The sequence below is a fragment of the Leucobacter musarum subsp. musarum genome, assembly GCF_001273845.1.
In the GTDB taxonomy this organism is placed as follows: Bacteria; Actinomycetota; Actinomycetes; order Actinomycetales; family Microbacteriaceae; genus Leucobacter; species Leucobacter musarum.
The window spans coordinates 1-56504 of the sequence record NZ_JHBW01000062.1 but is presented as its reverse complement, the minus strand read 5'-3'; the positions used below and the strand labels follow the sequence as shown (position 1 = coordinate 56504).

The 56504-nt window shown below is 67.7% G+C and carries 54 protein-coding genes (1 of these 54 running past the window's edge); 21 read left to right on the top strand and 33 right to left on the bottom strand.

What is annotated here, in order from left to right; genetic code table 11:
• A protein-coding gene (locus CH42_RS00470; protein WP_162231047.1) for an isopeptide-forming domain-containing fimbrial protein crosses the window boundary here: on the bottom strand, positions 1-5617 show its 5' end (the start). The gene continues 6233 nt to the left of window position 1, outside the view; only the first 5617 of its 11850 coding nucleotides appear in the window; the start codon lies at positions 5615-5617; the stop codon falls past the left edge of the window.
• Between the two features lie 237 nt (positions 5618-5854).
• On the opposite strand from CH42_RS00470, the gene CH42_RS00465 reads away from it, so the two are divergent.
• A complete protein-coding gene (locus CH42_RS00465) occupies positions 5855-6769 on the top strand; it encodes a hypothetical protein (RefSeq protein ID WP_053351256.1) in 915 nt (304 codons plus the stop codon).
• Between the two features lie 39 nt (positions 6770-6808).
• Here CH42_RS00465 and CH42_RS00460 read toward each other — a convergent pair whose 3' ends face one another.
• The 6 genes from CH42_RS00460 to CH42_RS00430 all read right to left on the bottom strand — a co-directional run bounded on the left by CH42_RS00460 (position 6809) and on the right by CH42_RS00430 (position 11400).
• Positions 6809-7861 carry an Rv2578c family radical SAM protein gene (locus tag CH42_RS00460; RefSeq protein ID WP_053351255.1) on the bottom strand — a complete coding sequence of 351 codons (1053 nt, stop codon included), beginning with the start codon at positions 7859-7861 and terminating at the stop codon, positions 6809-6811.
• Between the two features lie 51 nt (positions 7862-7912).
• Positions 7913-8218 (bottom strand): chorismate mutase, encoded by a 306-nt coding sequence (locus CH42_RS00455; RefSeq protein ID WP_053351254.1) that lies wholly within the window; start codon positions 8216-8218, stop codon positions 7913-7915.
• 11 nt (positions 8219-8229) lie between these two features.
• A complete protein-coding gene (locus CH42_RS00450; protein ID WP_053351253.1) occupies positions 8230-9516 on the bottom strand; it encodes an adenylosuccinate synthase in 1287 nt (428 codons plus the stop codon).
• Positions 9517-9649: 133 nt separating this feature from the next.
• Entirely contained in the window at positions 9650-10066 is a 417-nt protein-coding gene (locus tag CH42_RS00445; protein ID WP_053351252.1) for a DUF3151 domain-containing protein, read from the bottom strand.
• A 40-nt stretch (positions 10067-10106) separates the two neighbouring features.
• Positions 10107-10871: a hypothetical protein gene (locus tag CH42_RS00440; RefSeq protein WP_156322417.1), complete on the bottom strand. Its 765-nt coding sequence runs from the start codon at positions 10869-10871 to the stop codon at positions 10107-10109.
• 40 nt (positions 10872-10911) lie between these two features.
• Positions 10912-11400 carry a YajQ family cyclic di-GMP-binding protein gene (locus tag CH42_RS00430; RefSeq protein WP_053351249.1) on the bottom strand — a complete coding sequence of 163 codons (489 nt, stop codon included), beginning with the start codon at positions 11398-11400 and terminating at the stop codon, positions 10912-10914.
• A 283-nt stretch (positions 11401-11683) separates the two neighbouring features.
• On the opposite strand from CH42_RS00430, the gene CH42_RS00425 reads away from it, so the two are divergent.
• From CH42_RS00425 to CH42_RS00395, 7 genes are all read left to right on the top strand, one after another.
• Positions 11684-13063, top strand: a complete 1380-nt coding sequence (locus CH42_RS00425; protein WP_053351363.1) for a dicarboxylate/amino acid:cation symporter — start codon at positions 11684-11686, stop codon at positions 13061-13063.
• A gap of 163 nt (positions 13064-13226) precedes the next feature.
• A complete protein-coding gene (locus CH42_RS00420) occupies positions 13227-13586 on the top strand; it encodes a hypothetical protein (RefSeq protein ID WP_053351248.1) in 360 nt (119 codons plus the stop codon).
• Positions 13579-13848, top strand: coding sequence for an HPr family phosphocarrier protein (locus CH42_RS00415; protein WP_053351247.1), 270 nt, complete (start codon positions 13579-13581; stop codon positions 13846-13848). Before CH42_RS00420 ends, CH42_RS00415 begins: the two co-directional genes overlap by 8 nt.
• A gap of 61 nt (positions 13849-13909) precedes the next feature.
• Entirely contained in the window at positions 13910-15586 is a 1677-nt protein-coding gene (gene ptsP, locus CH42_RS00410; RefSeq protein WP_075205164.1) for a phosphoenolpyruvate--protein phosphotransferase, read from the top strand.
• Positions 15583-17142, top strand: coding sequence for a PTS mannitol transporter subunit IICB (locus tag CH42_RS00405; protein ID WP_053351246.1), 1560 nt, complete (start codon positions 15583-15585; stop codon positions 17140-17142). Before ptsP ends, CH42_RS00405 begins: the two co-directional genes overlap by 4 nt.
• A 32-nt stretch (positions 17143-17174) precedes the next feature.
• Positions 17175-17612 (top strand): PTS sugar transporter subunit IIA, encoded by a 438-nt coding sequence (locus CH42_RS00400; RefSeq protein WP_053351245.1) that lies wholly within the window; start codon positions 17175-17177, stop codon positions 17610-17612.
• Positions 17609-18757: a mannitol-1-phosphate 5-dehydrogenase gene (locus CH42_RS00395; RefSeq protein ID WP_053351244.1), complete on the top strand. Its 1149-nt coding sequence runs from the start codon at positions 17609-17611 to the stop codon at positions 18755-18757. Before CH42_RS00400 ends, CH42_RS00395 begins: the two co-directional genes overlap by 4 nt.
• A 27-nt stretch (positions 18758-18784) precedes the next feature.
• On the opposite strand, the gene CH42_RS00390 is transcribed toward CH42_RS00395, so the two are convergent.
• The gene (locus CH42_RS00390) at positions 18785-20710 is read right to left on the bottom strand and encodes a BglG family transcription antiterminator (protein ID WP_053351243.1); all 1926 of its coding nucleotides are present in this window, start codon (positions 20708-20710) and stop codon (positions 18785-18787) included.
• Positions 20711-20841: 131 nt separating this feature from the next.
• On the opposite strand from CH42_RS00390, the gene CH42_RS00385 reads away from it, so the two are divergent.
• Complete coding sequence (locus CH42_RS00385) at positions 20842-21264, top strand: YciI family protein (RefSeq protein WP_053351242.1); 423 nt, start codon at positions 20842-20844, stop codon at positions 21262-21264.
• Positions 21265-21302: 38 nt separating this feature from the next.
• Here the strand turns inward: CH42_RS00385 and CH42_RS00380 are convergent, their stop codons facing one another.
• From CH42_RS00380 to CH42_RS00370, 3 genes are read right to left on the bottom strand one after another with little or no spacing between them, the layout of a single operon-like run.
• Positions 21303-22013 carry a hypothetical protein gene (locus CH42_RS00380; RefSeq protein ID WP_053351241.1) on the bottom strand — a complete coding sequence of 237 codons (711 nt, stop codon included), beginning with the start codon at positions 22011-22013 and terminating at the stop codon, positions 21303-21305.
• Positions 22010-22924, bottom strand: a complete 915-nt coding sequence (locus CH42_RS00375; protein ID WP_053351240.1) for an ABC transporter ATP-binding protein — start codon at positions 22922-22924, stop codon at positions 22010-22012. The genes CH42_RS00380 and CH42_RS00375 overlap by 4 nt, the downstream gene beginning before the upstream one ends.
• Entirely contained in the window at positions 22921-23280 is a 360-nt protein-coding gene (locus CH42_RS00370; RefSeq protein ID WP_053351239.1) for a GntR family transcriptional regulator, read from the bottom strand. The genes CH42_RS00375 and CH42_RS00370 overlap by 4 nt, the downstream gene beginning before the upstream one ends.
• Before the next feature lie 211 nt (positions 23281-23491).
• Here CH42_RS00370 and CH42_RS00365 point away from each other — a divergent pair, with 211 nt between their 5' ends.
• Together CH42_RS00365 and CH42_RS00360 are read left to right on the top strand one after the other, a co-directional pair.
• On the top strand, positions 23492-24310 hold the full coding sequence (locus CH42_RS00365; protein ID WP_053351238.1) for a siderophore-interacting protein: 819 nt from the start codon (positions 23492-23494) through the stop codon (positions 24308-24310).
• A 118-nt stretch (positions 24311-24428) separates the two neighbouring features.
• Positions 24429-25754 (top strand): glutamate decarboxylase, encoded by a 1326-nt coding sequence (locus tag CH42_RS00360; protein WP_053351237.1) that lies wholly within the window; start codon positions 24429-24431, stop codon positions 25752-25754.
• Positions 25755-25984: 230 nt separating this feature from the next.
• Here CH42_RS00360 and CH42_RS00355 read toward each other — a convergent pair whose 3' ends face one another.
• From CH42_RS00355 to CH42_RS00340, 4 genes are read right to left on the bottom strand one after another with little or no spacing between them, the layout of a single operon-like run.
• Complete coding sequence (locus CH42_RS00355) at positions 25985-26623, bottom strand: response regulator (RefSeq protein WP_053351236.1); 639 nt, start codon at positions 26621-26623, stop codon at positions 25985-25987.
• A complete protein-coding gene (locus tag CH42_RS00350) occupies positions 26623-27900 on the bottom strand; it encodes a sensor histidine kinase (RefSeq protein ID WP_053351235.1) in 1278 nt (425 codons plus the stop codon). The genes CH42_RS00355 and CH42_RS00350 overlap by 1 nt, the downstream gene beginning before the upstream one ends.
• 38 nt (positions 27901-27938) lie before the next feature.
• Complete coding sequence (locus CH42_RS00345; protein WP_082309192.1) at positions 27939-28841, bottom strand: ABC transporter permease; 903 nt, start codon at positions 28839-28841, stop codon at positions 27939-27941.
• A complete protein-coding gene (locus tag CH42_RS00340; RefSeq protein WP_053351234.1) occupies positions 28838-29719 on the bottom strand; it encodes an ABC transporter ATP-binding protein in 882 nt (293 codons plus the stop codon). The genes CH42_RS00345 and CH42_RS00340 overlap by 4 nt, the downstream gene beginning before the upstream one ends.
• A gap of 261 nt (positions 29720-29980) precedes the next feature.
• On the opposite strand from CH42_RS00340, the gene CH42_RS00335 reads away from it, so the two are divergent.
• Positions 29981-31054 carry a threonine aldolase family protein gene (locus tag CH42_RS00335; protein WP_053351233.1) on the top strand — a complete coding sequence of 358 codons (1074 nt, stop codon included), beginning with the start codon at positions 29981-29983 and terminating at the stop codon, positions 31052-31054.
• A gap of 17 nt (positions 31055-31071) precedes the next feature.
• Here CH42_RS00335 and codB read toward each other — a convergent pair whose 3' ends face one another.
• From codB to CH42_RS00320, 3 genes are read right to left on the bottom strand one after another with little or no spacing between them, the layout of a single operon-like run.
• Complete coding sequence (gene codB, locus CH42_RS00330) at positions 31072-32394, bottom strand: cytosine permease (RefSeq protein WP_053351232.1); 1323 nt, start codon at positions 32392-32394, stop codon at positions 31072-31074.
• The gene (locus CH42_RS00325) at positions 32391-32927 is read right to left on the bottom strand and encodes a nucleoside deaminase (protein WP_053351231.1); all 537 of its coding nucleotides are present in this window, start codon (positions 32925-32927) and stop codon (positions 32391-32393) included. Before CH42_RS00325 ends, codB begins: the two co-directional genes overlap by 4 nt.
• 58 nt (positions 32928-32985) lie before the next feature.
• Positions 32986-33726 (bottom strand): alpha/beta fold hydrolase, encoded by a 741-nt coding sequence (locus CH42_RS00320; RefSeq protein WP_053351230.1) that lies wholly within the window; start codon positions 33724-33726, stop codon positions 32986-32988.
• An 85-nt stretch (positions 33727-33811) separates the two neighbouring features.
• On the opposite strand from CH42_RS00320, the gene CH42_RS00315 reads away from it, so the two are divergent.
• The gene (locus CH42_RS00315; RefSeq protein ID WP_053351229.1) at positions 33812-34504 is read left to right on the top strand and encodes a helix-turn-helix transcriptional regulator; all 693 of its coding nucleotides are present in this window, start codon (positions 33812-33814) and stop codon (positions 34502-34504) included.
• A 125-nt stretch (positions 34505-34629) separates the two neighbouring features.
• Here the strand turns inward: CH42_RS00315 and CH42_RS00310 are convergent, their stop codons facing one another.
• The 3 genes from CH42_RS00310 to CH42_RS00300 are packed head-to-tail and all read right to left on the bottom strand — an operon-like array spanning position 34630 to position 37843.
• Positions 34630-36171, bottom strand: a complete 1542-nt coding sequence (locus CH42_RS00310; RefSeq protein WP_053351228.1) for a tripartite tricarboxylate transporter permease — start codon at positions 36169-36171, stop codon at positions 34630-34632.
• Between the two features lie 2 nt (positions 36172-36173).
• Complete coding sequence (locus tag CH42_RS00305; protein ID WP_053351227.1) at positions 36174-36845, bottom strand: tripartite tricarboxylate transporter TctB family protein; 672 nt, start codon at positions 36843-36845, stop codon at positions 36174-36176.
• Positions 36842-37843, bottom strand: coding sequence for a tripartite tricarboxylate transporter substrate binding protein (locus CH42_RS00300; protein ID WP_053351226.1), 1002 nt, complete (start codon positions 37841-37843; stop codon positions 36842-36844). The genes CH42_RS00305 and CH42_RS00300 overlap by 4 nt, the downstream gene beginning before the upstream one ends.
• Before the next feature lie 140 nt (positions 37844-37983).
• Between CH42_RS00300 and CH42_RS00295 the strand changes: the two genes are divergently transcribed.
• Genes CH42_RS00295 through CH42_RS00285 form a run of 3 tightly spaced genes read left to right on the top strand, consistent with a single transcriptional unit; the run spans position 37984 to position 40672 of the window.
• Entirely contained in the window at positions 37984-38637 is a 654-nt protein-coding gene (locus CH42_RS00295; RefSeq protein ID WP_053351225.1) for an MBL fold metallo-hydrolase, read from the top strand.
• A 38-nt stretch (positions 38638-38675) separates the two neighbouring features.
• A complete protein-coding gene (locus tag CH42_RS00290; protein ID WP_239683889.1) occupies positions 38676-39929 on the top strand; it encodes a sensor histidine kinase in 1254 nt (417 codons plus the stop codon).
• Entirely contained in the window at positions 39926-40672 is a 747-nt protein-coding gene (locus tag CH42_RS00285) for a response regulator (protein ID WP_075205163.1), read from the top strand. Before CH42_RS00290 ends, CH42_RS00285 begins: the two co-directional genes overlap by 4 nt.
• A gap of 43 nt (positions 40673-40715) precedes the next feature.
• On the opposite strand, the gene lysE is transcribed toward CH42_RS00285, so the two are convergent.
• Positions 40716-41330, bottom strand: coding sequence for an L-lysine exporter (gene lysE, locus CH42_RS00280; protein ID WP_053351224.1), 615 nt, complete (start codon positions 41328-41330; stop codon positions 40716-40718).
• A gap of 90 nt (positions 41331-41420) precedes the next feature.
• Between lysE and CH42_RS00275 the strand changes: the two genes are divergently transcribed.
• The 3 genes from CH42_RS00275 to CH42_RS00265 all read left to right on the top strand — a co-directional run bounded on the left by CH42_RS00275 (position 41421) and on the right by CH42_RS00265 (position 44023).
• A complete protein-coding gene (locus CH42_RS00275) occupies positions 41421-42344 on the top strand; it encodes a LysR family transcriptional regulator ArgP (RefSeq protein ID WP_053351223.1) in 924 nt (307 codons plus the stop codon).
• Between the two features lie 20 nt (positions 42345-42364).
• Entirely contained in the window at positions 42365-43360 is a 996-nt protein-coding gene (locus tag CH42_RS00270) for an AEC family transporter (protein ID WP_053351222.1), read from the top strand.
• Between the two features lie 87 nt (positions 43361-43447).
• Entirely contained in the window at positions 43448-44023 is a 576-nt protein-coding gene (locus CH42_RS00265) for a nitroreductase family protein (RefSeq protein WP_082309190.1), read from the top strand.
• A gap of 20 nt (positions 44024-44043) precedes the next feature.
• On the opposite strand, the gene CH42_RS00260 is transcribed toward CH42_RS00265, so the two are convergent.
• The 9 genes from CH42_RS00260 to CH42_RS00220 form a co-directional block, all read right to left on the bottom strand.
• Positions 44044-44463 (bottom strand): hypothetical protein, encoded by a 420-nt coding sequence (locus tag CH42_RS00260; RefSeq protein ID WP_053351221.1) that lies wholly within the window; start codon positions 44461-44463, stop codon positions 44044-44046.
• 4 nt (positions 44464-44467) lie between these two features.
• Positions 44468-45259 (bottom strand): uroporphyrinogen-III synthase, encoded by a 792-nt coding sequence (locus tag CH42_RS00255; RefSeq protein WP_053351220.1) that lies wholly within the window; start codon positions 45257-45259, stop codon positions 44468-44470.
• Between the two features lie 196 nt (positions 45260-45455).
• A complete protein-coding gene (locus tag CH42_RS00250) occupies positions 45456-45716 on the bottom strand; it encodes a DUF3618 domain-containing protein (protein WP_053351219.1) in 261 nt (86 codons plus the stop codon).
• Complete coding sequence (locus CH42_RS00245) at positions 45713-46186, bottom strand: phage holin family protein (protein WP_053351218.1); 474 nt, start codon at positions 46184-46186, stop codon at positions 45713-45715. Before CH42_RS00245 ends, CH42_RS00250 begins: the two co-directional genes overlap by 4 nt.
• Positions 46183-46593, bottom strand: coding sequence for a hypothetical protein (locus CH42_RS00240; RefSeq protein ID WP_053351217.1), 411 nt, complete (start codon positions 46591-46593; stop codon positions 46183-46185). The genes CH42_RS00245 and CH42_RS00240 overlap by 4 nt, the downstream gene beginning before the upstream one ends.
• Positions 46594-46692: 99 nt before the next feature.
• Entirely contained in the window at positions 46693-48129 is a 1437-nt protein-coding gene (locus CH42_RS00235) for a hypothetical protein (RefSeq protein ID WP_053351216.1), read from the bottom strand.
• Positions 48122-49279 carry a CPBP family intramembrane glutamic endopeptidase gene (locus CH42_RS00230; RefSeq protein WP_082309189.1) on the bottom strand — a complete coding sequence of 386 codons (1158 nt, stop codon included), beginning with the start codon at positions 49277-49279 and terminating at the stop codon, positions 48122-48124. Before CH42_RS00230 ends, CH42_RS00235 begins: the two co-directional genes overlap by 8 nt.
• A 237-nt stretch (positions 49280-49516) precedes the next feature.
• A complete protein-coding gene (locus tag CH42_RS00225) occupies positions 49517-50902 on the bottom strand; it encodes a glycine--tRNA ligase (RefSeq protein ID WP_053351215.1) in 1386 nt (461 codons plus the stop codon).
• A 152-nt stretch (positions 50903-51054) separates the two neighbouring features.
• Positions 51055-51609 carry a hypothetical protein gene (locus tag CH42_RS00220; protein ID WP_053351214.1) on the bottom strand — a complete coding sequence of 185 codons (555 nt, stop codon included), beginning with the start codon at positions 51607-51609 and terminating at the stop codon, positions 51055-51057.
• 155 nt (positions 51610-51764) lie between these two features.
• Between CH42_RS00220 and CH42_RS00215 the strand changes: the two genes are divergently transcribed.
• On the top strand, positions 51765-52694 hold the full coding sequence (locus CH42_RS00215) for a LysR family transcriptional regulator (protein ID WP_053351213.1): 930 nt from the start codon (positions 51765-51767) through the stop codon (positions 52692-52694).
• Positions 52695-52711: 17 nt separating this feature from the next.
• Here CH42_RS00215 and CH42_RS00210 read toward each other — a convergent pair whose 3' ends face one another.
• Together CH42_RS00210 and CH42_RS00205 are read right to left on the bottom strand one after the other, a co-directional pair.
• Complete coding sequence (locus tag CH42_RS00210) at positions 52712-53653, bottom strand: 2-hydroxyacid dehydrogenase (RefSeq protein ID WP_053351212.1); 942 nt, start codon at positions 53651-53653, stop codon at positions 52712-52714.
• Positions 53654-53746: 93 nt separating this feature from the next.
• A complete protein-coding gene (locus CH42_RS00205; protein WP_053351211.1) occupies positions 53747-55255 on the bottom strand; it encodes an APC family permease in 1509 nt (502 codons plus the stop codon).
• A gap of 170 nt (positions 55256-55425) precedes the next feature.
• On the opposite strand from CH42_RS00205, the gene CH42_RS00200 reads away from it, so the two are divergent.
• Positions 55426-56331, top strand: a complete 906-nt coding sequence (locus tag CH42_RS00200; RefSeq protein ID WP_239683888.1) for an endo alpha-1,4 polygalactosaminidase — start codon at positions 55426-55428, stop codon at positions 56329-56331.
• The last annotated feature ends 173 nt before the right edge of the window (positions 56332-56504 follow it).

The following is a 56504-nucleotide window of genomic DNA, read 5'->3' as shown; positions in this document are numbered from 1 at the left end:
CATCCTTCTCAAGCAGCAGGTCGGCTTCGCCGATTCGCGCGTCTGCGGACTTCGGATCGCCGGCGTAGGTTGCCGTCTGGTTCCGGGTCTCGCCGCGGCGGTCGGTCACGCTGGCGCTGACCGTGTTGGTGTGCGCACGCGCGGTGCCGGGGTCGGAAATCGCCTCGGGGTCCTTCGGAATCGCCGTGTAGTGGATTTCGATCTTCGCGCCCGGAGCCAGCACTGCAGCGGGCGCACCGCTCACCGCATCGGCGCCGAACGTCCACTCGATGGTGCCGGTAGCGCCGGCCGACGGCTGCGTCGCGGCAGTCGCTCCGGTCACGCTGATCACCCGGTCGAACTCCCAGTTCTTCGGCAGCGCGTCCGAGAGCGTGATGCGCTGGGCACCGCCGTTGCCCGTGTTCGTCGCGGTGACCACCCATTCGAAGGGCTCACCGGCATACGCGTTCGCGGGGCTCGCCGCGGCCGCCTTGGTGAGCGCGATCTTCGGGAACTTCGGCGTGACATTCGCCTGCGCCTGAGACGTCGACGTGAAGCGTTCGGCCTCGGGGGTCGTGTACGAGAAGTACTCCGAGATCTTCGCCGTGTTCTGCTGCGCTGAGGCCGTCAACTGCGCTGATGCGGCGAGCGTTGCCTGGTACCCCAGCGTCGAGGTCGCGCCCGGCTGCAGCGGGCCGGCAATCGTCCACGTGATCGTGCGCCCGTCGACCTGCACGGCCCCCGCCGGCGCGGCAACTCCATCGAGCGTGAATGACGACGCGTCGAGCACGATGCCGGCCGGCAGCTGGTCGGTGAACGTCGCGTTGTACGCCGCACTGCTCGAGGCGCTGTTCGCGTTCGTGGCGCGGACCCGGTACTCGAGGCGTTGATCCACATCCGCATTCACGGATGTCGCATACGAACCAGTTGTTCCTGCGATGCGCACACCCTTCGTGAGGCCCAGGGTCGGTCGCAGAATGCTGACGTTCGCGTCATCGTCGAGGTTCTGCAGAATGGCGTTTTGCGCGGTGCTCGCCTTCCAACGGAAATTCGCCGTGTTCGCGACCGCATTGCTCGCGACCATGTCCTTCGTGACGACGACGTTGTAGCGCAGCACGATGAAGCGCGTGCTCGCATTGCTCGCGATCGTGCCACCATTTGCGGTGTAGGTCCACGAGCGCGAGTCCGCCCCGGTGGTCTGCAACGACCAGTTAGCCGTGTCGTCGGTCGAGGTATTGCCCGACTCGATCGAGACCTGGACGCCGGTGATCGGCTGGCTGGTTTTCAAACCCGAGTCATCGATGCGCACGCTGTAGTAATTAATACTGGGCTTCAGCTCGACGCGCACTTCGTACTCCGCCGTGGTACCCACGGGTGCGCTGATGCTCTCCGAGAACGCGGTCGAACCCGCAGAGCGCACGCGCTTGGTCACGCCTGCGGTGTCGGTCTTGATCGTTGCGGTGGTCTGCGCCGAGAGGTCGCCACTGCGCTCCGCATCGGGCTGGATCGCGGCAGGCAGCGTCGCTCCCGCAACTGCGGCGGTATTGACGTATTCCTGACCGGCACCGGCAGCGGGATCGATGGTGGCCTGATAGGTCAATTCGACTGCGGGTCGCACCTCGGCGAGCGCGGGGATCTGCGCGTGCGTCCAGGTGATCCGCCCGCCATCTCCGGCGAGTGCCCCGGCCGCAACAGAGACCGCGTCGTCAGCGATCGGGTCCCCGTTGACGCGGAACGACCCCGCGACCACGTGCAGCCCCTCGGGAACGTCGTCGCGCACCACGTTGTCGTAGCTCTTCGGCGACGACGCCCCGGTTCCCACCACAATCTTGTAGGTGACCAGAGCGTCCGCGGCCACCGGCCCCGTCGCATCAGACGTCTTCGTCACCGAGAGCGCGGGAGTGACAGAGTCGACGGTGGCGTTGGCAGCGTGCGTGATCTGCGCTCCACCGTTCGGGTTGTCGGTGGCAAACGTGGCACGGTTGGTGAGCTGACCGGGGTTCGTCTGACCGACCCAGTACGTCGCCTGTACTCGGAACGTCTGGTCGGCGTTCGTCGCGTTCGTGTAGCTCGCCGGGAATGCGAGTGTGGCACGCGCGTCATCATCGCAGGTGAATCCGGCGAGCGTTCCGCTGCCGCAGGAATCCGCGGTCTCGCTCGTATTGCCGGGGCCGAAGAAGCGCGCGCTTCCGGCCCGGTAGTGCGTATCAACGTTCTGGCCCGACGTGTTGGTGAGCACGCCGCGGTCCGAAAGAGTCGCGTTCGCCACGGTCGTCTTCGCCGGAATCGTCACCGCGTATTCAAAGGTCGCGTACTCGCCCTGCACGATCGCCCCAGCACCGTTATTCGCGTCGGTCGGCGTGGTGCCGCTGCCGGCGATCTCGGTCGAGACGAGTTTCTTCGCGACCGAGACATCGGGCAGGTGCACCTCTGCGGAATCGAAGGTGTCGGTGTCATCGAAACCGATCTCACCGGCGTTCGTATCCGGCGCGCGATCGGTGAGCTGCTGCCCGCCGCCCTCGCGCTGCGGCACGACCGTTGTCGCACCTTCCGTGCCCGGGTTCGGGATCTCGTAGCTGACGATGCCCGCCGTATTCTCGAAGCTCTGCGTGATCTGCGCGGCGTCCCCGCCATCGGCGGATCCGGCAGGCACGGTGAGCGTATAGCCCACGGTGAACCCGCGAGTGACCCCCGGCGTCGAGCCCGCGGCAGCAGTCGATCCGGCGATGTCCTTCGAGATCTTCCAGACGATGACGGATCGCCCGGCGTAGGCCGCGCTCAACTGCGGCGAGCCGGCCGGGCTGTCGGTCGCGAGGGCAGTGAAGTCGCCCGAAGCGAGCGGCGTCTCGCCAGTGCCGGAGCTCGCCGCAGCACCGTCGTAGGTCGCGGCGGTGAACGCCGAAACGTCAGCGGCGCGCACGCCCTTCGGCAGCACGTCCCAGATCACGTAATCGTCGGTGGTGTTCTGCGGTGCGGTCACATCGATGCGATACGTCACTGCATCGCCCTGGCGCACGATCTCGCCGGCGGCGGGCCCCTCCTGTCCGAAGGTGCGCGATGCGCCATCGCCGATCGACTTCACGTTCTTCTGCAGCGTCGCGCCCCAGTCGAGAGTGACGGTCGCGTCGTCGCGCAAGAAGGTGAGGTCACCATCGACATTCACCTGCTGGTACTTGGCATGGTTCGCGGGGCTGTCGACGTCGTCGGCCGATGCAGACTGCTGCTGCACCACGCCTTCGAGGTAGACCGTCACCGTGCTATCGAGCGGCATGAAACGGTAGTCGCCGCGACGCTCGCCGAGCTCCCAGCTGAGGCTGCTGCCAGACACCGTCGGCTCGGGAATATACGCGGTGGGGAATCCCGGCGCCGAACGATCGACGGGGGTCTCGGCATCAGCGACGCCCGTGATACCGGAGTATGCATATGTCGCCCCGACGAACGCGACGCCCTCGGGCAGGTAATCATCGAGTACCGGGTTGCGCGTATCGATGCCCTCTGCGAACGGCACCTGAATGCGGTACCAGACGTGGTCGCCGGGCGAAAACGGGGTCTGCGCGGCCGCACTCCAATTCACCGGCTGCGCGTTTGCGATCGTCTTGCCGCGATCGAGCACCTCTTTCACGAGCTGCGAGAAGTTTGACGAGATGGTGGCGCTCGAGTCGTCGAGCGGATAGCGCTCGCCGCCCACCTTCGCCGGCAGCCCTGGCGTCGCCTCAATATCGGCGGTTGACGTCGTGGTTCCGGTGATCGACACCCGGTTCGTCAGCCGGTCACCCGAACTCGTGCTGCCCTTGCTCCCGGTGTAGTTCGGGCGCTGCATCAGGGTGTAGCGCACCTCGGCGTGGTCGTTCGCCGTCATCTCTGCGACCGCGAAAACGACCGTGAATGCGCCGGTGCTCGCGTTGAAGTCGATCGACTCAACCGTCGCGTCGCTGACGTTCGCCCCGGTCTCGGTATTGGGGTAGTTGCACGCTGAACCGGGCGTGACAATCTGGCTCCACTCGGCCGCATCGGTGTAGGGCGCTGTCGTGCCGTTCGTCGTGACGCTGAGCTTGGGCTGCGTCTGCTGCGCCGGGAAGGCGGGGCAGAGACCGTTCGGAATGACATCGGTGAGACGGATGTCATCGGCGTCGACGTACTCGCTCGTGCGCACGTTCAACGTGTATTCGGCGAGCGCACCCGTCTTGAAGGCGTCCTCCTGCACGCTCTTGATCACGTGCAGATCGACGGCATCAACTGATTCGGTATCCGAGTCGCTGGTCGTGCGCAGGGCGTCATTGTCGTCGAGCACCGGGCCGGTGAAGGCTCCCGAGGCCGTCGCGGCGTTCACCAAAGCCTGCGCATTGGCGGGCGCCGAGGCGCTCTCCGAGCCGTGTCGCGTCGAGGGCCCGGTGTTGTTGTCGAGGTTCGCCCCCTGCAGACCGGATTCGGCGGCGGGCGCAGTTCCCTGCCAGAGTGCGTTCTCGAACAGCGGCACAGCGGCGTAGTACTTCAACTCGCTCACGCCGGCCGTCGCCGCCGCCGTCGGCAGCACCTGCGCGCTGCCGCCCGACAGCGCCCCGAGCACCCAGGTGACCTTGGTGTAGACGCCCGCGCCGGCGAGGCCGAGCTGGGCCGCCTCGGCTGCCCCGAGCTGCACGGTCTCGACGCGCGATGCCTCGGGCGAAGCCAGTTGTGGCTGAGCGCCCATGCGCATCGGCTGCCCGTCCACGAGGTACTCGCCTGTGCCGGGCGCGGAGTTGTCGCCGCCTGCGGTACCGAGAAACTCGAGCCCTGCAGGCAGGTAGTCGACGACGGTCACGTCTTCGGTCGGCGCCTGACCGGTGTTCTCGATCTTGATCGTGTACACCGTGGGGTGCGAGTGCACACCGCGCAGCAGTTCGTCTTCGGGGCTGGGCTCCGACTTGCTCACGCGAATCGCTCGCACGTCGGGCTGAGTGAACCCGGCATCGGTGCCGGGCTTCGAGGAGTGCGTCGCGGTGACTGCCTTGCTCGTCGATCCGTCGAACGTGGGCAAACGCGAAGGATCGTTGCTCGTGTAGGCGGTCGCATCAAAGTTGATCGTGCTGCCGACCGGGTAGGTCCCGGTATCGGGGCGCACCGTGACGTCGAGCGGCACGGTGCCGCCCTCGGGCAGATCATTGATGTTCGACCACACCCACAGCTGCTGCCCCTCCGGCACCGCGCAACGGTTGGCCTTGCCGGGAGGTGTCAGCGTCGAGGCGGGAATGAGTCCGCTCGCCGCGCAGCTCTCGGCCGTCGCCGGCGCGGTGCGCGTCTCGTTCGGCACTTCCTCAAGGGCCCGGTAGATTTTCGTGGGCGCCGCAGTGCCACTCACGTACGACACGGAAAGCGGCAGTAGCGCCGACACCCCCAGGTTGAACTGCTTGCCGCCGCCTCCGTTCGCCGGGTTCGACACATTGACACGGAAGCTGGCGTCTTCTCCCGCGAGAATGAAGCCCTTGCCGCCGGTGCCGGTGCTCTGCACCTCGACCGTCGGAGCCCACTCTGCCGCAGCCGCCTGATTCGCACCGACCCCGACGGCGACGAGCGATCCCGCAACCACCGCCCCGGTAACGAGCCCCGCGATCAGCGACGCCATTCGATTGCGCTTCGGTGCGACTGCAGCTTCCACCATGATGCGTTCTGTACTCCCTCGCGCGCACGTCTGCGCGCCTGGTCGGCGACGATCGGGCGCGTTCGGGTCAACCCCAGAACCCCCAGCGGCATCCGCGCGTGCGCGAGCCGCAAACTCCTCAACCCAACCAGAGAGTCGACCTATCGCATGCGTAAACATGCAAGACTTCACCCGGCTTTTCACCCGCGGGTGATCTCGGCCGCGGCTTGAGCGCACCCGCCGCGTTACACTCGCTGGGTGCCCCGCCCCGCTCCGCTCCTGTTCGACGACTGGCACCCCCGGGCCGCTGCGCACGAGGCCCGCACCGACGCGCTCACGGCTGCGCATCGCGATCGCCGCCTGCGGCGTGAATCGCACCCGGTCGAAGACTTTCTCTGGACGTACTACTCCGTGAAGCCGAGTGAGCTGCGCCGCTGGCATCCCGGGGCCGGGGTGTCTCTCTCTGAGGCTCCGGATCGCGCCTCCTGGCGCCACTACCGAGTCGAGGGCGGCGTCGCGTCGGTCGACGTCATCGCCTTCTTCGCAAAGCGCGGCGGCACGGTCGACTACATCGAACAATTGCTCACCGCGACGCGCGAACGCACACCGCGCTTCGGCTGCTTCGGGCTGCACGAGTGGGCGATGGTCTACCGAATGACTCCCGAACAGTTGCGGCACACGCGACTGCCGCTGCGCATCGGTCACGCCGCCACCGATGCCGTCGTCGAGACGCACACCATCGGCTGCTCGCATTTCGACGCGTACCGCTTCTTCACCGACGAGGCGCACCCGCTCAACACGATGCAGCCGACGCGCGCGAACCAGGTCGAAACCGAACAGTCGGGCTGCCTGCACGCGGGCATGGACCTCTACAAGTGGGCCGGCAAGCTGGGGCCGATCGTGCCGGGCGACGTGCTGCTCGACGCGTTCGAACTCGCACGCGACATTCGCGAGGTCGACATGCGGGCCTCGCCCTACGACGTGAGCGCGTTCTCCGGCACCGACGGGCACTCCCTCACTCCGGTCGCGATCGAGACCGCCGCGGGCAAGCGCGAGTACACACAGCTGCAACGCGCATTCGCGGAGCGGGGCGATGCGCTACGCGTTCGAGTGCTCGACGCGATTACTCGGGCCCGCGCGGCGCTCGACGCGGAAACACGCCAAACGGCCTGACGCGTCCGATTCCGCGCCCGCACCACTCTGCTCGCTGCTTCAGAACAGTGTCGGGGTAGGTGCGCCGGGCGTTGTCACGGCGTCGCGCGGGCCCGGCATCGTGACGGATCGCGACGATCCGCTGCGGTCAAGCCCGTACTGGCGCATGAGCGGTCGAATGCGGCCGGCGAGTTCCATGCGGTAGGCCTGCGGTGCTCGGCTCGCCGTGCCCGGGTAGAGCGAGCGATAGAGCGGCAGCAACTCGGGGTGCTCGCGTTCGACCCAGCTCATAAACCACGGCTTCGCGTGCGATCGCAGGTGCAGCGCCCCGTACACGACCGATCGAGCCCCTGCGTCGCGAATGTCGCGCAGCAGCGGGCGCAACTGTGCGATCCCGTCGGTGAGGCCGGGCAGCACCGGCATCAGAAAGACGTCTGGGATGAGACCGGCATCGCGTGCCGCGGCGATGGTGTCGAGTCGCGCCCGCGTCGACGGGGTGCCCGGCTCGATGGATCGCTGCAGCGCATCGTCGCCGACCGCGATCGACATCGCGAGCTCGACGGGCACACGATCACTCGCCTCGGCCAGCGCCGGGAGATCACGGCGCAACAGCGTGCCCTTCGTCAGAATCGACATGGGTGTACCGCTGCGCGCGAGCGCCGCGATGATGCCGGGCATCAGCCGATACCGGCCTTCGGCGCGCTGGTACGGGTCGGTATTGGTGCCGAGCGCTACGCACTCGCGCTGCCAGCTCGGGCGCATCAGTTCGCGCCCGAGCACCTCGGCAACGTTCACCTTCACCACGATCTGCGCATCGAAATCTCGACCGGTGTCGAAGTCGAGATACCGGTGCGATCCGCGCGCGAAGCAGTACACGCACGCGTGCGAACAGCCCCGATAGGGGTTCACCGTCCAGGAGAACGGCATCGATGAGGCGCCGGGCACCCGATTCAGTGCGCTTTTCGCGAGCACCTCGTGAAACACCGCGCCCGCGAACTCGGGCGCGCGCACGGTGCGCAGGTGCCCGGGGAGTGCGGCGAGCTGCCCCACTTCCATGCCGGGCAACGCGCCGTCATCTGACGACGCCGCCACTGATTGTCCGCTCCACCTCACGTCATTATTCGAACATATGTTCGAATAATGCGCAAGCGCGCCGCAGTGCAACTATGCGGAATTGCGCTCGTCGGCGATCTGCGTGTGGTGCTGAATCACCTCGGCGACGACGAAGTTGAACCACTTCTCGGCAAACTCGGGGTCGAGGTGGGCGTCTGCAGCGAGCGATCGCAGCCGCTCGATCTGCCGCGCCTCACGACCGGGATCAGCGGCGGGCATCTCGTGCTCGGCCTTCAGCTGCCCAACCTCCTGGGTGCAGCGAAAGCGTTCGGCCAGCATGTGCACCAGTGCCGCGTCGATGTTGTCGATGCTCGACCGCAGGCGATCCAGCCGCTCTTGCGGAGAGTGCGCGCTCATCGCGCCGCCGCTCAATCGAGCAGGTCGTGGAGCACCACGACCTGCTCCCGCTCGGGGCCGACACCGACGGCCGAGATGCGCGCACCGCTGATGCGCTCGAGCGCGACGATGTAATCTTGCGCGTTCTGCGGCAGGTCTTCGAAGCGGCGCGCACCCGAGATGTCCTCGTTCCAGCCCGGGAACTCCTCGTAGATCGGCTTCGCGTGATGGAAGTCGCTCTGGTTCACCGGCATCTCATCGTGCCGCACGCCATTGACGTCGTAAGCGACGCACACGGGGATGGTCTTGAGCCCCGAGAGCACGTCGAGCTTGGTGAGCACGAAGTCGGTCACCCCGTTGATGCGTGCTGCATAGCGCGAGATCGGAGCGTCGTACCAGCCGCATCGCCGCGGGCGACCGGTCGTGGTGCCGAACTCGAAGCCCTGCTTCCGCAGGTAGTCGCCCGACTCGTCGAAGAGTTCGGTCGGGAACGGGCCGGCACCAACGCGCGTCGTGTAGGCCTTGACGACCGAGATCACGCGGTCGATCGCGTGCGGGGGCAGCCCGGAGCCCGTGCTCGCGCCGCCGGCGGTCGCGTTCGACGACGTGACGAACGGGTACGTGCCGTGGTCGATGTCGAGCATCGTCGCCTGGCCGGCCTCGAAGAGCACCGTCTTCTCGTCTTGCATTGCCTCGTGCAGCAGGAGGCCCGTGTCGCAGACCATCGGCTCGAGCATCTCGCGGTAGCTCAGCAGATCTTCGACGACCTCGTCGGCCGAGATGGCGCGGCGGTTGTAGATCTTGACGAGCACCTGGTTCTTGAACTCGAGCGCGGCCTCGACCTTCTGACGCAGGATGCCCTCATCGAAGATGTCTTGGATGCGGATGCCGACGCGGTTGATCTTGTCGGCGTACGCCGGGCCGATCCCGCGCCCCGTCGTACCGATCTGGCGCTTCCCGAGGAACCGCTCCGTGACCTTGTCGAGCGTGCGGTGGTAGGCGGTGATGACGTGCGCGTTGGCGCTCACCTTGAGACGAGAGACGTCGACGCCGCGACCACCGAGCGCTTCGAGCTCGCCGCGCAGCACCTCGAGGTCGATGACGACGCCGTTCGAGATGACGGGGGTGACACCCGGGGTGAGAATGCCCGACGGGAGCAGGTGGAGCGCGTACTTCTCGTCACCGACCACGACCGTGTGGCCGGCGTTGTTGCCGCCGTTGAACTTGACGACGTAGTCGACGCGGCTGCCGAGGAGGTCGGTCGCCCGACCCTTGCCCTCGTCGCCCCACTGGGCACCGGTGATGAGCACTGCGGGCATTTCAGCCCCTTCCTTCGACATCGGCAGTTACCGAGCCAGTCTACCGAAGGGGCGTCGAGACGCGAGGTTTCGCCGACCTGGGCGGTGCGACGGGCACGGTCGGGGTGCGGGATCAGCGCGCGTCGCGCAACCGTCAGTCTCCGGCTTCGATGCGGTCGATCGCCGAGTCGTCAGCCCCGTTCAAGAACTCGGTGAGGCGTTCGACCTCGCTCTGCTCACCGATGCGCCCCGCGGCTCGGCGCAACGCGTACAGTGCGCGCAGCACCCCACGATTCGGCTCATGCGACCAGGGCACGGGACCCGCACCGCGCCACCCCGACTTGCGCAACGCATCGAGCCCGCGATGGTACCCCACCCGCGCAAAGGCGTACGACTCGAGCTCACGCCCGTCAGCATCAGCGGCTTCGGCGAGCAGCGCCCAGGCCAGCGGTGATTCGGGGTGCGACCGCACGACCGTTTCGACGGGCTGGCCCGCTTCGAGCGCGGCGTCGACCGCGGTGTCAGCAGCGAGCAACGTGGGTTCGGGGCCGAGAAGATTGGTGCCGATCATGCAGTCAGTGTAGCGACGCCGCGCTTGCGTCGTGCCACTCTCAGGCCTGCAACTGGATCGACATCAAGATGCGCTTGAGCGTCGCATATTCCTCGGACTGCATGAATGCCTCGGCCTCAGCGCGCGTCGCGAAACTCCGACCACTCGAGGTGCTGTCGACCTGCATGAAGTCGGCTGCCACCACCATCGTGGACTCACTGCCCACCGCTCCCCCGAGCAGCAGGTTGTAGTACATGCAGGCATCACGCGGAGTCGAGTTCGCGAGCGACAGACTGGCCACGGCACCGTCACCGAGGTTCGAGACCCGGTACACGAAACGCACGGGAGTGGTCGGCGTACCGGCCGGATCGGCCGCGGCCGGGGCGAACCCGGCGATCTCGACCGGCGCCGAATCGAGTTCCTCGAGGTGCAGCGTCGCCATTTCACCCGTGCATGCGCCACCGATCCCCGTCACTCGGTTGGAGAAGTAGAGCTGGCCGACACCGGCCGCATCGACGATCTGTGCCTGAAAGAACCCCATGTCGTCATAGGCCGAGGGCAGATGCACGAGCGACCACCCCGGTGGCAGCTCGAAACTCACCGGGCCACGGGCGTCACCCGAACGCACCCACGAATCAGGTGTGGGCGCGGGCGTCTGCGTGGGCTCCGGCGTGGGTTCCGGGGTTGCGGTCGGAGTGACCGACGGCGATTCCGACGTCGGCGGCGCCGAGGTCGCTACGGGATCGGGCGTCGGTTCGGCTGCACAGCCGGCGAGCAGGATCGCGCCGCTCAGCGCCAGCGCAGCGCAAACAGAAGAGATTCGCATGCGCTCACCGTAACGCGCGCGGGCTCAACGTGGGGAGGGACTAGCGGTAATTGACGAACTGGAGCGCGACGTCGATATCGGCGCCCTTGAGCAGCGCCATCGTCGCCTGAAGATCATCTCGGCTCTTCGAGGACACGCGAAGCTCGTCGCCCTGAATCTGCGACTTCACACCTTTCGGCCCCTCGTCGCGAATCAGCTTGTTGAGCTTCTTCGCGGTCGCCTGATCGATGCCCTCCTTGAGCTGGGAATCGATGCGGTACTCCTTGCCGCTGGCGTAAGGCTCGCCGGTGTCGAGCGACTTGAGCGAGAGGCCCCGCTTGATGAACTTCGAGTGGAGCACGTCGAGCACCGCGTTCGCGCGCTCTTCGGTGTTCGCCTTGATCTGGATCTTCTCGCCCGTGAGGGTCACGTCGGCACCCACGCCCTTGAAGTCGTAGCGCTGCTCGACTTCCTTGCGGGCCTGGTTCACCGCATTCTCGACCTCCATCGAGTCGATCTTGCTCACCACGTCAAACGAAGAATCAGCCATGCGACCAGAGTAATCGAATTGCGCGTCGCGCTGTACCCGGCACCGACCACACGCGATTCCAGTGCGCATTGAATCAGCAAAGGTGATGTGAACTATAAAAATCTTGAATGAGTTGCTAGGCTGTTGGGGTTCATCGGGGGAACACCGCAGCACCGCCGTCACTGGCGAGAGCGCGCTCTCCGGCCCACCGGCCGGCGGTTCCCCGCGCCCGCAGTCGAAAGGATTCTTCACCGTGTCCACCACCCAGGCAGCCCCTCAGCAGGCACGCCGCTTTCCGCGCTGGATGACCAACTTCGGTTGGCAGATCCTCGCAGCCCTCGTCGTCGGCCTCGTGCTCGGTGGCATCGCGATGTCGCTCGGCCCCGATGCCGAGGGCAACCCCAACGGGCTGCACGCGACGCTCTCGACCATCGGCAGCAGCTACGTCTCGCTGCTGCGCGCGGCAGTCATTCCGCTCGTCTTCACCGCGATCGTGTCGAGCATCGTCGGTCTGCGCAAGGTGACGAACGCCGCGCGTCTCGCCGGTCAGACGCTGCTGTGGTTCGCGATCACCGCCCTCATCGCGGTGACCATCGGCATCGTGCTCGGCGTGACCTTCCGCCCGGGCGCCTCGGCCTCGCAGACGGCACTAACCCCTGAGGCACCGCACTCGGTCGGCACCTGGTGGAACTTCCTGATCGGCCTTGTCCCGTCGAACTTCCTCGGCCTCGGGGTATCGGGCAGCGTCACCGAAGGCGCGTTCAGCGGCAGCGCCAGCTTCAACGTGCTGCAGATCATCGTAATCTCGGTCGCGGTCGGCATCGCCGCACTCAAGATCGGCGAGAAGGCCGAGCCGTTCATCGCACTCACCGAATCGGCGCTCGCCATCATCCAGAAGGTGCTGTGGTGGATCATTCGCATCGCCCCCATTGGCACGATCGGCCTCATCGGCAACGCCGTCGCCGAGTACGGCTGGGACAAGATGGGGTCGCTCACCTGGTTCGTCGCCGTGCTCTACATCGGTCTCGCGCTCGTGCTGTTCGTCGTCTACCCGATCCTGGTGAAGGCGCATGGCCTCTCGGTCAAGCAGTACTTCTCGGGAGTTTGGCCCGCAGTGCAGCTCGGGTTCGTGAGCCGCTCCTCGATCGGCACGCTGCCGCTGACGCAGCGCGTGACCGAGCGCAACTTCGGCGTGCCCCGCGGGTACGCGTCCTTCGCGGTGCCGCTCGGCGCCACCACCAAGATGGACGGTTGCGCCGCGATCTACCCCGCAGTTGCTGCGATCTTCATTGCGCAGTTCTTCGGCATCGATCTCACCATCGTGCAGTACCTACTCATCGTGGTCGTCTCGGTCGTGGGTTCCGCAGCTACCGCCGGCACCACCGGTGCCACCGTCATGCTGACGCTCACGCTGTCGACGCTTGGCCTGCCGCTCGAGGGCGTGGGCCTGCTACTCGCGGTCGACCCGATCATCGACATGGGCCGCACCGCGGTGAACGTCGCGGGCCAGGCGCTCGTGCCGACGATCGTCGCCAAGCGCGAGGGCATCCTCGATCTCGACCTCTACAACGCACCGCGCCAGGGAGTCGCATTCAGCAACGACGACGCTGACGAGCGCGAGGGCACGCAGGCAGACGCCGCTGAGCAGTCTGCAGCCGCCGAACGGGAGACCACCCGCGCGTAGGCGCTCCGGCGACGCACCACCTCGAAGCCTCGTTCCGGCCACCGCCGGAACGAGGCTTCCGTCGTTTCCGGAAGATTTTCCGCCCGCGCGGAAAAGACCTTATTGGCGAGCATCGCCGCACCGGCAGCACAATGAGGTCGACCCTGGCAAAGGAGGCGGAATCATGCAGGAGAAAGCGCGCGTACTGCTCGTGTGCGGCGCTGGCGCGTCCAGCCAGTTCATCGCCCTGCGTCTCCGCGGCCGACTTGCTGAGCACGATCCGGCCATCTCCGTCACGGCGATCCCGTTCGATCTGCTGCCCGAGCAGCTCTCGTCAAGCACCGCGTCCGCGCTCGTCTATCTGGGCCCGCATCTCGCGCCCGAGGCCACCGCGCTGCGCACGGCCCACCCCGATGCACGCGTCATTGTCATGACCGACGCCGAGTACGGCGACGCGACCGGCGCACTGCCGCATCAACGCATCGCCGCAGAACTTCACCTCCCCGACCCCCGCTCCCCTCGAGAAAGCACCGATCATGGCTGAACGCAGCACCACCGTCCGATCCGCACACGGCCTCCACGCCCGCCCCGCGGCCCTCTTCACGCAGGCGGTCGCCGCGACCGGATCCGCAGTCACCATCCAGAAGGCGGGCGGCTCACCCGTTGACGCGGCGAGCATTCTCGGTGTGCTCTCGCAGGGCATCAACCACGGCGACGAGGTCGTGCTCACCGCCACGGGCGGCGACGAGGAGGCGGCGCTCGACACGCTCATCGCGCTGCTCGAAACCGACCACGACGAGGCCTGAGGCCGATCCCGCACCGGGCCGCGCACAGCGGCCCCATCCATCCGTCTCCGAGGAGGACCCCATGCAGCTGACCGGCACCGGCATCGGACGCCGCACCATCACCGGCCCGGCCGTCCGGATGCCCGACCCGTTGCCCGCTCCGGCGAGCACGCCGAGCACGCTCGGAGCGGAGGCCGAGCTCGGCCGCGCGACCGACGCACTCGCCGGGGTCTCAGCCGAGCTCGCCGAGCGCGCTGATCGCGTCAGCGGTGCCGCGCAGGGCGTGCTCCTCGCGCAATCGCAGATGGCGAACGACCCCGCGCTGCGCACTGAGGTGCAGCAGTTGCTCGACGGCGGAGCCACCGCCGAGTCAGCCGTATTCACCGCATTCGCCGCCTACCGCGACATGCTGCTCGGCCTCGGCGGCTATCTCGCCGAGCGCGCGACCGACCTCGACGACATCTCGCAGCGGGTGCGCGCTCGCCTGCAGGGTCTCCCGGCACCCGGCGTTCCCGATCCGGGCCACCCGTTCGTGCTCGTGGCGACCGACCTCGCGCCGGCCGACACCGCCTTGCTCGACCTGGCGCAGGTGCTCGGCCTCGTGACCAGCGAGGGCGGGCCCACCTCGCACACCGCGATTCTCGCCCGCGAGCAGTCGCTCCCGGCGCTCGTCGGGGTCAGCGGCGCCGAGGGCATCACCGACGGTCAGACGCTGATCGTCGACGCGGCGGCAGGCACCGTGGTCGTCGATCCGACAGACGCAGAAGTCGCGGCGGCGCAGGATCGCATCAGCGCACTCGACGAGGCCGCCTCGGCCCCCATCACACCGGGCGCTCTCGCCGACGGCACCCTCGTGCCACTGCTCGCGAACCTCGGCAACCCTTCGGGTGTCGCCCGCGCCGTCGAGCTCGGCGCCGAGGGCGTCGGCCTCTTCCGCACCGAATTCCTCTTCTTGGACGCCGACCGCGCCCCGACCGTCGCCGAGCAGCAGGAGCAGTATCGCGCCGTGCTCGCCGGGTTCCCGGGCCAGAAGGTGGTCGTGCGCCTGCTCGACGCCGGCGCCGACAAGCCGCTCGCGTTCTTGAACGACGCGCACGAAGAGAACCCGGCACTCGGCGTCCGCGGGCTTCGCGCACTGCGCACCCACGAGTCGATCCTGCGCGACCAGCTCACGGCACTCGCGGCGGCCGATGCCGAGACCGACGCCGATCTGTGGGTCATGGCGCCCATGGTCGCGACGGTCGAAGAGACCGAGTACATCACCGCGCTCGCCCACGAGCTCGGCCTACGCACGGCCGGCGTCATGGTCGAGGTGCCGTCGGCAGCACTGCTCGCCGACCATGTGCTCGCGGCCACCGACTTCGCATCGATCGGCACGAACGATTTGACGCAGTACACGCTCGCCGCCGACCGCGTGCTCGGTTCGGTGGCGCAGCTCCAAGATCCGTGGCACCCCGCCGTGCTGCAGCTCGTCGCTCGCGTCGGCGCTGCAGGACGCGCGCACGGCAAGCCCGTCGGTGTCTGCGGCGAAGCCGCCGCCGATCCGCTGCTCGCCGTGGTGCTCGTCGGCCTCGGCGCCACCTCGCTGTCCATGTCCCCGGCCGCGCTCGCAGATGTGCGCGCCGAACTGGCGCTGCACACCCCGACCCAGGCGCAGGCCCTCGCGGCCCTCGCTCTGCAGGCGTCCGGCGCAGCCGAGGCGCAGGCGGCGGTCCGCGCCGCCATCACCCACACCCATCACGAAGGAACCGACGCATGACCACCCAGACCACTCCCGCCAGCGGCGGGACCCGAATCGCAGTGCAGCGATTCGGCACCTTCCTCTCCGGCATGATCATGCCGAACATCGCGGCGTTCATCGCCTGGGGCTTCATCACCGCCCTGTTCATCAAGGACGGTTTCCTCCCCGTTCCCGAGCTCGGCGGCTTCCCCAGCGCCGATGGCACTGAGCACACCGGCCTCGTCGGGCCGATGATCACCTATCTGCTGCCCCTCCTCATCGCGAACACCGCCGGCCGCATGGTCTACGACACCCGCGGCGGCGTGGTCGCCACGATCGCCACCGTCGGCGTCATCGTGGGCTCCGACATCCCCATGTTCCTCGGCGCCATGATCATGGGTCCCCTCGCGGCCTGGCTCATGAAGCAGGTCGACAAGATCTGGGACGGCAAGATCAAGGCCGGCTTCGAGATGCTGGTGAACAACTTCTCCGCCGGCATCCTCGGCATGCTGCTGGCCATCGTCGGCTTCTTCGCCTTCGGCCCGGCGTTCGCCGCGGTGTCGAAGTGGCTCGAGACGGCGGTCGACTGGCTCTACGGCATGGGGCTGCTGCCGCTGCTCTCGATCATCGTCGAGCCCGCCAAGGTGCTGTTCCTCAACAATGCCATCAATCACGGCGTCTTCACCCCGATCGGCACGCAGCAGGCCCTCGAGACCGGTAAGTCGATCCTCTTCCTCGTCGAGGCGAACCCCGGCCCGGGCCTCGGCATCCTGCTCGCCTTCTCGATCTTCGGCGTCGGCATGGCCCGCGCCTCGGCTCCGGGAGCCGCCATCATCCACTTCTTCGGCGGCATCCACGAGATCTACTTCCCCTACGTCCTCATGAAGCCGATGATGATCATCGCTGCGATCGCCGGCGGTGCGACGGGTGTCGCGACCAACGCGCTCTTCGGCAGCGGCCTGCGCGCCCCCGCAGCGCCCGGCTCGATCATCGCGGTACTCGCCCAGACCGCCAGCGACAGCTACGTCGGTGTGATCCTCTCGGTCGTGCTGTCGACGCTCGTGTCGTTCCTGATCGCCGCGGTGATCCTGCGCGCCTCGCGGAAGCGCGACCTGGCTACGGAGGGCGCGGGCGACCTGAGCGGGGCCATCGCCCAGACGCAGGCCAACAAGGGCAAGGAGAGCTCGGTGCTCGGCGGCCTCGCGGGCTCCGGCGCCGCGACTGCCGCCGCATCGACTCCGGCTGCGGTCGCCGTGGCTGAGGCCGACGCCGCGGGCGCAGACGCCCCGAGCGCCCCGATCTCGAAGATCATCTTCGCCTGCGATGCGGGCATGGGATCGAGTGCCATGGGTGCCACCGTGCTTCGTAACAAGCTGAAGTCGGCCGGGATCACCGGCGTCGAGGTCACTAACCGTGCCATCGCGAGCCTGAACCCCGGCGACGCGCAGCTCGTCGTCACCCACCGCGACCTCACCGAGCGCGCACGCACCCGCATTCCGGAGGCGCTGCACGTGTCGGTCGAGAACTTCATGGCGAGCCCCCGCTATGACGACGTGATCAACCTGGTCGGGCGATCCTCCGCCGACCAGGCCTGAGCGCCCGCACCCGCTACGAAAGGAACCACCCCATGTCTGAGATTCTGAGCCCGCAGAGCGTCGTCGCCGCCGGAACCGCGCGCGACCGTGACTCCGCGATCCGCGAAGCCGGTGCGCTGCTCGAGTCGGCGGGCGCCGTCTCGCCGGCGTACATCGACGCGATGCTCGAGCGGGAGGCCTCCGTGTCGACCTACATGGGCAACTTCCTGGCGATCCCGCACGGCACGAACGAGGCGAAGGGCGAGATTCGTCGCTCGGCGCTCTCGTTCGTGCGGTACGCGGAGCCCATCGACTGGGATGGCAACGACGTGCGGTTCGCCGTCGGCATCGCCGGCCAGGGCGATGAGCACCTCGAGATCCTGTCGAAGATTGCGGTGCTGTTCTCGGATGCCGACGCGGTCGAGCGCCTGCTCGCACTGCCCGACGCCGAGTCGCTCACCGCCGCACTGAGCGAGGTGAATGCGGCGTGACCGCCGTCCACTTCGGCGCCGGCAACATCGGTCGCGGCTTCGTCGGATTCCTGCTCGGCCGCGCCGGGTACGAGCTCGTCTTCGCCGACGTCAACGCGGAGCTGATCGGGGCGTTGGCCGCCGCCGAAAGCTACCGAGTGCACGAGGTCGGCGCGGAGTCGCAGACCCACGAGGTGACGGGCTTCCGGGCAATCGACAGCAGCGCCGACGCCGGTGCGGTGGCGCGCGAGATCGCCGCAGCAGAGATCGTCACCACCGCGGTGGGCCCGAACATTCTGCGCTTCATCGCCCCGCACATCATTGCGGGCCTGCGCGAGCGGCCCGCTGACGCTCCCCGACTCGCCGTGCTCGCGTGCGAGAACGCGATCGGCGCGACCGACCTGCTGGTCGAGCAAATGCGGGCGCTCGTGCCCGCCGATGAGTGGGATGCGCTCGCCGCGCGGGCCGTCTTCGCGAACACGGCGGTCGACCGCATCGTACCCGTGCAAGATCCGGGCGCGGGCCTCGACGTCACCGTCGAGACCTACTTCGAGTGGGCGATCGAGTCGGGTCCGTTCGGCGACGGCCGGCCCGAGATCCCCGGCGTCACCTGGGTCGAGCGCCTCGAGCCGTACATCGAGCGCAAGCTGTTCACCGTGAACACGGGCCACGCGACGACCGCATACGTGGGGCGTCGCGCTGGGTACTCAGCGATCTCTGAGGCGATTGTCGCCCCGGAGGTGCGCGAGCGAGTGCTCGCCGCACTGCGCGAGACGAAAGAGCTGCTCGTGCGCGAGCACGGCTTCGACCCCGACGAGCAGGAGGCTTATCTGCAGCGCATCCTCGTGCGCTTCGAGAACCCGCACCTCACCGACACCGTGCAGCGCGTTGGGCGGCAGCCGCTGCGCAAGCTCTCGCGCCACGAGCGCTTCATCGAACCGGCGAGTCGACTCGCGGCGCTCGGCGTGCAGCCCACGGGTCTCCTCGCCGCCGTCGACGCGCTCCTCGCGTTCGACGTCGCAGACGACCCCGAGAGCGTCGAGCTGCAGCGCCTGCGCACCGAGCTCGCACCCGCAGAGTTCGTGCAACGCACGACCGGCATCACCGGCGGAGACCCCCTGTTCGCGGAGCTCGTCGCGGTCGTGGCAGGATCCGCCGCCACATAGCGCTCCCCCGTCGGCGAGCCGGAGCCACTAGGGTTCCGGCTCGTCGATGAGCAGCGCCAGTTGTTCGACGAGGCTCTCGAAGTCGGTGACCGTGCGCCGCAGGTGCGTCACGCGACCTGGCTGGGAGAACACGCCAACGAGCTGCTCGAACAGGCTTTGGAACAGGCCGCGATCGGCCCGGGCGAACGCGATCTGGCACACCAGGTGCACCTCGGCACCATTCCACGCGATCGGCGTATCCGAGAGCAGCACGGCGATCGCGGTGCGCCGCGCCTCCATCGTCATCGTGTGCGGCACCGCGACGGCGTCGGCGAACACCGTCGACGACATGCGCTCGCGTTCGAGCACGCCCGGCACGAAGTGCTCGTCCACGACGCCCGCGGCCGCCATCGACGCCCCGAGCGCGGTGATCGCCTCGGTCGCATCCGCGACACCCGGCGGGTTGCGGAAGAACATGTCGGGGCTGAGGTGCTGCAGCAGGTGCAGTCGGGTGCTCTCACGCCGACGACGGCGCTTCACGCCGCGGATCATGCGCCGCAGCCGCTGCACGTCGGTGTCTGAGAAGAACGGTTCGATGAGCAGCACCGAGTCTTTGTAGGCCGACGGGGGAACCGTGGTCACGATCAGCTCAGTGCTGAGCTGCTCCCACGAAGCCTCGGCGCTCGAGACGACCGCCGCGATCTCGATCTCGGTGCCGAACGCGGCCTCGATGCGGTCGCGCAGCAGCTGGTGCATGCCGTAGTAGTTCGGGCACACGAGCGTGCAGCTCACCGGCCACTCGTCGCCGGCGTCGCGCATCATGTGCGCACCGACGTGCAGCGCGATATAGGCGATCTCGTCGTCGTCGAGCGACACGTCGAAGGCCTGCTGCAAACCGCTCGCGATGTAGACGGCGACGTCGTAGACCACGGGGTACCCCGATTTGATCGCAGCCGTCACCGGGTTGTGCTGCACGGCGCGATCGCGGGATCGGGCGAGCACGTTCGACACGTGCGCGGTCAGGCGCTGCAAGAACTCCTCGCCGTCGAGCGGCACCGAATAGTTGCGCGCGGCCGTGGCGACGACGTCGCGAACGACGTGCTCGACCTCGGGCGACGGGCCCCCGGCCCCCAGGTGACGCGCGACCGTCGGAGTCGCGGCCCGCGAGCTCAGCATCACCGTGGCCTGCACGAGCTCGGCCTCCGGGATTGCTGGCGCGACGTGGCGCTCCAGCAATGTTTGCAAGATCTCGCGCAGCAGCTGCTCGTGCGGCGCCAGTTCCTCGCGCACCGGCCGATCGAGCACGCGCCCCGCACGGATGCGCACCGCAGCGACCACGAATTCAAGGAGTACGTCGGGCAGCGTCAACTCGTTGACTTGGAAGCCGTTGGCGTCGAGAGCCGCACTCAACTCGCGGTTCAGAGCGGGGAGACCGGGAACGCCGAACTCGGCAGCGATCTGCGCGAGATTCAGGTACCCCGAGGCGTGCGCGTCGCGGTGCATCCGAGCGATGAGGCGACGGCGCTCCGGCTCGTCGCCGCGCACCACCAATCGCCCGCTGACACGCGCGAGGGAAAGGCCGTGCTCGGCCAGGAGGGAGCGCAGCGACGGGAGTTCGAGTTCGACAGTTGGATCGCTGACGTGGAACCGCTCGGCCAGGTCTGAGACGGTCGGCGCCTGGTCGTCCGTCGGATCGAGCAGCGCTTGAGCGAATTGCAGTGTGCGCACCGGGCGTCGGGCGCCGTCTTCTCGAGGCAGCGATAGTGCCGCGAACGCAGCGGCTTCGATGCGGTAGCCGCGATCCGACGATGCAATCAGTGCGTCCCCGTGATCCTGCTTCAGCGTCGAGACATAGTTGCGCACGGTGCGAGTGCTGACGCCGAGCGCATCGGCGAGTTCGAGCGCCCCGGCCCAGTCGTCGCGGTCGGCGAGCAGCCGCAGCAGGCGGCTGTGCTTGTCCGAGATGGTCGCCACCCCTCCACTGTACGGCGTCGCGCTCGAGGCGCCGGTGCAACTCTGGCGTTCAGAGCCTTGCCAGTGTCGGTGGTCCGTGTCAGAGTCAGAACCACCGACCACGGGCGTGGCCCCAGCCGAACGGAGACCCCATGCAGTTCATGCTCATCATGCGTGCGACCGACGAAGCCCTGGCCGCCGCGGCCGAGGTTCCCTTCACCGAGATGATCGAGCGGGTCGGCCGCTTCAACGAGGCCATGATCGAGGCGGGCGTCATGGCCGGCGGCGGCGGGCTTGCACCGGCCGCAGAGGGCCGGGTCGTCGACTTCTCCACCACCCCGCCCACCATCATCGAGGGCGGGTACGGCACGACGGAGTCCCGCTTCAACGGGTACTGGATCATCGATGTGCCCAACATTGACGACGCGGCCGAGTGGGCCGCGCGCGCTCCGCTCGACCCGGGCAATCAGCTCGAGGTGCGCCGCATTCCCGGGGCCGACGAGTTCCCCGAAGACAACGAGTGGGTGCAGAAAGAAAAGGAATGGATCGAGCAGGGCCAGGCTGACGCGCACTGACCCTGCTCGATCTCACCCGCGAGGCGGCTGCCGTTCGCTCAGCGCACGGCAGCCCGTCGCATCGCGAACCAGGTGACGGCGAGCGCCGCGACGATCACGGCGATCGCTCCGATGGCGAGCCCGCCGCGAGTGACGCCGGCGATCAGCTCGGGCAGTTGGGGCGCGAGCAGCAACAGCAGCACCGCCAGCACGAGGCCGAGACTCGCCCCGACAATCGCGGGCCCCTTCGCGCCGAAGCGTACCCAGATCGCTCCGAAGAATCCGCCGATCGTCAGGCAGAACCACACACCCAAGAACGCGGTCACGCCGAGCACCCACGGGTTTCCGGCACCCACCGCGTAAGTGTCGAGCACGTACACCGAGGCGAACCAGTGCCCCGTGGCGAGTTCGATGCCGAGCAGCACCACCAGCAGCACCGCGATGTAGAGCGACTGCAGCAGATTCGCGAGCGCCGTGCCGAGAATGAAGTTGCGCCGCGTCGTGCCGAGTGCCAGCGCGAACGGGTAGGTCGTTGCGACGGCCTGCACGCCGTAGTAGATGAGGAATCCGGGCAGCGACCAGACGATTCCGCTGTTCCAGCGCGCACCCTCGATGTAGTCGGCGGTGCTGGTCGCACCGCCCGCGCGCTGAATGGCGAGCGCGATGACGACCGAGACGACCATCACCAGCGCGAGAATCACGACGGGAACTCCGATGAAGCTCCCGAGCTTGTTGGTGTGGAGCCTCGTGACTTTCACAACGCGGTTCATGCTGCGCTCCGTTCTGTGTGCAGTTCGGCCGGGGCGTCCGTCGCGGTGTCGCCGAGGCCGTACGCGGCGACAAGATCTTGCAGTGAGACGGAGCTGAGTTCGAGGCCGCCCGCGGCGGCGCGATGGTCGGCGGTGAGGCTCTCATCGACGACCGCGGTCGCGAGACCGCCGATGCGTCGCCGCGAGAGCACCGGACGCCCGACGAGGAAGGCGTCGACCTCGCTCGACTTGCCCGCGACCTGGAAGGCGCTCCCCCGCATCTCATCGACGTCGTCGTGCCGCACGACGCGACCCTGATCGATCACGATGACTCGTTCGAGCAGTCGGTCCATCTCGTCGATGAGGTGCGTCGACAGCACGATGGTGCGCGGGTGCTCCGCATAGTCGTGCAGCAGCTCATCGTAGAAGATCGCTCGGGCGGTCGCGTCGAGTCCGAGGTACGGCTCGTCGAAGAACGTGATCGGTGAGCGTGAGGCCAAACCGAGCACGATGCCGAGCGCCGAGAGCTGACCGCGCGAGAACTTCTTGATCACCGGCTTCTCCGGGATGCGGAATGCCTCGATGAGGCGGTCGGCCGTGGCCTGCTCCCAGTTGGGGTACGAGAAGCGCGCCGCACGAATAGCCTGCTTGAGCGTGTAGTCGTCGGGATAGCGCTGGTTGTCACGCACGAAGCACATCTGCTCGATCGTCTCGGCGCGTTCGAACGGGTCGTGCCCGCCGACGGAGACGCTGCCCGAGCTGGGGCGATCCTGCGCGGTGATGAGTGACATGAGCGTGGTCTTGCCCGCGCCGTTGCGGCCGAGCAGCCCGGTGATGGTGTTGGCGTGAATCTGCACCGTGACGTCGTCGAGCGCGGTGCCGCCGCGGTACCTGCGCGTCAGGCCGCGGGTGTCGATGGCGATCTGGTTCATTGTTCCGTTTCCTGTTCGATCAGTCGGATCACGTCGGTGGGGCCGAGGCCGAGTGCTGCGGCTTCGGTGAGCAGTGGGCGCACGAAGCGTTCGGCGAGCCCTTCCTGCCGTTCTGCGGCGATGCGGGCGCGGGCGCCCGGCGACACGAACATGCCGATGCCGCGTCGTTTGTAGAGGATCTCCTCGTCGACGAGCCGGCCGAGCGCCTTGCCCGCCGTGGCGGGGTTGATGCGCATGTGCGCGGCCAGTTCGTTCGTCGAGGGAACCTGTTCGTCTTCGTCGTAGGTGCCCCGCAAGATGTCGTCGGCGAGGCGGTCGGCGAGCTGGAGGAAGATCGGTCGATTGTCGTCGAACACTCCTCACCTCGTTTCGGTCGGGGCCGCTGCGACGTCGGGCCCGACATCGCAACTTCCTGGGTTAGTTACTTCACTAATGAACCTAGGCACCAAGCAACACATTGTCAAGCACCCTTGCGCAATATTCATCTGATGAACTAGCGTGGGGGTGCCTCGGCGCGTGTGCAGCGCGCCCGGGCGCCAACGCTTCCCCGCACGACGAAGGACCCGCATGCCCGCCAGCAATATCGCCGTCGCCCACGCCGACACCGGACTCGTCACCGCCGAGGTCGTGCGGGCTGATCGCATCTCGCCGAACTTCGTGCGGCTGACGGTCGCCGGCGATGAGCTGGCACGGTGGCGCGACCTCGGCTTCGATCAGTGGTTCCGCCTCGCGATCCCGGTCGCCGGCGACGCCACGCGCTTCGATCGCATGGCCGACAAGTTCGACATGCGCGGGTACCTGAAGTTCCTCACCCTTCCGAAGGCCACGCGTCCCGAGATCCGCAATTACACGGTGCGCGAGTTCCGCGCCGATGCGCGCGAGATGGACATCGACTTCGTCGTGCACGAATCCGATGATCCCTCGCACGCGGGCGTCGCCGCACCCTGGGCCGCGTCGCTGCCCATCGGCGCGCGCGTCGCCCTCATCGACCAGGGCTGCGGGTACCGCACCGTCGAGAACGCCGACCGCGTCGTGCTCGTCGGCGACGAGAGCGCGCTGCCCGCGGTGCTCGGCATCCTGCGCGATCTGCCGCGAGACGCGGTCGGGCACGCCATCATCGAGGTACCGAGCGATGAGGATCGCCAGCCAGTCGAAGCTCCCAGCCGCGTCTCGGTGCAGTGGCTCGTGCGCGAGCACGGCGCGCGCCCCGGCGCCGCGGCGCTCGACGCGCTGCGGGCGCTCCCCGTCGAGGCGACCGAGGGCACGGTATCGGCGTTCGTCGCCGGAGAGCAGCAGCTCGCCACTGGCGGGCGCCGCTTCCTCGTGGGCGAGCGCGGCGTCGCCAAGCAGGCCATCGATTTCTGCGGATACTGGCGCGATCGCTGAGCATCGCCTCCGGTTCACCACCCGCCTCTGGATTCCCGGTCGCTTGCCTCACTAGGGTGAGCAGCACGGCGAGGCTCCTCCCAGTGCCTCGACCACACCGGGCAGAAGGAGATCCGCCATGTTCCGCGATGCCGCACCGAAACGACGCATTCCCGATCGCGGCATGGAGCCACGCGACGCCTACCACGCCGTGCATGACGAGACCATGCTCGACGGGAACGCACGCCTGAATCTCGCCACGTTCGTCACCACCTGGATGGAAGACGAAGCCGCCGAACTCTACCGCGACGCGTTCGACAAGAACATGATCGACAAAGACGAGTACCCGCAGACCGCCGAGATCGAGCAGCGCTGCCAGCGCATCATCGCCGACCTCTGGAATGCCCCTGACCCCGATGCGGCACCGGCGACCTCGACGATCGGCTCCAGCGAGGCGTGCATGCTCGCCGGCATCGCCCTGAAGCGACGGTGGCAGCATCGGCGCGAGGATGCCGGGCTCGACACCGTTCGGCCGAACCTGGTGATGTCGAGCGCCGTGCAGGTGTGCTGGGAGAAGTTCTGCAATTACTTCGAGGTCGAGGCGCGGTATGTGCCGGTATCGGCGGATCACCCGGCCCTCGACGGCAGCGCGCTCGACGCGGTCGTCGACGAGCACACGATCGGCGTCGTCGGCATCCTCGGCGTGACCTACACCGGAGCGTACAAGCCGATCGCCGAGATCGCGGCGGTGCTCGACGAGATCGAACGCGCGCGAGGCATCGACGTGCCGATTCACGTGGACGCCGCGTCGGGCGGCATGGTCGCGCCGTTTGTGCAGCCGCCCCTCGAGTGGGACTTCCGCGTGCCCCGAGTCGCATCGATCAACACGTCGGGCCACAAGTACGGCCTCGTGTATCCCGGCCTCGGCTGGGTGGTCTGGCGCGACGCCGAAGCGCTGCCCGAGTCGATGGTGTTCCGCGTCAGCTACTTAGGCGGCGACACCCCGACGCTCGCGCTCAACTTCTCGCGCCCCGGGGCGCAGGTACTGCTGCAGTACTACCTGTTTCTGCGTCTCGGCCGAGCCGGCTACACCGAGGTACAAGAGGGCTCGCAGCGAGTCGCCCTGCACCTCTCCCACGCCATCGGCGAGATGCCGGCGTTCGAGCTCGTCAGCGACGGGTCGACGATCCCGGTGTTCGCTTGGAAGCTGCGTGAGGGGCACACCGATCGCTGGACGCTCTACGATCTCTCCGATCGCCTCCGCATGCGCGGATGGCTCGTGCCGGCGTACCCGCTCCCGGCTGATCTCGGGGAGGTGACGGTGCAGCGCATCGTTGTGCGACACGGGCTCACTCTCGACCTTGCGGAGTCACTGCTCGACGTGATCCGGGAAGAGACCGCGTATCTCGACTCGCTTGAGGCCCCGCTGCCTCGCCCCACCGCGCACCCCGCGTTCACGCACTGACGGACTCAAGGTGTGAATAACATCGGCGTAATTCTCCACAGGGGTGTGGATGACTGTGAATAACTCTGGGAGAGCACCTCGCCGAATTACGTCGAGATCCGCATCATTCCGGGGTTGTTGACCCATCGCAGGATGTGAATTACATGGGTGTAATTACTCACAGCGCCGGGTGCGTGCTCAGGGAGTGTGTGGGGATAACCGGGCGTCGGCCGCCCTCCCGCGCGCCCGCGTCAGATGAGGCGAAGCTCCATCGCGCGGGTGACCGCCCGCGTGCGATCAGATACGCCAAGCTTCTCGTATATCCGCAGCAGGTGGGTCTTGACCGTGGATTCGCCGATGAACAATCGACCAGCGATCGCGGGGTTGCTGAGCCCCTCGGCGACGAGGCGCAGAATCTCGGTCTCTCGAGGCGTCAACCGAATCGGCGCACCTGCGTTGCCCGGCGCTCCGCCTGCTGCGCGCAGCACCAGTTGCGCGGCGATCGACGGGGCCAATACCGTCTGCCCCGCCGCCACCGCGCGCACCCCGGCCGCAAGCTCCTCAGCGGGTGCCGCCTTCACCAGGTATCCGTTCGCCCCGGCCTCGATCGCGGCCAGAATCTGATCGTCCTCCTCATACGTCGTGAAGACGAGCACCCGTGGCGCCGCATCAGCGAGATGCACCAGACGACGCGTCGCCTCCACCCCGCCCATACCGGGCATCCGCAGATCCATCAACACCACATCGGGTTCGGCCTCGGCGACCAGTGCGAGTGCCTCCTCACCCGAGGACGCCTCGCCGACGACGACGAAATCGGGCTCCGTGGCGAGCAAGCCCGAGATCCCCGACCGCACGATCGGGTGATCGTCGACGACCAGTATCCGCACCATCACTGGGCCTCCCGTGACTCACGTGTGTCTGATGGAGGTGCGAGTGTGGCAATCGGCAACCGTGCTTCGAGACGAGCCCCGCGCTTCGGGCCCGCGCCGAAGCGCACGGATCCTCCCGCGCCGCGGAAGCGATCGGCCAACCCGGTCAGCCCGTAGCCGCCAACCTCCGCACCGCGCGCACTCTCTGGAGCCGGCCCGACCCCGTCGTCGTCGACCCGCAGCACCGCTTCAGCGTCGATGCACACCAGCGTCACCTGCACCGAAGCTGCGCGGGCATGCTTGCGAGCATTCGAGAGCCCCTCTTGGGCGGCGCGCAGCAGCATGACCTGATGCTCACGGTCGAGAGCGACGCCGCCCGGCATCGCGTATTCGCACCGCACCTCGAGATCGGTATCGGCCCGCAATCGTGCGGCGGTGCGCTCGAGCGCCGCTTCCAACCCACCATCGCCGAGCGGCTGCGTCGTCGCGACCAGTGCACGCGCCTCTTGCAACGAATCCCGCGCCGCAGAGCGCACGCGGTCGAGCCGATCCCGAGCCACGACCGTATCGCCGGCGGCGAGCGCCCGATCCGCCTGCTCGCTGAGCATGACCAATCCCGTCAGCGTCTGCGTGAGAGTGTCGTGCAAGTCGCGCGAGAGCCGCTCGCGCTCCGCCGCCGCACCCGCGGCCTCGGAGAGCGAGGCGACTTCGCGCTGCGAACGGCGCAAGGCTTCGGCCACCTCGCGATGCCGCTCCCCCGCGGCGAAGATGCGCGTGATCCAGGTGCCCATCGCTACCGCGAACACGAATGAGACCGCCTGCACCGCGACTGCCGCGCCGATGCTGCTTCCGCCGCCTATCGACAAGCCGAAACGCACGAAACCGAAGCCGAGCGACACCGCCAGCACCGCGCACCAGAGCACTGCCCAGCGGTAGCTTCGCGCGATGGTCCAGATGATCGGGTAGCCGATCGCTTGCAGTGTCGCGTATGACGGCACGATTGCCGTCGCAATGCCCATCAGCACGACGAGCCCGACGAGGAACACGGTGTCGCCGACGCTCGCCGGCGCATCGCGGATCGCCCGGCGCATCGCAGAGCGGCCGACCGCGGCATACCAGAGCGCGATCGCGACCAGGGCGCCGAACGTCAGCACCACCTCGGTCGCCGTGAGCTCAGTCGCCGGAGACAGCCCCATCGTTCCGGCGCCCGCCATCACAACGAGCGTCAGGGCCACGCCCGCGTCCCACCACCGCAGCGGATGCGCCTCTGCGGCGGTGGGAGCCTCCGGAACCGTCATGCGTTCACTCTCTCACGAGCGGCGCTCACGACCGGCGCTCACGAGCGGCGCTGCCATCTGAACGTGACGAGGCTCAGCACGAGACCGACCACCAGCCAGATGCCCAGATTCAGTGCGACGAGCCCCAGATCCCACGATTCGCCAAGCTCTTGCAGTTTAAAGTGATCGGGCAAGAACACGGATCGCATGCCTTGCGCCAGCCACTTCAGCGGGAACAGACCGGCCACCTGCTGCAACCAATCGGGCAGCATCGAGAACTGCAGATATACCCCCGAGATGAACTGCAGCAGCAGCACGATCGGCAGAATCACGGCGGTTGCGCTGCGCGACGAGCGCGGCAGTGCCGACAGCGCGACACCGAGCAGGGCCATGGCGATGATCCCGAACCCGAACAGCCAGGCGAAGCGCAGCCACAGTTCGGGGTCGGTGGGCAGTTCGACCTGGAAGGCGACAACCGCGAACGCGGCGAGCAGTGCGAATTGCGCCAGCGCGGTGACGAGGATCATGCCGATCTTGCCGATGAAGTAGCTCACGGGTGAGAGCGGGGTGCCGCCGAGTCTGCGCAACCAGCCGTCGCTGCGCTCGCGCGCAATGTCGGTGGCGAGGTTCTGCACGCCGATGAGCAGGAGCCCCGCGGCGGCCATGCCCGGCAGGTAGTACGCCGCCATCGTCACACCGCCCGTACCATCGGGCAGGGTGCCGACGTCGCCCGCCGACTGGAACGCCACCCCGAAAATGCCGAGCATGACGAGCGGAAACAGGAAGGTGAAGAAGACGGCGTCGGGAGTGCGGAAGTAGCCGCGCAGCTCGAAGCCGATGTTGGCGATGCCGGCGCGCAGGATCCCTGGGCCCCGACCCCCGGCCGCCGAGGGGGTGCCCGCGTCGGAGCCGGAGCGAGCTGCGGCGTGAGCGCCCTGCGCCGTCGTGTCGTTCGTGCTCATCGTTCCGCTCCGTTCGCGCCGATCAGTTCCAGATAGATGTCTTCGAGCGCCGGCCGGCGCACCTCGAGCTCCGCGGGGCCCGTCTCGACCCCGATTTCACGTGCTTTGCGCACGAGCCGCTCGACGAGCAACCCCGGCGCCGACGTGCGCTCTTCGTGGCGCACCCCCGCGGCATCACGCCACGTCACGATCGGCGTGCGTGCATCTGCCCCGCCGAGCTGATCGGGAGTCGCCTCGGCCACGATGCGCCCACCCGACAGCACGCCCACGCGATCCGCCAGGTACTCGGCCTCGTCGAGGTAATGCGTGGTGAGCAGCACCGCGGCCCCCTCCACGGTCAAGCCTTCGAGCATTGCCCAGAACTGGCGTCGCGCCTCGGGGTCGAAGCCCGTCGTCGGCTCGTCGAGGAAGACGAGTTCAGGTCGCCCGACGATGCCGAGCGCCACATCGAGTCGCCGCTGCTGGCCGCCCGACAGCTTCGTCGCACGTGTCTTGGCGTGTTCGGTGAGTCCCACGAGATCGAGCACCTCGTCGACTCCCCGCGGATTCGAGTACAGGGCCGCGAAATGCGTGATGAGCTCGCGCGGCGTGTACGGCCCCAGATCGCCCGTCGACTGGGCGACGATGCCGATCCGCGACCGCCAACTGCGCGGCGCGCCGAGCGGATGTTCGTCGAGCACGCGCACCTCACCCCGCGTCGCCTTGCGCACCCCCTCAAGCACCTCGATGGTGGTGCTCTTGCCCGCCCCGTTCGGGCCGAGCAGCGCGTACGTCTCGCCGCGAGCGATGTCGAGGTCCACGCCGTCGAGCACGACGCGGTCTCCGTAGTGCTTCGTGAGGCCGCGCACGCTGACGGCGGATCCGGTTCTCTCGTTCATGCTTCCAGCCTGCCGCGCAGCGCGGCGCCCCGGAACGACCGTTCGACTGATTCGGGGGTCCACCGATCGGTGGACCCCCGCCCCCGACCTCTGAGCTGGCACCTCTCCCGTCGCACCGGAAAAATTCCGTCGTGCGGTTTCCACCGGTTTCCCCCTCCGATTGACACAATTTCTCCGTCGCGACGAAACGCCGCTGCGAAGCCTCCCCGCCCCGAGCCCCCGCCCACCAGCACCACAGCCCCCGAGTCGTAGGCTGAACCCATGAGCCAGCACGCCGCCGCCACCGAATCCACCGACTCCGAGGCATCACGTGCCTTCGCCTCCGACAACTGGTCGGGCGCGCACCCCGAGGTGATCGAGGCGATTGCCCGGGCGAATGCGGGGCACGTGGCGGCCTATGGCGGCGACCCGTACACGGCACGCTTCCAGGAGGTCGCGCGGCAGCACTTCGGCGCCGACGCCGAGGCCTTTCCGGTGTTCAACGGCACGGGCGCGAACGTGCTCGCGCTGCAGGCGGCGCTGCCTCGCTGGGGCGCCGTGATCTGTGCGCGCACCGCCCACATCAACACGGACGAGGCCGGCGCCCCCGAGAAGACCGGCGGACTCAAGCTCTTCGGCATCGACACCCCCGATGGCAAGCTCACCCCCGAGCTCGTGTCTCGCGAGGCCTGGGGCTACGGTAGCGAGCACCGCTCACAGCCGCTCGCCGTCTCGATCTCGCAGGTCACCGAACTCGGCACGGTCTACACCGCCGACGAGATCCGCGCGCTCGCCGATCAGGCGCACGAACTCGGCATGGTGTTGCACGTCGACGGATCGCGCCTCGCCAACGCCGCCGCCCATCTCGGCACGACGCTCGGCGCACTCAGCACCGAGGCCGGCGTCGACCTGCTCAGCCTCGGCGGCACGAAGAACGGCCTGCTCGGCGCCGAGGCCATCGTCGTGCTGCGCCCGGGTGCCGCCTCAGGCATCCCGTTCTTACGCAAGATCGACCTGCAGCTCGCCTCGAAGATGCGGTTCATCTCAGCGCAGCTCGTCGCACTCTATGAGGGCGATCTCTGGCTGCGGTCGGCGTCGCGCGCGAACGAGATGGCGCAGCGCCTCGCCGCTGGCCTTCGTGCGCTCGAGGGCACCGTGCCCGGGCTCCGGATCGCCCAGCCCGTCGAATCCAACGCCGTGTTCGCAGAGCTCCCCGCTGAGGTCGCTGCCCGGGCGCAGGCGCAGTTCGTGTTCGGGGCGTGGCCGACGCAGCCAGGGCTCTATCGCCTCATGTGCGCGTTCGACACGACCGAGGCCGACGTCGACGCGCTGCTTGCCGCGCTCAGGGGCGCGTAAACCCGCCCACCGGCCACCTACCCGATGCGGCGGGGCGACAGCCGTGCCAGGCCGACCGACAGAATCAGCGCCGCGACGACGCCGATGATCGGCGGGATGCCGATCCCGAATTCGCCGGCGACCCATGCGAGTGCGCACGACACCGCATACACGCCGAGGTTGACCCAGTTCGCCCGGGGCAATGCCTCGCCCTGCGGCATTTGCGTCGAGCGCCAGCGTGCGAGGTAGTCGCCGATGATGACGCCGCCGAGCGGCGGAATGAAGGTGCCAAGCAGCCCGAGGTACTGCGGCAGGTGCTCGTTCACCCCGAAGAGCGCGAGCACGGTGCCAATGATCGACCCGATGATGACGAAGCGCGTCTTGCTGGGCTTCGAGAACAGCTCGGCGCCGGCGACGCCGAAGGAGTACGCCGCGTCGGCGTTCGACTTCCAGAGGTTGCCGAAGAGGAGGAAGAGCCCCCACCCGACGAGCCCGAGGTTGAAGAGCACGAGCACGAAGTCGCCTTCGCCGAAAGTGATGGCGCCGATCGCGCCGAAGAAGATCATGAGGCCGTTGCCGATGAGGAAGCCGATGATGCACGCGAGCACGGCTTGGCGACCCGAGCGCCCGAAGCGGGTCCAGTTGGGGGCCTGCGTGCCCGCGGAGACGAAGGTGCCGACGACCGCGGTCACGGCGACCGCGATCGGCATGGAGGCGTCGGGCTGCACGGCGGCGAGGCCGGCCCACCCGCCCACTTCTTCGAGCGAGCGGAACATCACCCAGAACGCCAGGATCAAGATGAGCGGCGTCGAGATGAGCGACACCCAGTACATGCCGCGGTAGCCGTACACGGCGGTGGCGCACATGAGCACGCTGACCACGATCATCACGGCGGCCTTCGCGGCGAAACTCTCCCAGCCGAACGCCTGCGTGGTGAGCTCGCCGATGGTGCCGATGACGACCCCGTACCAGCCGATCTGCGTGCCCCCGAGCAAGATCGACGCGAGCTTCGCGCCCCGCGTGCCGAGCGTGTAGCGTGCCATGACCACGGTGGTGAGTCCGGTGCGAGCGCCGATCCACCCGAGCACCGCGACGTACGCACCGAGCACGGTCGACCCGAGCAAGATGACGATGAGCAGATCGTTCAGCGCGAACGACTGCCCGAGCGCTGCACCCGCGAGCATGGTCGGCGTGAAGATGGTGAAGCCGAGCAGCACGACGACGAGCGAGAAGAATCCCTTGCGCGCGTGCAGCGGCACCGGGGTGACCGGGTAATCGCGGTCGATGACGGCTTCAGCGGCGTGAGCTTCGGCGGTCGCTGGCGCCGGATCGGCGATGCGCTCAGTGCGCTCCCCGCTCATCGGCCGCCCTCGGCGTCGATCGCAGCGTCGGTCGCAGCGGCAGCGCCACCCGCGAGCTCGCTCGTCTCGACCCCGATGTCTTCGGCCCACACTTCGGGGCGCTCGCTCATCATGCGGTCCATGAGCCCGATGCAGGTCGCGTCGTCGGCGATGACGAGCTCGGTGCCGTTGCTGGCGAGCCATGACTCGGACGCTTCGAAGCTGCGGTTCTCGCCGATCACGATGCGCGGGATGTCATAGAGCATGGCCGTGCCCGCGCACATCGTGCAGGGCGACAGCGTCGTGTAGAGCGTGCACTCGCGGTAGACGCTCGCCGGCAGGCGACCGGCGTTCTCGAGGCAGTCGGTTTCGCCGTGACGGATCACGCTGCCCATCTGTACGCGGCGGTTGCGGCCGACGGCCAGCACCTCGTCGCCGTCTGCCCCGTGACGCACGAGCGCGGCACCGATGGGCACCCCGCCCTCGTCCCAACCGATCTGCGCCTGTTCGATGGCGAGGTCGAGATATGTGCGGTCTTGAGCAGAAATTGGCATACCTGCAATCTTATGGGCGGCCACCGACACCGAACGTCGCCGCCCCATCACCCACCGCTCACCCCACGCGAGCGGCCTCCGCCTCGAGCACCGCGGCAAGCTCTCGCGCTCGGCTCCACATTGGCCAGTGCCCGGTCGGCAGGTCCACGACGTCGACGTGCGACAGCTCGGCAACCTCCGCGAACATCGGGTGCCCGTCGCGCGCGAGCTGCAGCACTTGCTCCCCCGAGATCGAGCAGCACACGAGCGTCGTCGCCACCCGTCGCCGCGCGTCGTTGGTGAGCACGACGGGCGCTCGCAGCACCGGCCCGGGTTCGGCGACCGCACGCTCTCGGAACCGCTCGAGCACCGCATCGCCGAGCCCCTCCAGGCTCGCCTGCTGCCCCAGCACGTCGAACGGCGGCAGCGGCAACGCGTTCAGCTCGTCGGCCAGATCCGGCGCGAACGCACTCCCGGAGGCCACCGGCCCCGAATCGACCCACACGATGCGCCGCACCAGCTCGGGGGCCCGATCGAGCACGAGACTCACGGGCCCGTTCGCTCCGCTGTGGGCAACGAGGATCGCCGGGCGGTCCACGGCGACCCCCAGCGTCTCCATCTCGTGCATAATCGCGACCGCCTGGTCGTCGAGGGTGCGGCTCTCGCGGTGCGGGTCGGCTGGGTCGAGCCCGGGCAGCGTCAGCGAGGCGACGGGGCAGCGTGGGGTGTCGAGGTGGGCGAGAACGTAGTCCCAGGCCCAGGAGCCGAGCCAGTGTCCGGCGATCAGAATGATGGGTGAGGTGTGTGGTGTGGTGGTCATGCCTCTACTCTGCGGGGCGCCCCGGGCAACGGTATGTCACTATTTATGTCATGAATTTTGCACGCACGCTGCCGGGCCGCAAACGATGAAGCGGTCGGAGCGGCTCCATGCGCTCTCGGAGATGCTGCATCGCGCCGGATCGCGCGGCGTCACCGCGGAGCGCCTCGCACGCGAATTCAGCGTGTCCGTGCGCACCGTCAAGCGCGACCTCGTCACGCTCGAGCGCAGCGGCGCACCGCTGTGGTCTCGGCCGGGCCCCGGCGGAGGTTACGGCCTGGCGCCGGGGTCGGCGCTGCCGCCCGTCACCCTGTCGCCCACACAAGCGGTCGCTCTGCTCGCCGCGGTGTCGGCTGCGCGTGATGCACCGTATGCAGACCTCGCGGCAGCGGGCGCCGCAAAGATCGTGGACACGCTCGACCCCCGCACCCGCGCGCGGGCCGATGAGCTCGCCGGGAGAGTCTGGATCGACGCAGAGGCCCCCGCGTCACGCGCCGTGCGTTCGGCGCTGGAGCAGGCGATGGCCGAGCAGCGCGTGACCCGCATCCGCTACACCGCCGGCGATGGCGTCACGACTCACCGCGACGTCGAGCCCGTGCTCTTCGCTTCCACGGGCGGCCAGTGGTATCTCATCGGCTGGTGCCGATTGCGCGACGCGATGCGCTGGTTCTCACTCGCGCGGATCGAGCGGGCCAGTGTCACGAGTGCCCCGTGCACCGGCCACACGGTGGCAGAGGTCGGCGCACCACCGGAGACAGCCCGGCCGGTATCCGCCGGGTGATCCGGCACCCACACCCGCACTACTCCAAGTCGCGGAGATTCAGGAAATCGCGGACCGTTCCGCAGAATACGGTCCGCGATTTCCTGAATCTCCGCTATCTGGGCCAAGGTGACCCCAGCAAGCGCTTACGCCTCGACAGTCTCCCGCGAAGCAGCAGCATCCGCCGCCTTCGCCCGACGCCGACCCACGATCCGCCCGCGCACCGCGAACACCAGCACGGCGAGCAGCAGTGCATACAACGTGAGGGCGATCGGCCCGTGCACCAGCACGGAGAAGTCGCCGTTGGCGCTCATCGCGGCGTCGCGCAGACTGGTTTCGGCAAGCGGCCCGAGCACCATGCCGATGATGAGTGGTGCGAGCGGGAAGTCGAGCGCGCGCATCAGGAACCCGACGATGCCGATGCCGAGCAGCATGATGAGGTCGAAGACCGAGCCAGACGTGGCGTAGATGCCGAGCGCGCAGAAGAGCGTGATGCCGGCGTACAGGTACGGGCGCGGAATCAGCAGCAGCTTGGCCCACAGCATCGCGAAAGGCAGGTTCAGGATGAGCAGCACGATCATTGCGATGAAGAAGCTGGCGAGCAGCACCCACACGAGGTCGGGCGCGCGCTCGAAGAGCAGGGGCCCGGGCTGCAGCCCGTACTGGCGGAAGGCGGCGAGCATGATCGCCGCGGTCGCGGAGATCGGCAGGCCGAGCGCGAGCAGGGCGCCCATCGCCATGCCGGTGGTCGAGTTGCCGGCTGCTTCGGGTGCGGCGAGGCCGCGGATGGCGCCCTTACCGAAGCGGGGCGACTTGCGGCGCTGATCGAGGCGCTTCTCGAGGCCGTAGGCGAGGAAGGTCGGGATCTCCGAGCCGCCAGCCGGCACGACGCCGAAGGGCAGGCCGATCGCGGTGCCGCGCAGCCACGCGGGCGCGGCCTCCTTGAACTCGGCCCTCGACAGCCACGGCCGCCCCTTGGGGCGAATGAGAGACTTGTCGCTCATGTGGCGCTCGAGGCAGGCGACGTAGATGACCTCGCCGAGTGCAAGCACCGCGACGGTCACGGTGACGAGCGAGACGCCGTCGAAGAGGAAGGGCGAGTCGAGGGTGAAGCGCGGCGCTCCAGAGGCGCCGTCGACGCCGATGACCGCGATCCCGAGCCCGATGAACAGCGCGGCGAGGCCCTTAACCGCGTTGTCGGTAACCACCGAGGAGGTCGCGGCGAAGGCGAACACGGCGAGGGCGAAGAACTCGGCCGGCCCGAAACTCGACGAGAAGTCGGCGAGGGCGGGTGCGAGGAACACGACGAGGATCGACGCGATGAAGCCGCCGATGAACGCGCCGATCGCGGCCGTCGCCAGAGCCTGCGCCGCTTTCCCGTTCAGCGCCATCTTGTGGCCCTCGAACGTTGACGCGATCGCGGACGCTTGGCCCGGGGTATTCATGAGGATGCCCATGGTCGAGTCGCCGAAGAGGCCGCCGAAGTAGACGCCCGCGAACATGATGAACGCGGCGGTGGGTTCGAGCGAGAACGTGACGGGCAGCAGCAGGGCCACCGCCATCGACGAGCCGAGGCCGGGCATGACGCCGACGGCGGTGCCGAGCAGGCAGCCGACGAGTACCCAGACGAGGTTTTGCCAGGTGAGGGCTCCGGCAAAGCCCTCCATGAGAAGCTGCAGTGACTCCATGATCAGAACCCCCCACCCAGAATGCCCGAGGGCAGCGACATGCCGAGCGCCATGTCGAACGCGATGTAGGCCAGCGAGCTCACGGTGAGGCCGGTGACGAGGCTGGCGATGGGCTTCTGCGACCCGAAGCCGCGCGCCACGCACCAGAAGAGCAGCCCGGCGCCGATGATCCAGCCGAGCACATCGAGCAGCAGGGCGAACGCGAGAAACGAGCCCACGATCCAGGCGAGGGATCGCCAGTCGAGCTTCACCGCGCGCGTCGGGGCTGCGACACCGTCACCGGCGTCCACCCCCGCGAGCCCCTCAGAGACACCGCCCGCGGCGGTCTCGTGCTCCATGCTCAGCAGCTCGAAGTCGCCGAGGTCGCGGGTCGCCGCGGCGCGCTCGGCATCGGCGGCGCGGCGTTGCTTCAGCGCCGACAGCACGAGCAGGATCGCGAAGAGCACGAGGCCGCCCGCGATGATGGCGGGGAAGAAGTGCGGGCCAGGAAAGGCGGTGCCCTCGGGCACGCGCATCGTGAGCATGCCGTAGCCCAGGTAGGCCGCGAAGGCGACCAGCAGCGCGGGCATGATGAGCTGTTTCAGCAGCTCGGCGGTGCGGCCGTCACCGGCGCCCAGCCGGATCTCCTCGCCGACGACCGCGGACATCGCGGTCGGGTTGTTCGAAGGCGTCATTGCCCCATCTCCTCGTACAGGCGGGCGATGCGGTCGCGTTCCTCGACGAGGAACGTCTCCAGCTCGTCGCCGGTGATCACTTGGTCGGTCCAGTGGTAGCGCTCGACCGCTTCGGCCCACTCGTCGGTGGCGAGCGTGTCTTCGACGAGTTCGGTGAGCCCCGCGGTCTCGTCATCGGTGAGCCCCGCGGGTGCCGCGAGCATGCGCCAGTTCGCGAGCGTGATGTCGTAGCCCTGCTCGCGCGCGGTCGGAATATCGATGCCGTCAACGGGCTCCTCGGCGACGATGGCGAGTGCGCGCAGGCGACCCGACTCGATCTGGTCGATGTTGTCGGGGTAGCCACCGGTTGCCGCTTTCGCCGTTCCGTTGAGCAGCGCCGCCACGGCCTCGCCTCCGCCGTCCGACGAGATGTAGGTCGTGTCCACAGGGTCGATGCCTGCGGCGAGCGCGAGGTCGGTCACGACGAGCTGATCGAAGGATCCGCCGCCCGTCCACGGAATCGACTTCGGGTCGGCTTTCCACGCTTCGACAAGGTCGTCGAGCGTTTCGTAGGGAGAGTCGGCGGGCACGACGATCACGTCGTACTCTTCGAACACGACTGCAAGCGAGGTGACGTCGTCCAGGGTCGCGGCCGAGCCGTACTGGATGGTCGCGGCGAGCAACCCGGTGCCGCCGACGAGCATGGTGTTGGCCTGGCCCTCGAGCAGCGAGAGGTTGCCGAGCGCGATGGTGCCGCCGGCGCCCGGCATGTTGACGACCTGCACGTTGGCGCTCAGGCCGTTGGCGCGCTGCGCCTGCTGCATCTCGCGCGCGACGGTGTCCCAGCCACCGCCCGCAGCCGCCGGGGCGATGATGGTGAGCGACGAGTGTATGTCGCTGCCGAGTGCGGCTGAGCTGATCGATCCGAAGGCGGCGACTCCGATGGCCGAAGCGGCGATGGCGCCGCCCACGACGCGGAGCACCGCGCGACGGGTGCGTCCTTGCGGTTTCTCTGTCATGTCATTCCCTTCGCGCGGACTCCGTTGTGCCGCGCCGACTGCACCACGATGCCACCGGGCGAGAGCGTCGAGGCGCGTGACCGGCTTTGTGCTCATAGATGCTCACGCGGGCCAGATGGCGGAGTTGTAGAGTGTGCGCCATGCGCCTCACCAAACATGCCCACGCCACGATCGCGCTCGTTGACGGCAGCCGCTCGCTGCTGCTGGACCCGGGCACGTTCACCGCCAACGCGGGCGAGCTCATCGCCGCGACGGATGCCGTGCTCATCACGCACGACCACCCCGATCACTTCGACCCGGCAGTGCTGCAGGCGGCGCTCGTCACCCGCCCCGAGCTGCGCGTCTGGGCACCCGAGAGCGTGGTCGCCGCACTCGGGTCGCACGGGGGCCAGGTCACGCCGGTCGAGCCCGGCGATCAGTTCGACGCGGGCGGCTTCACCGTCGACGTCGTGGGTGGCGCGCACGCGGTGATCCACCCCGACATTCCGCTCATGAGCAACGTGGGCTACCTCATCTCGAGCGACACCACCGGCGCCGACGCGGTCTACCACCCCGGCGACTCCTACGTCGTGCCCGAGGCGCGCGTCGCCACGCTGCTCGCTCCGAGCTCGGGGCCCTGGACGAAGATGGAGCATCTCGTCGACTTCGTCCGCGCGGTCGCACCGAAGCGCACCATCCAGATCCACGACATGATGCTCAGCGACCTCGGCCGCGGCTCGTTCGCGCGCTTCACTCAGCAGCTCACCGGCAAGGAACTGCTCACGCTCGCCGACGGCGAGTCACTCGACGTGTGAGGCGCCCTGCGGTGATGAGCACGGGAGGATCGCCGGGAGTGGCTGCACGCAGCGCCTCTCCACGCTGGGCGACCTCTCGGTGGGCGCGCGTCGCGATCCTCGCTTTGCCGACCTTGCTCGTGCTCGCCGGCGTCGGAGTCACCGCGAGCATCGCGATCTCGGTGCAGGAGACCAGCATCCGTGAGGCGACCGCAGACCGTGTGCGCGATGTCGCGACGAGCCTCGCGCAGCTCGACCAGGTACGGGGCGTACTTGACCACACGGGCGACGATCTCACCGCGGCGACCCGCGAACTGCAACCGCTCGCCGACGTCGTCGAGGAGGCGGCAGGGGTCGACTACCTCGTCATCACCGACAACCGTGGGCTGCGCATCACGCACCCGAACCCCGCCATGCGCGGCGGAGAAGTCTCGACGCCACTCGATGACGTGCTCGACGGCGAGGAGTTTCTTGGCACCCAAGAGGGCACGATCGGCCGCACCCTCCGCGCGAAGGTGCCGGTGCGCGATGATTCCGGAGCCGTCGTGGGCTCCCTTTCCGTCGGCATCTTGGAGTCGCGCATCTCCGCTGACTTCGACGCCGCGCTCCGGCAACTGCTGCCCTGGGCACTCGGCGCGCTGCTCGTCGGAACCGTCGCCAGTTCCCTGCTCGCCGCGCTGCTCGAGCGGCGATTCCGTCGTCTCGATGCGATCGCGCTCGAAGCCGAGAGCGCCCGTCGCACCGCTGCGGCGCTCCGCGAGCAGACACACGAGTTCCACACCCGCCTGCACGTCATTCACGGCCTCGTCTCGCACGGCGACACCGCTGACGCGCTCGCCTACATCGACCGCACCGCTCCTGTCGATGCGGGCACCACCGGCGCCACGACCGAGCCTCCTCTGCTCCGCGCCACGCTCGATGCGCTGCGCGCCGAGTTGGGGGGCCTCGGCGCCGCACTCGAAACCGCGATCGAGGTCGAGTCGGATGTCGATGAGGGCGTCGTGCTCGTACTCGCCAACCTCTGCCGCAATGCCGGCGAGGCCGGCGCCACGCGCGTGCGGTGCGCGCTCATCGAACGCGACGGCGCATTCCACGGGGAGGTCGCCGACGACGGTCCGGGCATCGGCCCCGCCGCCGCAGACCGGGTGTTCGCGCGCGGGTTCTCGTCGAAGCTCGACGCGACAGGCTTCGGGCGCGGCATCGGTCTCGACCTCGTACGCCGCACGATCGCCGACCGGGGTGGCATGATCGAGCTCGGGCGCTCCGACCTCGGCGGCGCCCGTTTCCGGTTCGAATTGAAGGTGGGCACGTGAGCACTGCCGCATCTCCGCTGCGCGTGCTGATCGTCGATGACGACCCGGGCGCGCGCATGCTGCACAGCCGATACGTCGCCGGCGCTCCGGGGTTCGTCGTGACCGCGACCGTGGGAACGGGTCGCGCCGCGGTGCAGCACGGTCTGCGCGGCGATGTCGATCTGGTGCTGCTCGACATGCGCCTCCCCGATATCAGCGGCATCGAGGTGCTGAATCGTCTGCGCACCCTGCACGAGGCGTCGCCCGATGTGCTCGTGATCAGCTCCTCCCGCGATCAGGTCACGGTGCGCCAGGCGCTCGCCGCGCACGTCGCCGGGTACCTCGTGAAACCGTTCACCGAAGAGGCGCTGCAGGCGCGTCTCGCCGCGTACCGCAGCGAACGACGCACCGATGCCGGGGGCGCGCGGGAACTCGCACTGGCGCAGGGCGAGATCGATCGGCTGCAGTCAACGGGCCGGATCACCCTGCCGTCGCCCGCCGAAATCGACCGAGGTCGTGCAACGCCGTCACTGCCCAAGGGCATCTCCGAGGTGACGCTGGAGTCCGTTCTCGAAGCGCTCGATCCGGTCACCCCGATCTCCGCGGTCGAACTCGCGGCGCAGTGCCAGATTTCGCGCCCCACCGCGCGGCGCTACCTCGACTACCTCGTCGACATCGGCGCGATCGATTTGGCCCACCGGTACGGCAAGCGCGGTCGGCCCGAAGTGCTGTACCGGCTCGTCCCCGCTCCGCCCGAAGGCTGACGCGGGCGCGGTCCGTGCGCTGCGCGGTCCGTGCGCTGCGCAGTCAGTGCGCGATGCCGCCGAAGATGAGGCGCGCGGCGATCACCAGCATCGTCACCGCGACGATCCCGTCGAGGATGCGCCAGGATTTCGGGCTCGCGAAGAACCGGGTCAGCAGGCGGGCCCCATACCCGAGCAGAAAGAACCAGCACAGGCTCGCAATCGCGCCACCCAGCACGAACCACCAGCGATCCGGATCTCCCTGCGCGTTGCCGATGGTGCCCATCAGCACCATCGTGTCAAGATACACGTGCGGGTTCAGCAGCGTGATCGCGAGACACGCGAGCACTGTGCGGCGCAGCGTGGTCGACTCGCCTTCACTCGCGAGCAGCGCTTCGGGGCGCATTGCCCGCCGCGCGGCTGACCACGCGTACCAGAGCAGAAAGGCGACGCCGCCCCAGCGCACGATTTCGAGCAGGATCGGCGCGCGCTGCACGACGAAGCCGATGCCGGCCACGCCCAGTGTCTCGAGCACCGCGTCGGCCAGCCCGCAGATGAGCACGACGGGCAGCACGTGCTCGCGCCGAATGCCCTGGCGCAGCACGAACGCGTTCTGCGCACCGATCGCCACGATGAGCGAGAGTCCGCTGCCGGCACCGACGAGAAATGGAATGATCACGCTCCGACGGTAGAGCTCGCCGACGCATCCGCGCCACTTCAGCGTCCCTCAATCCTCTTCAGTTGCATGAGCTGTGCTTAAGGTAGCCATGTGGACTTCCCAATCGAGCACCTCGAGACCTTCGCCGCCATCATCGACGAGGGCAGCTTCGAGGGCGCCGCGCGTCGCCTGCACGTGACGCCCTCCGCCATCAGCCAGCGGGTGCGCGCGATGGAACAGCGCGTCGGCACCGTGCTGATCGCCCGCACCCGACCGGTCTCGGTCACTGCCTCCGGCGCCGTGGTGCTGCGCGCCGCACGGCAGATGCATCGCATCGCCGCAGATGTTGCGAATGAACTCGGGCAGCACGGTTCCGACCGCAGCGCCGCGCTCATTCCCATCGTCGTCAACGCCGATTCGCTCGCCACGTGGTTCGTGCCGGCGCTCGCGCGCGCCGCCCGCGAAACGGGCGCCACGTTCGAGGTGCTGCGCGCCGATGAGACTATTTCCACCGAACGCTTGCGCAGCGGCGGCGCGGTGGCGGCGCTCACCGCCACCGCCGAAGCGGTTCCGGGCTGCACCTCGACACGTGTCGGCACCGACCACTACCGCGCGGTCGCGAGCCCCGAATTCGTCGCGACCCACTTCAGTGAGGGGGTCACCGCGCACGCGCTTGCGACGGCACCCATGCTGGAGTTCGACCGGCACGATGCCTTTCAACAACGGTTCATCCGCCGCGTCACTCGCAGCCGCATCGACCCGCCGAAGCACTTCATCCCCTCCTCCGCCGAGTTCGCGCTCGCGATCGAACTCGGCATGGGCTGGGGCATGCTCCCCGAGCTGCAATGCGCGGCAGGTCTCGCCGACGGCAGGCTCGTCGCCCTCGGAGATCGGCCGATCCTCATGCCGCTCTACTGGCAGCGGTGGAAGCTCGACTCCCCCGTGCTCGACGGCCTCACCCGGGTCGTACTCGAGGAGGCTGCTACGGCGCTTGACACCGTCGCGACGCCACCGCCCGCTCCGCCCCTAGGATGAAAGCAGCGGGAGGGAGCTGAATGTTCGGGGTACTGCAGGGATTCGCGCTCATTCTCGGAGTGATCGGAGCCGGCTACCTCACCGCCCTCTTCGGCGTCGTCAAGGGCGAACAGCGACGAGTACTCAACAACGTTGCCTTCTTCGTCGCGACACCCGCGCTGCTCTTCACCGTGCTGCGCACCAGCGACCCGGCCATCGTGCTCTCACCGGTGATCTTGATCACTACACTCGCCGCACTCATCGTGGCCGCACTGTTCGTCGTGTCGTCGCGCCTGTGGTTTCGTCGCGACCTCGCGAGCACCACGCTGGGGGCTGCGGGGGCGGGGTACGTCAACGCCAACAACCTCGGGCTCCCGGTCGCCGTGTACATCCTGGGCGACGCCGCGTACGTCGCACCGCTCATTCTCGTGCAGCTGATCTTTTTCGCCCCGACGATTCTCTCGATGCTCGAAACCACGCGCCGGGGTCGGCGCGGCGAGCTGTTCGACGGCGACGCCGCTGCCGGCGCTGAGCCGCCCCGCGCCCGGAGCGGCGGAGCCATGCGGGGTGCCGCCGCCGCGCTGGGGCGAGCTGCCTCGAACCCCATCATCATCGCCTCGATGCTCGGCCTGATCTTCGCCCTCTGCGGGTGGGGTGTTCCCGACATCGTCGCGGCACCGCTCGAGATGCTCGGCAACGCCGCCATCCCGATGGTGCTCCTCAGTTTCGGCATCTCGCTGCGCGGGCAGCGCGCACTGCAGCCCGGCACCGGTCGCGGAGCAGTTTTCGCCGCTTCGGCCCTCAAGCTCGTGCTGATGCCGGTCATCGCCTGGGGGCTCGCGAAGGCCTTCGGGCTCGGCGACCACGAGGTCTTCGTCGCGACCATCATCGCAGCGCTGCCCACCGCCCAGAACATTTACAACTACGCGGCCACGTATCGCCAGGGCGAAACGATGGTCCGCGACATCGTCTTCCTCACGACGTTCGCGTCACTGCCCATCATCGCCGCGATCGCGTGGCTTCTCGGCTCGCACTGAGTGCAAACATTTCGCGCTGGGGAATACCGCGTCACGGCGAGGCGTTCTGCTGAGTCGGAAACAATCGCACGATCCAAGGAGTCTCCCGTGAGCCCGCGCACCGCCCAGACCAGCGCCCCCGTCATCGAACACCTCGCCGAGCGCTGGAGCCCCCGCGCCTTCGACGCCACCCACGCGTTCCCCGAGGGGGCTCTTCGTGGTCTGCTCGAGGCGGCCCGCTGGGCGCCGAGCGCGAACAACTCGCAGCCCTGGCGCTTCATCGTGGCCCGCCGCGGCAGTGAGAACTTTGAGCGCATCACCGAGACCCTCGCCGGGTTCAACCGCCAGTGGGCGGGCAGCGCCGCGGCGTTCATCGTGAATATCGCCGAGACCGCCGATGCCGAGGGCAACGCTCGCCCGTGGGCGGAGTACGATCTCGGCCAGGCCGTTGCGCACCTGAGCGTGCAGGCGACCGCGGAAGGCGTGCACGTGCACCAGCTCGGCGGGTTCGATCGCGATGCGATTCGCGCCGCGTTCGGCTTGGAGGATCGCCAGCTCCCCGTCTCGATCAGCGTCGTCGGCAAGATCGGCTCCGTCGATGACCTGTCAGAGGTGCTCCGCGAGCGCGAGGTCGCTCCGCGTACGCGCATCGATCTCGAGTCGCTGGTGCTGGTGCGCGACTAAGACGAAGTTCGGGCCCTGTGTCAGGCGCCGGCGTCGACCGCAGTCGCGCCGCCGTCGAGGCGCAGGGCCTGAATCAATTCGCCGGCGTGCACGGTCGACACGATGACCCGCGAGAAGTGGTCGAATTCGCCGTGCCAGCCGTGATCTTCGTCAGCGCCTTCGGGCGTCTCGAAATCGATGACGACGGCTTTGCGTCCGCGTCGAGCGAGCACGAAGTCGCGCCCCGTGAAATTGCGCCAGGTGCCGGCGGCAAGTGTTCCGGGGAGTGATGCGCCGGGTGCACGCACCCCGCGTACCCAGACCCAGGGGTCATCGGTGACGATGGCAGAGGTGATCGCGGTGCGATCGAGTTCGATATCTCGTCGGCGCATCGCCGCGATCTTTTCAGACGCGGTCAGCCGAATGATCACGCGATCCGGGTGTACCTCGACTCTGGCCATCAGCTCAATCCAGCATGTCGCTTTGGTCGATCACCGATTCGACCGTTTCGATCAGTGCGCGCTTCGGGGCGTACACCGGGTGCGAGGGATCGTTCGCGTCGTCCGGAAGCCCCAGAGCCGCAGCGACTTCGAGGGTGTTGACGCCGACGCAAGCGACGATGGTGTTCTCGGGGATGTCCGGGAACTGCGAGGCGACCTCTTCGGCGATCTTCGCCGACGCGACGAGCAGCGCGTTGATGCGGCCCGACTCAATGTCTTCTCGAATGTGCACCGATGCGGGCACTCCGACCGTGCGGAATGCCAACACCTGTGTCACGTCGTGGCCCCGTTGGGTGAGGCCTTCGGTGAGCACCGGAACGGCGACGTCCGAGCGCAGGGTGAGCACCTTCAGCACCTCGTCGGTGTTGATCTCGCTCCACTCGTCGAGCAGCGCGTACGTGCTATTTTCTTCGCTCGGCGTGCGGGTGATCGGATAGCCGGCGTCCGTGAACGCGACTGCGGTGGCTTCGCCGACGATCGCGACTTTCGTGTCGGGGTGAATCACAGCGTTGTGATGCTTGAGCACGTCGGCGACGGTGGAGCTCGTCGCTGTCATCCAGTCGAAGCTTCCTGCCTCGAGCTCTTTGAGCGCATCGACCAGCTTGTCTTCTTCGCTCGTGTGCGCGAAGTCAACGAGCGGCGCGATCACCGTGTGCGCTCCCTGCTCACGGAGAGCCCTCGAGACCAGATCGCCCCAGGTTCCGCCCCGAGGAACGAGCACCCGAAGACCACTGAGCGGCTTTGCCTCAGCAGACATACACCCCACTCACTCGACACCAATAAAAATGGCCGACACATCAATCTACCGGAGACTGCGGCCTGGCCTTTCACGGAATTCCGTTGACCCTATTCTTACCTTGCCGCCGCGAGGAAGCAAAATGACGGCATCTGCATCGACGAACGCAACCGAACTGTGACCTGCGTTCAGACGGCCTCGCTCGCGCGGCGAAGGCTCAACGGAGCTTCTTCGCGACCACCGTGGCGATGCCCCAGACGGTCAGGCCGGCGATCACTGCAACGCCCGCCACGCCTGCGGCGAATGCGAGCGGATTGCGTCGCTTCTCAGCAACGATGCGCTGCTTTGCGTCGTCCACGGCGTCGTCGACGCGCTGCGCGTAGTTCAGACGGACCTTCAGTTGCGAGAGCGTGTCGTAGAGCTCTGCGCGCGCCTGTGCCGCGTCTGCGACGCCCTGCAGCTTCTCTTCGTGGCTCATCGCCAGTTCCCTTCTTCTCCGACGCGAGGCATGCGCGAGGCGCGGTGCTGCTGCGGCGGTACCGGGGGTTCGGCGTTAATGCGCACCTCGCCCATTGCAGAGATGTCTCCCCCGACACGATCGAGTGTTTCTTCGGGCACCGGGTTGCCGCGCTTGACGAGCGCAATTCCCGCCAGAATCGCGAGCGCTGCGAGCACAAGCAAACCAGCTGCGACGACGAGCGCTGCGAGCCACCAGGGCCACACGAGCGCGAGCGCAGCGATCGCTGCAATCACGAGCGCCTCAAGCATGAAGAAGACGAAGAAGAGCGCGATGACGATGGCACCGGCGCCGATGCCGGCCTTCTTCGCCTTCGAAACGATCTCGCGTTTGGCGTTCTGGTACTCGACCTGCGCTAGGCCGACGATCTGCTGTGGCAGACGACTCAGCAGTTCGAACGTGCCGGCTTCGTCTCGACGCTTGCGACTCATGCGCGCGCCTCGTCAGCGGTATCTGCGGAGTCTGCCGCGCCGCCGTCACCATTCAACGACGTAGCCGTTGCCCCGCGCGGATTCGCGGTGGTCGCGGCAGCCCGGTCGGCCGCCCGGCCAGCGGCTGCGGCAGTTCGCGCTGACGGAGCCGCGGCGTCCGGGCGACGGTCCTGCTGGTTCACCAGCGCGGTGAAGGCGTTCTTGCCTGCACGGAGCGCGGAATCCTTGAGATTCTCGACCGTACCGCGCGTCGCGTCTTTGACGGCGTCGATGCCGCGCTGCACCGGCGCAGTCTGCCACACCTGCTCAGCGCCCCGTTTGATCTGCTCGTAGCGCTCACGACCTGCTCGGCTCCCGAGAACATAGCCCACAGCTGCGCCGAGAACGAATGCGATCTTGCCTTTCATGATGCCTCCAGTTCGTGGCGGTTCCTGGTCTTCGCCCAGCCTACTCCGGGTCGATGCCCGTTGCATGCGCCTTCGGTTATATACCTGATCTCTCAGGCGTCACTCGGCAATTCCCGTGAGGTGTCGGCGCAGCCGCACCGCCGCCTCACGTGCGTCGTACACCGCAGTGGCGAGGTCTCCACTATGCGCATGAGTACCGACGCTCAAGCAAGTGGATTTCGCTTCGCGTGACGACATGGTATGCGCCAGCGCGCGGTCGCGATCGCTCTTCGTGGCGAACGGAGCCAGCACGGTGAATGCGTGCAGACCACCGCCGGGCACCCGCGCTGCACCTGCCGCTCCCAGTGCCGCAGCTGCGACCTCATCGCTCTCAAGTTCAGACACCACCCCGATCGAGCTGCTCGCCCGGATCGTCCACGAGCCACCTCCGATCGCACCGTCGACACTGTGCACCGTTGGGGCTTGCCAGCGCACGGCCCAGACGCTGCCCGAGTCATCACGTGCGAGTTCGACCAGGTCTCTCGCGGGCGTCGGATTCGCCGCCGCACCGGCCCACTCGGGCGCACTCACTTCCGCGGTCACCACCCATCGCGCGTGTGAGGTCTCTACTGCATCCTGCGGAAGCACATCGGCACCCACCGCAGACTCACCGACCACCACCGCGCGTGCGGCGATGGAGGCATCGACCGCGGCGTCTCCCCGCTCCGTGACCTGCCAGGTCGACTCATTTGAAGCGGCAGCCGCAGAGGAGTCCGTCACATCGAACGTGACTTCCGCGACAGCGACAACACCCGCATCGACGATCTCTGCCCCGTAGAGCGCAAGTCGGTCGAGCAGCGTCTCGCGTAGTTGTTCCCAGCCGTCAACCGGCTGCACGAAGGTTTCACGTGCAACGGAACGCGCGGCATATTCCATAGCGGCGCCGCAGAGCGAACCTGCGGTCGTCACGTCCTCGTTCAGGCCCGGCGCCGCAATCGCCACATCGACGGCGTCTGCAGCGACCCCGTACTTTTCGCGCACCAACGGCTCGACGAGACGTTGCAGTGCGGTCGCTCCGATGCGCGCGCGCACGAGCTTTCCGAGCCGCTGGGTTTTGCCGATGGTCAGCAACGGCATCACCCGATCAAGAAAGGCACGAGTCGCTCCTGCACCTCCCAGCACCGCCAGGCTCGCTTCCGAGAGCGGTACTGCGGGAATTCCGAAGACCGATGGCATCGGTTGTTCAACGGGGTCGCTCTTCGCGCCCCGGAGCAGCACCGACTCCGGCGCTGCGGCCCGCGAAGCAGCTCCCGGTGTCGCCGGACCCCCAACGGAAAGCGGTGCAGCGACGTGCGTGAGAAACTCTCGCAGTGTGCCGTCGGGGTCGGTCACTCGATCCGGATCAAACGGCGCCAGCGCGCCTACCGGCGTGTCTGCGCCTTCGGCGGCAGGCACGCTCCCGCCTCGCGCAACTCGCACCGTGAGCCCGACCTCCGCGAGTTCGAGCGCGGCCGCAAGCTCAGGAATTCCGTCTCCGATGACATAGACATCAACCACGCGGCTGCTCCTCTTCCGGCGCGACCGTGCCGGTCACCGGCGTGGTCGGAGCGGGGCCCGGAACAGCAGCACCAGTAACCGCACCCGTGGCCATCGGAACTTGGATCTGCACGATGTCGATGCGCGTGCGCCCATAGCCGTGTTTGCGGAACACGCGAATCACTAGCCAGATAAAGAGGGCGTACCCAACCACAGAGCCAATCATTGACCCCGCGCCTCCGGTCTGCTCGACCTGGGCGGTCTCGCCCCCGACGTTGAACGTCATGAAGCCGAAGGCGATGAGGTTGTTGACGATGTGAATCGCGATGGCAGCTTCGAGCCCACCGGTGCGCCAGGTGAGCCAGGCGGCGACGACCCCGAGCAAGCCGACCGAGAGCAGCCCCCAGATGTCGTAGATGTGGGCGAGCGCGAACCCGACCGAGGGAATCAGAATGCCGAACCACGGGCTCTTCAACCACGAACCGAGCACCTGCATGAAGAGGCCACGGAAGACCACTTCTTCGGCAGTCGCCTGCAGCGGCACGAGGAGGATGACAATGACGAGCGACGTCCACGCTGCGGTCCAGTCAAAGTCTGCGGCAGCCGCTGTCGGGGCGGGATCATTCAGCGATGCCGGGTTCAATGCGATCTCGAACCCGATCGCCGCGACATTCATCACCACGACAGCGAGCAGCGCCACGAGCGACAGTCGGCCGAGCATGCCCCAGCGGATGCGCGCTGCCACCGACCACACGCGCCCATTGGGCCGCATATTCAGCGTGAGCATCGCGAGGATCACCGCGGGAATCATGATGATGATCGACACGAGACTCAGCAGCACCGACACCGGCACCTGGGTATCGAGCGCCGCGCCCGTGCCCGTTGTCACCCCATTCAAATAATCAGGGTGCTGAAGTAGGAGCGGCAGGAACGCGACGCTCACGATGATCGTGAAGACTCCGAAGTACACCCCGGAGAGCAGCAGAAGCAGCAGCGGCTTCCACCAGCGATAGTTCTGCACTCCGCGCAGCAGCCGGTGATACTCGAGCGGTTCCGTTTCTACCTGCTGGAGCTGCATCACGGGGCGCGCCCACGCGTACTGTGGCGGACCCACTGGTGCAGGTGCCGAAAATTCTGGGCGCTCGGAGGGCTCGGAACCGGTGCTCGTCATACGCTCCATCCTAGAAGCCGCCGCCGACATCCACCCGAGTGGAGCGGGCGACCGCCTCCCGAACCGCAGGAGTTCTCCGCACCTGCGGTCGAAAACTTGCAGGGCGATCCGCGCAATCGAATTTCTCCTGCACGAACCCCGAAACGGGCGCCGCACACGACGAAACCCCGCCAAGATCCGAGATCTCAACGGGGTTTCTACGCGTCACCGGAGCCGACCGAAACGCGATGCGTTTCGCTAGGCTCCGCGCAAGCGCTCCGCGAGGAACGCGTGCAGCTCGGCACGCGGCACGCGCACCTGCTCCATCGTGTCGCGCTCGCGCACGGTCACCGCATCGTCTTCGAGCGAGTCGAAGTCGACGGTGACGCAGAACGGCGTGCCGATCTCGTCCTGTCGGCGGTAGCGGCGGCCGATGGCTCCCGAATCGTCGAAGTCGACGTTCCAGTCGTCGCGAAGATCCTGCGCGATCTCACGGGCCAGCGGCGACAGCGCCTCGTTGCGGCTCAGCGGCAGCACTGCGGCCTTGATCGGTGCGAGGCGCGGATCGAGCGCGAGCAGCGTGCGCTTGTCGGTGCCGCCCTTCGCGTTCGGCACCTCCTCTTCGCGGTAGGCGTCGACAAGGAAGGCCATCAGCGAGCGAGTGAGGCCGGCGGCCGGCTCGATCACGTACGGCGTGTAGCGCTCGTTCTTCGTCTGGTCGAAGAAGTTGAGGTCCTTGCCCGAGTGCTTCGAGTGCGTCGACAGATCGAAGTCGGTGCGGTTCGCGATGCCCTCGAGCTCGCCCCACTCGCCACCGGTGAACCCGAAGCGGTACTCGATGTCGGCGGTGCGCTTCGAGTAGTGCGACAGCTTTTCGGCGGGGTGCTCGTAGAAGCGCAGGTTGTCGGGGTTGATGCCGAGGCCGGTGTACCACGACATCCGCTCGTTCATCCAGTATTCCTGCCACTCCTCGTCCGTGCCCGGCTCGACGAAGAATTCCATCTCCATCTGCTCGAACTCGCGGGTGCGGAAGATGAAGTTGCCCGGCGTGATCTCGTTGCGGAAGCTCTTGCCGATCTGCCCGATGCCGAACGGCGGCTTCATGCGCGCCGCCTGCAGCACATTCGCGAAGTTCACGAAGATGCCCTGCGCGGTCTCGGGCCGGAGGTAGTGCATGCCGGCCTCGTCGTCGACGGGGCCGAGGTAGGTCTTCAGCAGGCCCGAGAATGCGCGCGGCTCGGTCCACTGGCCGCGGGTGCCGCAGTTGGCGCACACGATCTCGGCGAGGCCGCCCTCGGGCGCGCGGCCCTTCTTCTCCTCGAAGGCCTCGATGAGGTGATCTTCGCGGTAGCGCTTGTGGCACTGGAGGCATTCGACGAGCGGATCGCTGAAGACCTCGACGTGCCCCGAGGCCTCCCACACCTGCTTCGGCAGGATCACACTGGAATCGATGCCGACGACGTCGTCGCGCTTCTGCACGACGGCCTTCCACCACTGGCGCTTGATGTTCTCTTTGAGGGCCGTGCCCAGGGGGCCGTAGTCCCAGGCGGAACGCGATCCGCCGTAGATCTCACCGGCCTGGAAGACGAAGCCGCGGTGACGGGCGAGGGCGATGACCTTATCGAGGCGAGACTGCTCAGCCATTTTCTGTATTCACTCCAAGGTGCAAGCGGGGATCTTGGCACCGCAGCGCTCGTGGCGCGGCGGCATAGGGGTCCAGTCTACCGACCGCGGCGGCACCGGGCCGGAGCGTTCATCCGCTGCTCAGGTGGCGTCGGGAGTTGACGCGCGTGATGTCAGGCTGAGCGTGCTGCAGCGCTGAATTCGCGCCAGTCGAGCAGATCGGTGATGACGGCGCTTCCGGGCGCGGCAGGTTCGTGCGCGGCACGCGGATACTCCGCTGCGCGGCGCTCGGGATCGCCACCGGTCGCGACGGCAACATCCGAGATGGCAGCTGCAGTGACGGTGGGCTCGCCCTCGCGCGGCAGCCAGGGCAGACTGATCGAGGAGGCCGTCGTGCTCGACGGATCCCACAACGCGTGCGGCATGGGCAGAATCGGCAGGGCGGCCGTGGGCGTGATGATCATGTCTGGAGTACTGGTGACCGCCGCGCGGCGGATCGCGACAAAGAGGCCGTACCCGCCCATCAGCGCCCACACCACGTTCGAGACGAATGACGGCCAGGCACCAAATGCGATCGCTCCGCCCGCACCGAGGAACCCGCCGACGGTGTTCAGCACGAGATATCGTTTGGTCGTCGGGAGCCAGGTGCCGCGCAGCATCAGCACGTACGCGGTGAAGGTGCCCAGGGTTCCGACCCAGCCCAGAATGTTCCCGACGATCTCCTGCACTGCCTGCTCCTCTCGCGCTCAATGTATGGCAGGTCGAGCAGAGATTCGGCCGCTGAACGGGCCGGTGCTCCTGCAGCTCGACAGGACTATCCTCAGGCTCGAACGCATCCAGCACAATCGAATCTTTCGTGATCCAGGGTGTAGAATTTCTGAATATGCGCATCGCAGTCTCGCGACTCCCGTTTCTGCTCCAAATTGCACGGAGCGGCGGCGTACTTGCGGCCGCCGAAGCGTTGACGCTGACCCCGTCGGCGGTGTCGCAGCAGCTCGCACGACTCGAGGCAGAAGTCGGTGTGCCGCTGGTGGTGCGCAGCCCGCGCGGCATCACCCTCACCGCGGCCGGCCGCGAGTTGGTCGAGCTGGCCGAGAACGTGGAGCGAGAGGTCAACGAGGCCGCGTTACGCGTCGGTGCGGCGAGCGAACTCCCCAGCGGAACCGTTCGTTTCGGCGCGTTTCAGAGCTTCATGAGCGGCGTGCTCGCTCCGGCGCTCCCGCGATGGCGTACCGAACTTGCCGGCGTGCATCTGGAAGCTGTCGAGGCCGACCTTCCCGTCACGCTGCGCGGTCTCCGCGCGGCCTCTTACGACATCATCGCCATCGAGCGCGACGAGTCGGTGCCTCCGCCACCGCTCGGACCCGGAGTGCGCGAAGTCACGCTCCTCGACGACCCCTGGGTGCTCGTCGCTCCAGCGGGAACGCAGGCCGCAATGGGCGTGGTCGAACTCGATCGTCTGAGACTCCCCTGGCTGCAGATCGACCCAGGCTCAGGCGTGTATCACGCCTCGCAGCGGGTGCGCGCTCGCATCGAGAACGCGGCGATCGCGCCGCATCAGTACGCGAGCCACCAGTCGGCGCTCGCGCTCATCTCGGCCGGTGAGGGCGTCGCACTGCTTCCTCAGCTGGCACTCCGCGAGTTCTCACTGAGCGGCGTCGAAACCCACGAACTCCCCGGGCTTGGAGTGCGGCACATCGCGCTCCGGTACCGCGTGGGCCGCAAACCCGATCCCGCGGTCACGGCCGCAGTGGAGTTTCTGCGCTTCCTTACGGCGTCGAATGAGATCGCGCAGGATCAACCGGCGCGCTGACGCGCACTCGCATTCGGTCAGTTCCACTCACCGAGTACGAGGTTCTCAGGGCGCTCCCCGCGCTGCAGATGCGCGATCTGCCGCTCGATGAGGTGTGCGACGCGCGGCAGCATCGCGCTGGAGTCGCCGCCGACGTGGGGCGTGATCAGCACGTTGGGCGCGTTCCAGAGCGGGTGGTCGTTCGGGAGCGGCTCAGGGTCTGTGACGTCGAGTGCGGCGCGCAGACGACCCGCGGTGAGTTCTGCAACCAGCGCATTGGTGTCGATGACCGGGCCGCGCGCGACGTTCACGATCAAGGCGCCATCCGGAAGCGCTGCGAGGGCCTCGGCATCGAGCAGGTGCGTCGTTTCGGCCGTCAACGGCACCGCGATGATCACGATCTCTGCGTCGGCGAGCGCCGCGTGCAGCGCGTCGAACCCCTGCACCGCAACCGAGCCACCTGCGAGGTTCTGCTGCTCTCTGGCCGTTCGGGCCAGGCGCGAGATCTCGACTTCGAACCCCGCGAGCCGTGCTTCGATCGCTTGCGAGACACCGCCGTACCCGATGAGCAGCACCCGGCGGTCGGCCAGGCTCGGTGTCGATCGCCCGGCCCAATCCCCCGCATCTCCCTGGCGCACGAAGTCCGCCAGCCCGCGCTGGGCCGCGATGGCGAGCCCGACCGCGAGCTCCGCAGTCGACGTCTCGTGCACCGTGGCGGCGTTGGCCACGGCTTGCTCAGCGCTCACGTACTTCGCGAGCCCGTCGTAGCCGATCGACTGCCACTGCACGAGGCGAACATCGACGCCCTCGAGCGCCGCGAGCGGCCGGTTGCCTCCCAGATACGGGGGCACGACGATGTCGAGCCGCTCCCGCGGCGCCGGGCCGTCAAGGTCCCACTCCACGAACTCGACTCCCTGCACATGGGCGAGCGCCTCGCTCAAGCCGGAGTCCGTGGGCAGCGAAACGACGAAGTCACTCATGCTCGCGAGTCTATCGACGGTGGCGCTGCAGCCGCATGCGGATCGCGGTGCCCGAGACGGTCTGCATCCCACGGGGCACCGCGATCCCGCACCCTAGCGCGTCGTCACCCGCCCGGTGCGTCGCCGAATCTCGTCGGCGACCTCCTTCGCATCACCCTCGGGCGCACTCGACTGCGCATCCGGCCGCGCACCGAACAGGTACACGAGGCCGGTCACGAGTACCACGGCGAGGCCGATGAGCACGACGTAGTCGGTCAGGAATGCTCCAGACGATCCCGGGATCGCCAGCAGCACCATGGCGAACACCCCATAGGCGAGCGCAAGCACGTTCACGACGAGCCCGAGAGCCCCGAGTGAGAACGGTCCGGCCGGTCGCCATCCGCGCAGACGCTGGCGCAGGCTCGCGAACACGACCATCTGGAACGACAGGTAGATTCCGAGAATCGCGAACGACGTCACGGCGACCAGAATGCCGTCGTTGAAGAAGATCAGCAGGCAGATGAGCGCGGGTACCGTGCACGCCACGATGAGCGCATTCGTGGGCACCTTGCTGCGCTCCGACACCTTCGACAGCCACACGTGACCGGGCAGCATCCCGTCGCGTGCGAACGAGTACAGCAGGCGGCTCGCGGCGGCCTGCAGGCTCAGCACGCACGAAATGAATGCGAGGATCGCCACCGCCAAGAACACCTTCGCGCCGACTGCACCGAGCGTCGCAGTCAAGATCTCAGGGATCGGATCACCGACCTCACCGGCGACGATCTGTTCGAGGTTTGGTGCCGCGAGCACGTACCCGCCGAACGAGAACAGTGCCGACACAGCACCGACCAGGATCGTCATGATCATGGCCTTCGGAATTCGTCTCGCCGGGTCGGCGACCTCTTCGGCGACGTCGCCGCACGCTTCGAATCCGTAGAAGAGGAAAAGCCCGGCCAGCGCCGAAGCAATGAACACGGGCAGGTAGGACCCGTCACCCGCAGTGCCCATAGTGTCGAAGAACACCGAGAAGTCATGCTTGCGCTGGAAGATGAGCAGGTACAGCCCGATGCCGATCACGCCGATGAGTTCGGCGAACAATCCGATGCGCGCAATACGTGCGAGCCACCGTGTGCCCGTGAAGTTGATCGCGAGGGCCAGCAGCAGCAGCGCGAGCGAGATGATCAGGGTGGACGCGGGCGTGAGCTCGATGCCGAGCAAGGCGGTCACGAAGCCCGCGCCGAACTCGGCCACCGAGGTGATCGTCACGATCATCGCCCAGATGTAGACCCAGGCGGCAAGCCACGCATAACGCCGGCCCCAAAGTCGCCGCGCCCACGGATAAATGCCGCCGTGGATCGGATACTGCGACACGACCTCCCCGAACACCAGCGACACGAGCAGCTGCCCGCAGGCGACGATGACGATCCACCAGATCGATGGTGGTCCGCCAGTCGAGAGCGCTACTGCGAAGAGCGAGTAGACGCCGACCAACGGCGAGAGGTAGGTGAAGCCGAGGGCAAAGTTCGCCCACAGGCTCATCGAGCGGTCGAACTTTCCCTCGTACCCGAGTACGGCGAGATGTTCGTCGTCGGCGAGGCGCCCGTCTGATGAGGGAGCGGTCATGATGTGTTCCTTTCGGATCGACGTTGATCCCGACGGATTCGATACCGTCGTCGAGCTGAGCATAGACCTGCCGTGCGGTCTCACCGGGTATTGCGCGCTTCCGGGTTTGAATCGGGAAACCGACGCTCGGTGACTCGCAGCGATCGTCACGCGCAGTTAGCATCGGATGCATGTCGACAACGCACCGATGGGTGCTTCTGGGGGTCACTATGCGCAAGTGCACCGCGAATCGCGTGATGCGTGCTGGCGCGCTGGTCTCGGCCGGCCTGCTCACTGCGGGCCTGCTCGCCGGCTGCGCACCGACGGCGTCACCTGTGGCAGACGCTGACGCGAACTCAACCTCCGATGCCAGGCCGCGCGGTTTCCCCGCGGGCGGCGTCGTCGACTACCAACTGGGTGGGGCGTACGATCCGGCGCAGGAGGTCGAGATCGTCTCTCGGGATCGCATGGATGCACCCGACCCCGACCGCTACTCGATTTGCTACGTCAACGGATTCCAAACGCAGCCCGGTGAGCTGAGCGACTGGCCCGAGGACGCCCTGCTCGCGAACGAGTCCGGGCCGGTCATCGACCCGGACTGGCCGAACGAAGTGCTGCTGAACACCGCCACCGAGGCTGCGCGCGCCCAGATTCTCGAAGTGGTCGCTCCGTGGATCACGAAGTGCGCCAAGGATGGCTACAACGCCGTCGAGTTCGACAATCTCGACACGTACACGCGTTCAAACGGTGCGCTGACGCGTGAGGGCAATGTCGCCCTGGCGCAGGCGTACGTAGAGGTCGCTCACGACGCCGGGCTCGACGCGGGCCAGAAGAACGCCGCGGAGGATGCGGAGCTCTTGCACGCGGAGGCCGGCTTCGACTTCGCAGTGTCCGAGGAGTGCGGCGCGTACCGGGAGTGCGCGGACTACACGGAGGTGTATGGCGATGCGGTGATCGATATCGAGTACGCCGACGAGCTCCCCCGCAGCTTCGCGGAGATGTGCGCGGACCCTGAGACGCCGGCTTCGGTGGTGCTGCGTGATCGGGATCTCAGCACCCCTGACGATCAGGAGTACGTGTTTGAGACCTGCGCGTGACGCGCAACGTCGCCCGGCCGTGAAACACGAAAGCCCCGCAGGCTCAGGCCTGCGGGGCTTTCGTCGCGCACCCGCACGGGTGCAGAAAAGGTTCGAGGGCCGTATCCGGTTCCACACACCGTCTTGGTATGTGCAACCCGATACGACCCTCGGTAAAAGGTGTCCGGCGGTGT

Excerpts from the sequence above, each read along its gene's own strand:
- CH42_RS00360 (WP_053351237.1), top strand. The coding sequence starts at position 24,429 with ATGTTCCGCGATGCCGCACCGAAACGACGCATTCCCGATCGCGGCATG.
- CH42_RS00215 (WP_053351213.1), top strand. The coding sequence starts at position 51,765 with ATGCGCATCGCAGTCTCGCGACTCCCGTTTCTGCTCCAAATTGCACGG.
- CH42_RS00315 (WP_053351229.1), top strand. The coding sequence starts at position 33,812 with ATGAAGCGGTCGGAGCGGCTCCATGCGCTCTCGGAGATGCTGCATCGC.
- CH42_RS00320 (WP_053351230.1), bottom strand. The coding sequence starts at position 33,726 with ATGACCACCACACCACACACCTCACCCATCATTCTGATCGCCGGACAC.
- CH42_RS00345 (WP_082309192.1), bottom strand. The coding sequence starts at position 28,841 with ATGAGCACGAACGACACGACGGCGCAGGGCGCTCACGCCGCAGCTCGC.
- CH42_RS00350 (WP_053351235.1), bottom strand. The coding sequence starts at position 27,900 with ATGACGGTTCCGGAGGCTCCCACCGCCGCAGAGGCGCATCCGCTGCGG.
- CH42_RS00335 (WP_053351233.1), top strand. The coding sequence starts at position 29,981 with ATGAGCCAGCACGCCGCCGCCACCGAATCCACCGACTCCGAGGCATCA.
- CH42_RS00225 (WP_053351215.1), bottom strand. The coding sequence starts at position 50,902 with ATGGCTGAGCAGTCTCGCCTCGATAAGGTCATCGCCCTCGCCCGTCAC.
- CH42_RS00450 (WP_053351253.1), bottom strand. The coding sequence starts at position 9,516 with ATGCCCGCAGTGCTCATCACCGGTGCCCAGTGGGGCGACGAGGGCAAG.
- codB (WP_053351232.1), bottom strand. The coding sequence starts at position 32,394 with ATGAGCGGGGAGCGCACTGAGCGCATCGCCGATCCGGCGCCAGCGACC.
- CH42_RS00325 (WP_053351231.1), bottom strand. The coding sequence starts at position 32,927 with ATGCCAATTTCTGCTCAAGACCGCACATATCTCGACCTCGCCATCGAA.
- CH42_RS00255 (WP_053351220.1), bottom strand. The coding sequence starts at position 45,259 with ATGTCTGCTGAGGCAAAGCCGCTCAGTGGTCTTCGGGTGCTCGTTCCT.
- CH42_RS00455 (WP_053351254.1), bottom strand. The coding sequence starts at position 8,218 with ATGAGCGCGCACTCTCCGCAAGAGCGGCTGGATCGCCTGCGGTCGAGC.
- CH42_RS00365 (WP_053351238.1), top strand. The coding sequence starts at position 23,492 with ATGCCCGCCAGCAATATCGCCGTCGCCCACGCCGACACCGGACTCGTC.
- CH42_RS00310 (WP_053351228.1), bottom strand. The coding sequence starts at position 36,171 with ATGGAGTCACTGCAGCTTCTCATGGAGGGCTTTGCCGGAGCCCTCACC.
- CH42_RS00210 (WP_053351212.1), bottom strand. The coding sequence starts at position 53,653 with ATGAGTGACTTCGTCGTTTCGCTGCCCACGGACTCCGGCTTGAGCGAG.
- CH42_RS00240 (WP_053351217.1), bottom strand. The coding sequence starts at position 46,593 with ATGAAAGGCAAGATCGCATTCGTTCTCGGCGCAGCTGTGGGCTATGTT.
- CH42_RS00430 (WP_053351249.1), bottom strand. The coding sequence starts at position 11,400 with ATGGCTGATTCTTCGTTTGACGTGGTGAGCAAGATCGACTCGATGGAG.
- CH42_RS00445 (WP_053351252.1), bottom strand. The coding sequence starts at position 10,066 with ATGATCGGCACCAATCTTCTCGGCCCCGAACCCACGTTGCTCGCTGCT.
- CH42_RS00355 (WP_053351236.1), bottom strand. The coding sequence starts at position 26,623 with ATGGTGCGGATACTGGTCGTCGACGATCACCCGATCGTGCGGTCGGGG.
- CH42_RS00305 (WP_053351227.1), bottom strand. The coding sequence starts at position 36,845 with ATGACGCCTTCGAACAACCCGACCGCGATGTCCGCGGTCGTCGGCGAG.
- CH42_RS00245 (WP_053351218.1), bottom strand. The coding sequence starts at position 46,186 with ATGAGTCGCAAGCGTCGAGACGAAGCCGGCACGTTCGAACTGCTGAGT.
- ptsP (WP_075205164.1), top strand. The coding sequence starts at position 13,910 with ATGCAGCTGACCGGCACCGGCATCGGACGCCGCACCATCACCGGCCCG.
- CH42_RS00205 (WP_053351211.1), bottom strand. The coding sequence starts at position 55,255 with ATGACCGCTCCCTCATCAGACGGGCGCCTCGCCGACGACGAACATCTC.
- CH42_RS00380 (WP_053351241.1), bottom strand. The coding sequence starts at position 22,013 with ATGAACCGCGTTGTGAAAGTCACGAGGCTCCACACCAACAAGCTCGGG.
- CH42_RS00295 (WP_053351225.1), top strand. The coding sequence starts at position 37,984 with ATGCGCCTCACCAAACATGCCCACGCCACGATCGCGCTCGTTGACGGC.
- CH42_RS00300 (WP_053351226.1), bottom strand. The coding sequence starts at position 37,843 with ATGACAGAGAAACCGCAAGGACGCACCCGTCGCGCGGTGCTCCGCGTC.
- CH42_RS00270 (WP_053351222.1), top strand. The coding sequence starts at position 42,365 with ATGTTCGGGGTACTGCAGGGATTCGCGCTCATTCTCGGAGTGATCGGA.
- CH42_RS00250 (WP_053351219.1), bottom strand. The coding sequence starts at position 45,716 with ATGAGCCACGAAGAGAAGCTGCAGGGCGTCGCAGACGCGGCACAGGCG.
- CH42_RS00400 (WP_053351245.1), top strand. The coding sequence starts at position 17,175 with ATGTCTGAGATTCTGAGCCCGCAGAGCGTCGTCGCCGCCGGAACCGCG.
- CH42_RS00200 (WP_239683888.1), top strand. The coding sequence starts at position 55,426 with ATGTCGACAACGCACCGATGGGTGCTTCTGGGGGTCACTATGCGCAAG.
- CH42_RS00415 (WP_053351247.1), top strand. The coding sequence starts at position 13,579 with ATGGCTGAACGCAGCACCACCGTCCGATCCGCACACGGCCTCCACGCC.
- CH42_RS00405 (WP_053351246.1), top strand. The coding sequence starts at position 15,583 with ATGACCACCCAGACCACTCCCGCCAGCGGCGGGACCCGAATCGCAGTG.
- CH42_RS00260 (WP_053351221.1), bottom strand. The coding sequence starts at position 44,463 with ATGGCCAGAGTCGAGGTACACCCGGATCGCGTGATCATTCGGCTGACC.
- CH42_RS00230 (WP_082309189.1), bottom strand. The coding sequence starts at position 49,279 with ATGACGAGCACCGGTTCCGAGCCCTCCGAGCGCCCAGAATTTTCGGCA.
- CH42_RS00425 (WP_053351363.1), top strand. The coding sequence starts at position 11,684 with ATGACCAACTTCGGTTGGCAGATCCTCGCAGCCCTCGTCGTCGGCCTC.
- CH42_RS00340 (WP_053351234.1), bottom strand. The coding sequence starts at position 29,719 with ATGAACGAGAGAACCGGATCCGCCGTCAGCGTGCGCGGCCTCACGAAG.
- CH42_RS00420 (WP_053351248.1), top strand. The coding sequence starts at position 13,227 with ATGCAGGAGAAAGCGCGCGTACTGCTCGTGTGCGGCGCTGGCGCGTCC.
- CH42_RS00375 (WP_053351240.1), bottom strand. The coding sequence starts at position 22,924 with ATGAACCAGATCGCCATCGACACCCGCGGCCTGACGCGCAGGTACCGC.
- CH42_RS00385 (WP_053351242.1), top strand. The coding sequence starts at position 20,842 with ATGCAGTTCATGCTCATCATGCGTGCGACCGACGAAGCCCTGGCCGCC.
- CH42_RS00440 (WP_156322417.1), bottom strand. The coding sequence starts at position 10,871 with ATGCGAATCTCTTCTGTTTGCGCTGCGCTGGCGCTGAGCGGCGCGATC.